This is a genomic window from Ruegeria sp. BF12 (assembly GCF_056538705.1).
On the sequence record NZ_JBQFTP010000006.1, the window covers coordinates 220,397 to 270,268 of the forward strand.

The window sequence follows — 49,872 nt, forward strand, 5'->3', positions numbered from 1 at the left end:
TTGGGACAGACTCAACCAACACTCAGCCGGCAGATCGCTGCACTCGAGCAAGATCTGGGTGTGATGCTGTTTGAACGCATCGGGCGCACGTTAGAGATCACACAGTCCGGAATGGAATTACTGGAGCATACCCGGTTGATGGGTGATGCAGCGAACCAAATCGCACTGACTGCTTCGGGGCAGGCACAATCCATCGACGGGTTGGTCCGCATCACCGCCAGTGATGTGATGTCTGCTTATTTCCTGCCAGACCTGTTGCGCGAAGTCCGGGCGCAGGCCCCGCGCCTGAGAATTGACGTGATCGCATCGAATGACATTCAGGACCTGATGCGCCGAGAGGCAGATATCGCGATCCGTCATGTACGACCGGAACAGCCCGAACTGATCGCCAAACTGGTGCAGGAAGCCTCGGGTCATTTCTATGCCACGACCGAATATCTGAACCACGCAGGGCGCCCGAAATCCAAGCGCGCCCTATCACAGCATGAATTCATCAGCTTCGGCAATACGGATCAAATGATCGCCTATCTGAAGCCACTGGGCATTCACCTGAGCGATGAGAACTTTAGGTTGGGATCCCAGAACGGAATCGTGGCCTGGGAATACGCCAAGCAGGGTTTTGGCATCGCACCCATGTCTGAGGTTGTTGGCGATGCAACGCCCGGCGTCGAACGAGTGATTCCCGGAATGGAACCCATCAAATTTCCAATCTGGCTGACCACCCATCGCGAGTTACATACCAGCCGCCGCATCCGGTTGGTCTTTGATCTGCTGGCTGACTACCTGTCCAAATAAACGCGCCCGAAGGCGCGTTTAATAAAAGATATGCAGTGGATTTTATCCGCGCAGGACGCCGCCGGTTGCCTTGGTGACCTTGGCGATGATCTTCTCGGCCACCGCTTCGATGTCTTTTTCCTTCAGCGTCTGGTCCGTGGGCTGCAAACGCACGGTGATTGCCAAGGATTTCTTGCCCTCACCCAGGCTGCCGCCGATGAACTCGTCAAAGACGCGGACGTCTTCGATCAGCGCCTTGTCGGCACCGGCCGCGGCATTGACCAGCGTCAGCGCCTCGACGCCTTCGTCGACAACAAAGGCAAAGTCACGCTCGACCGCTTGCAGGTCTCGCAGTTCCAACGCGGCGCGAGTCGCGCCCGATTTACGCGGCAGAGGCACCTCGTCCGGCCAGATGGTGAAGGCCATTGCCGGGCCTTTTATGTCCATCGCCTGCAGGATGCGCGGGTGCAGTTCGCCGAACACGCCCAGAACCTTTTTCGGGCCCAGACAGATCTTGCCGTGACGGCCCGGATGCCACCAGGCATCGCCGTCGCGCAGGATCTGAACCTTCGCGGGCGCACCAATGGCGGCCAGAACAGCCTCGGCATCCGCCTTTGCGTCGAACACGTCAACCGGGCGCGAGGCTCCGTGCACATCTTTGGGGCCATTGCGGCCAACCAGAAGACCGGTGATCTGGGTCTTCTGGTCGCCGGGCTCACCATCATGGAATACGGGGCCGACTTCGAACAGAGCGACATCCGCGTAGCCACGCGCCTGATTTCGGGCCGCGGCCTGCAGCAGACCGGGCAACAGATCGGGACGCATATGGCTCATCTCCGACGAGATCGGGTTTTCTAGCTGGGTCGCTTCATCGCCGCCACCGAACAGAGCTGCCGAGGCCTGATCAATGAAGGTGTAGGAAACGCACTCATTGTACCCCAGCGCCGCACAGGTGCGACGTGCCATCGACTGCCGGCGCTGCGTCGGGGTCATCACCGGCTTGGGGATGCCATCGGTCACACGCGGCAGCGGTTTGCCCTGCAGTTTGGTCAGGGATGCAATCCGCGCGACCTCTTCCACCAGATCAGCCTCGCCCATAATGTCGGGACGCCAGCTTGGGACGTGGGCCATCTCTCCTTCCAGACGGAAGCCCAGACGGGTCAAAGTCTGGCGCTGTTCAGCCTCGGGAATGTCCATGCCGACCAGCGACTGCACACGCTCGGCGTCCAGCTTGTAGGCCCGCGCGTGGTTGGGTGCTTTGCCGGCCTCAACGACCTTGGACGCTTCACCGCCGCAGATATCCAGAATCATCTGTGTCGCGTGTTCCAACCCCTCCAGCGTGTATTCAGGGTCCACGCCGCGCTCGAAGCGATAGCGGGCATCCGAGTTAATCTTCAGCGCGCGGCCCGTCAGAGCGATTTGAACGTGATCCCAGAACGCGCTTTCAAGAAACACGTTAACGGTCTCTTCGGTACAGCCAGTTTCCTCACCGCCCATGATACCAGCGATGGATTCGGGACCTTTGTCATCCGAAATCACCATCATACCGGGCTGCAGGGTGTATTCCTTCTCATCCAGCGCGACCAGCGTCTCACCACCCTTGGCGCGATGCACCCGCAGGTTACCCTGAACCTTGTCTGCATCAAACACATGCAGCGGACGGTTCTGGTCGAAGGTCATGTAGTTGGTGATATCGACCAGAGCCGAGATCGGACGCAGACCAATTGCCTTCAACTGATCCTGCAACCATTGCGGGCTGGGGCCGTTTTTGACGCCTGTTATCAGGCGTCCGGTGAAATGAGGCGCGCCGTCCAGCGTATCCTCGTCGATCGTTACCTTGATCGGGCTTTCGAAATCCCCTGGCACCGGCACATAATCACGTTCTTTCAACGTACCGACGCCGCGCGCAGCCAGATCGCGCGCAATACCCGCGACTCCCAATGCATCGGGGCGGTTCGGCGTGATCGCGATCTCGATCATCGGATCGACCTTGGCTGGTGCGTTCTCGGCCAACCATTCAACAAAGCTGTCACCAACTTCGCCCGATGGCAGCTCGATAATGCCGTCATGTTCGTCCGACAGTTCCAGCTCGCGCTCGGAAGCCATCATTCCATAGCTTTCGACGCCCCGGATCTTGCCGACGCTGATGGTCAGGTCCAGACCGGGGATATACATGCCAGGTTTGCAGACGACGACGGTAATGCCCTCACGCGCGTTCGGCGCGCCGCAGATGATCTGCAAATCACCCTCATCGGTCGCAACCGTGCACACGCGCAGCTTATCGGCGTCGGGATGTTTCTCGGCATGCTTCACATAGCCCAGCGCAAAGCCCGCCAGCCGGTCCGCAGGGTTCACGATCTCTTCGACTTCAAGTCCAAGATCGGTCAACGCCTCAGCAATCTCATCAACCGACGCATCGGTGTCGAGGTGGTCTTTCAGCCAGGAAAGAGTGAATTTCATCGGTCGCTATCCGCCAGAATTTTCGGGTCGGATCGCGTGTAGCGGATATTCCCCGCAGGTGGAAGGGCCGCTTAGCCGCCAGACACGAAATGCAGCCAATTGGCCAACTCACGGCTGCGCTGGGGCAACACAAGGGCCTCGGGATGGGTTCCCAGGCGCGCGGCAGAAGAAACATCCGCCTCGGCTTGCTCAAGGTCTTCGGCGAGATTTGCGTGATGGGCGAAAATACCTCTGCCGCGGACATAGATGCCGATATCCGCAAGGCTTAGTTCCGGGTGATATTGCGTGCCCCAGAATCTCAGATCGCCCTTTTCGTACACGGCGGCCTGCACCGGGGAATGGTCATTACCCGCCAACAGCGTTGCGCCTTCGGGCAGCCCCTGGACCTCATCCCGGTGGATGCACGGAACGCCAAACCCAGACCTACGCCCCGCCATCATCGGGTGCTCACCGCCCTCGCGGGTCAGAGCGTTGTTCTGTGCCATACCGACCTCCATGCCAACCGGCGAAGCGCCGACAGAACCGCCCAGCACAAGCATGGCAAGCTGCAGCCCGTTGCACGATCCCCATACCGGTGTGCCTGAGGCCAGCACGACCTCGGCCGCTGCGCGTTGGGGGGCCGCCTCGGGCGCGTCCACAGACCAACTGACGCCTGACCCGGTCAGTACGATGCCATCGACGCCACGCAGTTCCTCGGGGCGCAATGCGGCGGCATAGGGATTTATCAGATGAATTCGGACATCAGCAGCCAAGGCCGCAAAGGTGCGAATGAACCCGCTCGCGCCTGCATGGCCTTTGGCAACCATGTCTGGTGTATTGCCTTCTACGATCAGAATTGTGGTCATGACATCCCCGTTTTCGCTTGGATAAACGGGCGGCATTCACCGCAGCAAACCTGTTCGCGACAGGGCCATGTCGTATTCCGGGCTCAGGGGTAAGTCGGTTCGCGCCCCAACAGCTCATCCAGTTGCCGCCCGACCCAGCCGTGGGGGATAAAATGCCCGCCGGGATGCGTATCCAGCGCGACCTGGCCTTGAGCGCAATCGGTCCACTCCACCCGGCTGAGCGTCAGGATCGGTACCACGCTCCAGTCCCCACGCGGCATGGCTGTGCCACAGCCGAATTTCTGCCGCCACAGCGCCACCGGATAGGTCGTGTCGCCGCCCGGCCCAAACGGGAAGTCCATCACAGTATCGCTGGTTCCGTGCACATGGCGCACCTCTGCCGGGGCCTGAGGGCAATCCTCGGTCTGCCGGATGCTGCCTGCGATGCCCAGCAAAGCCGCCGTATCATTGCCCGACTGGCAGACATAGCGCCACGCCATCGCGCCGCCGTAGGAGTAGCCCGAGACATAGATGCGGTCCGGGTCAATCGGATAGCGCTTGGCGACGTCCTCCAACACCCGGTCGGCAAAGGGCACGTCGCCGGTGTCCGAGGTCCAGAAATCCCAGCTTTTGCCCAACCCGTTCGGGGCCACCAACAACACACCGCGCAGCTTGGTCGCGCCTGCGATCCGTTCATGGTTCACCACCACGGTCCCCTGCCGCGCCCAGCCGTGGAAATGCATCAGCACCGGCAACGGCGTTTCACCGTCCCACCCGTCCGGCTCCAGCACATGGTACGAGCGGTCGCCGACCAGACAGGCGGTATCCCCATGGCAGTCGTCATCCCACGGCCCCATGGCATAGGCAACGGAGGCGGTCATCAGAAAGAGGCTTAGCAGTCGATAAATCATGCGACCGAACCTAACCGCCTTGAGGCCCAAGTCACGTCACAACCCCGTGGGGCGATGCAACACGCCGCGCTATCGCCAGACCGCAGGATTGTGAATCACTCAGCCAACCTATTTGCAGAGATCATCTTGCATGGAACAGATTAATTCATCTGTTGAAGCAGTCAGCTTTTCAATAAAATAGCTATCAGCGTTTCTATGTTCTTCGGTTTTGTTTAACCATTGCTGTGGAGTCAGCGATAGAACATGAGATCCATACTCTACATAAACTGCCCTTACATTAAATGCTTTTACATAAACGTCCTCTGGGGCCAACAACCGAAGCTCTTCACCGTAACGCTTTAAGTCAGAAGTCTGCCTTGATATGTTAGAAGATGTCGGCCCAGCGGAAACTTCGTTCCAAAGCAAACCGCATTGGTGTAAATACTCGGCGTATACCTTTCGCCTTTCATCCCTGCGAATTTCCTTTCTCTCGTCCTCTGACTTTCGAAAATAAATGTATATGGCCCCTGCCAATGCTATAATAGGCCCAAGATCCGTTATCCTATCACCAATCCACGCTAGAAAACTCGGCACCCAATAGAATTCGTGTGCCAAATTTTCTAGCGCAGTAGCGTTTCCCTTCACCGCGACAAGCCACCATGCAGGTTCGGCATATCCAGCGCGGCAAACCCATAGTGGCGTAGCCAACGCAAGTCTGAATCAAAGAACGCACGCAGATCGGGGATGCCATATTTCAGCATCGCCAGACGGTCAATGCCGATGCCAAAGGCAAAACCCTGATAGACCTCGGGGTCGATACCACCGGCGGCGATGACCTTGGGATGGACCATGCCCGAGCCCAGAATCTCCATCCAGTCGTCGCCCTCGCCGATTTTCAGCTGGCCGTTATCCCAGGAACAACGGATATCAACCTCGGCCGATGGTTCGGTGAAGGGGAAGTGCGAGGCGCGGAAGCGCAGTTCGACGTCGTCGACCTCGAAGAAGGCCTTCACGAACTCTTCCAGAACCCATTTCAGGTTCGCCATCGAGATATCTTTGTCTAGGGCCAGCCCCTCGACCTGATGGAACATCGGCGTGTGGGTCTGGTCATAGTCGGCGCGATACACACCACCCGGACAGATGACGCGGATCGGCGCGCCCTGTTTCTCCATCGAACGGATCTGGACCGGCGACGTATGGGTGCGCAGCACATGCGGCGGGCGATTATCGCCCTCGGCGCGGTGCATGTAGAACGTGTCCATCTCGGCCCGTGCAGGGTGGTGGCCGGGGATGTTCAGGGCGTCAAAGTTGTGCCAGTCAGTTTCGATCCGCGGCCCTTCAGCCACCGAGAAGCCCAGTTCGGCAAAGATCGCGGTCAGTTCCTCGGTCGCCTGGCTGACCGGGTGGATCGAACCCTGACGGCGCGCGCGGGTCGGCAGGGTGACGTCCAGCCATTCGGTGCGCAGACGCTCATCCAGTGCGGCGTCGGCCAGCGCGGATTTCTTGGCGGACAGGGCCGAGTTGATCTCATCCTTCAGGGCGTTCAGCGCGGGGCCTGCGATCTGGCGCTCCTCGGGTGTCATCTTGCCCAGCTCGCGCATCTTCAGCGCGACCTCGCCTTTTTTCCCGACGGCCGCAACACGGATCGCTTCGAGCGCGTTTTCGTCGCCTGCATCGGCGATCTGACCCAGATATTTTGCCTTAAGATCGTCCATGACGGTTCCCTGAATGCTGTTGAGGCTCTGCTATCACAGCAGTCCGCGAAAGCAAGAGGGGCGGATCAGATCGCCTGCAGCATTGCCGCTTGCGGGCCGCACCTGACAGGGCGAATGGTCTGACCGTAGGTCTGCGGCTGCTTTTGAAGTTCCGGGAACAGCGCAAACAGCTCTTGCGCGACTTCTCGTTCGAGGCTCGAAAGAGCCTGTGCGCCCGGGAAAAAGCTTTCCGAGATCAGGCCGGACGTCGACACAAGCTGGTGCCGGTCAAAGAACAGGTGGACATAGCGGATGATGTCACAGGGCACCGACGTAATCGTGGTTCCATTGACCAGCGATTTGGCGGCGACAAGCACTTCATCTTCTCCGAACAGCAGCTGTGCCTGCCAACCTGTCATCAACAGACGGTGCTGGGGCGACACGAAGATATCCTTCTCAGCCCCCAGCGCCCCGGCGCGTATGCGAACGGGCGCAAAACGGCCCCGTCCTGCTACGGTTCGCCCGCCAACCCAACAGATAGGACAGGCGCCATCGTCCTGCGTCAGAACCAGATCGCCCGGCTTCAGCGTCTCAACCCTGCGCGGCCCATCCGACGTGTCCACCAACGTCCCGGCCGCGAAACACGGCGCGCCAGTGTCACGAGGTGAGAGCGGTGCATGAACCAGAGTGTCCGGGTTCGGCTGGTTAAACTGCAACGTCGTCGTGGTTTGGTTCGGCCCGACCAGAACCGGCAGGTTTTCCGACACGGCCCCCGCCGCCAGCCCGTTTTGCGCTACGATGTTCTGGGTTCCGCCCCCGATATCGTAGAAATCTATGACTTCGCTCGTTGCCGTGTTGGTCAGCGCATAAGCTTCGTAGTTGTTCGACCCGCCGCCATTGGGGTCCGTCAGCAGGATCGGAAAAAAATCCGCTGAAATGATAAAGATCTGCTCGTTGTTATCCGGATCAAACGATACGTCGACCAACGGGTGGTCCAGCGGGATCTCGATGCCGACCTGACCGTTCGCCTGATAGAAGGAGACCGTGAAGTCCGCCGGATCCTCATCGGATCTCAGCGCGACCTCGAGAAACTCCGATATACCACTTTGCGCGGCGTAGGCATTGGAATAGTGCAGTTCGCTGATACGGGCCATCGGTCATCACGCTCAGGAGTAGTTCGCAGAGAATAACCGAGTACCCCAGTCGGATGACAAGGGCACTTCGAAACATTTGGCTAATGCTCTCCTAATGGCAACACGCCTCTGCGCGGGCTTAGTAGCTGAACTCGGGGTAAATCCGGGTCAGGTCGCCATTCCAGTCGCCGTGGTAGTGGTCCAGCAGCTCATCCGCCGGAACCTTGCCGGATTCGAGACTGTCTTTCAGCGCATTCAGGAAGTGCGTTTCGTCCGGCACCAACCCGCCAGCGCCCGGACGCGCGCGTGCCTTCAGTCCGGCATCGGCGATCGACACGACCTCGCGCGCCAGTTCGTGCATGCTGATGTCGCCGACCTTGGCCTGCAATCCGTCCTTGGCGGCTTCGACCCGCAGTGCCTCGCGCGTCTCGTCATCCCAGCCCTTAACCAGATCCCACGCTGAATCCAGCGCGCCCTGATCATATGTCAGACCAACCCAGAACGCAGGCAAGGCACACAGGCGGCGCCACGGACCACCATCGGCCCCGCGCATTTCCATGAACTTCTTGATCCGTGCCTCGGGGAACGCGGTAGTCAGATGATCGGCCCAATCGGAAAGAGTCGGCGTTTCGCCTGGAAGAGCGGGCAGTTTGCCTTCCAGAAAATCACGGAAGGACTGGCCCAAGGCGTCGATGTATTTACCGTCGCGATAGACAAAATACATCGGCACATCCAAAGCGTATTCGACCCAGCGTTCAAAACCGAACCCGTCCTCGAACACAAAGGGCAGCATGCCTGTGCGCGCATCATCCAGATGCCGCCAGATATAGCTGCGCCAGCTTTTCTGACCGTTGGGCTTGCCCTCGAAAAACGGCGAGTTGGCGAACAGGGCGGTTGCCACCGGTTGCAGAGCCAGCGCGACGCGCAGTTTCTGCACCATGTCGGCCTCAGAACCGAAGTCGATGTTAACCTGCACAGTGCAAGTTCGGCGCATCATCGACCGGCCCATGGTGCCGACCTTTTCCATGTAATCGTTCATCAACCGGTAACGCCCCTTGGGCATCAGCGGCATTTCGTCATGCGTCCAGATCGGCGCGGCCCCGAGGCCAATGAAACCAACACCGATCTTGTCCGCGATATCCTTCACGTCGCGCAGATGCGCGTTCACCTCGTCGCAGGTTTCGTGAATGGTCTCCAGCGGCGCTCCCGACAGTTCCAACTGTCCGCCGGGTTCCAGCGAGACATTGGCCCCGTCTTTTTCCAGACCGATCAGCTTGCCGGCCTCTTCCACCGGGGCCCATCCGTGCAGATCGCGCAGCCCCTGCAGCACCGCAAGAATCGACCGCTCGCCCTCATACGGCAGCGGCTTCAGCGTGTCTTTGCAATAGCCGAACTTCTCGTGCTCGGTTCCGATGCGCCAATCCTGCCTGGGCTTGCAGCCCGATTCCAGATATTCGGCCAATTGCTCATGGCGTTCGATCGGCCCGCCGCCGGACTGAGGGATGGACATGAGACCCGTGCTCCGATCCTGATGTGTCTTTCGTTCGGTCTTTCGTGGTCTTAAACCGCGCCAGTGTCAATGCAGCCGCAGGTGGGCTGGACGCGAAGGGGTGCGTTCCCAGATAACCACCGGATGCGTCGCGCCACCGTTCAGTTCCGACAACATTTGTTCGGTTTTCAGCCCCGGAAGGGCTGAGAACACATCGAACAGAGCCTCAGCCCCCTCGGCATTCACAGGAATGTGAAGCGTCGGCTGCCCCGGCTGATCCAAAACCCAATGCGCCGGAGACGATGTCGGGTCCAACGCAAGGCGTTCGATTTCCCCTGTAGCAACGATTCCGCCGTCGAGCGGACCGAGATAGGTGATCTGGCCTTCGTCGATCGTCACCAGACCCGGTCCTCCTGCGCCAGTTCGGAACCGAGCGCGTTGCACGCCGACCACTGTCAACGCAGCCGAAACGGCGATCAGAACCCAACCCAACCAGCCCAGCAACCCGCCGGGTCCGCTGATCCAGCTGAGGCCGACCAACAGAACGACGCCAGCGATCAGAACTTCGCGCCAGCGCCACAGGGCCAGTTTGGCTTCGGGTCGGATGAAACTCATGCCGTGTCCTCGGGGTTTTTGAACAAAATCAGGGAATAGTGGCCGGCTGGCCGAAACCCAATTGCTATATAGGCACGTGCAGCGGCATCGCTAGCGGCAAACAGAACAGCGCGGGCCGCGCCATTTCTATGAGCTTCTAGTAGATGCAGCGCCACTGCCAGTCGTGCGTATCCGCTGCCGCGCAAGTCCGGCGGGGTATACACACCTCCGATCTGGACGACCTCGGGCAAGCGAGCGTTGAACCCGGTCATGGCAACCGGCTGCCCATCCATCAACAAGGCCCGGTGCGAGTCACGTTCAATATAGGCGGCGATGTCTTTCTTTGCCTGCCCGTGCGCGCGCGCAGCGTCGAAGTCCATCGCTTCGATCAGATAACTCTGCCGCCAGCCTTCGGTGATGTCCCGGTCCAGATCGCCAAGTGGCACAAGGTCAGCCCCGGCCGCGTCGGGCGTCACGATCTGATCCAAATCCAAAGTGAACCCCGGCTCGTCACTGTTCAGCGTTGCGGGCCTGTCTTCCCAACCGGCAAGCCGCATGATCCGGCGGGCCTGCGTGGCCTCGGCCGCCAGACCGAACAGCTTGCGCCCCCGGATCAGGCGAATCGCCGCGTCCAGTTCTTCGTCCGAACATTCAGGGCATTGCGGCAGGACCATGCCTTCATTCGTAATCCCAAAAACGGCGCGCGGGCCATCGCCCAACGTCCACATGTGTACGGCGCGCTGATCTGAGCCACGCAATCCGAAATCTCGCAGGTTAGCCAAAGGGAACATCGACGTCTGGATATGTTCGAACAGGAACCTGTCGATCCGTGGAACATCCTCTTCCTGCGCCAACTTCCAAGTCATGACCTATTCCCCGGTTTGTGTTGGGCCGTGACCCTTCCTGGTGAGAGACCAGGCAGGCTCATGCCAGCGCTTCAAACGAAAACGATATTGCGTAGCGGACAAGCAAAAGGTTGGGCACTGCTCTGGCCGCAGAAATCGTTCGTTGGTCAAAATCATGCGCAACGATCACACCTCTTATAGGTTGCTCCTCTCCCTCATCGATCAGATCACCCATGTATCCAAGGGCTTGCGCAACAACTCGTGCGTCGGTCTTCCCCGCCTTGAGTTCGACCACGACCAGCCCGCCCTTCACGTCCCGGCACAAAATGTCGATGAAGCCAGACGCTACCGCTCGTTCTGCACCGTCGTCGATGATCGTCAAATCGCTGTCCAACAGGCTGATTTCACGCCGAAGGGCCGCCTGCATGTCGCGTTCCAACGCAAATCTTTGCTTTTCGGCAACCATCGAGTCCGTCTGCGCCAGCGCTTCAGAAGGTATCGGTTCGGCCTCGACTTCGCCTGCTTCCCGGCGGAATCTCACATAGCGTTGAACGGCGTTTTTGTAAGACTGCAAGCCATTGCGCAAACTTCCATTGATCGGAATACGCGAAGGGTTCGCGGCCCCTTGCCGTTCATCGGCTGTTGAATAGGTCAAATCGGTTATGATTTCAGTCAGTTTTCCGGAGTTCAGCGCCTCATCCAGTGATCCATAATGATCTTCGACCTTCTGAACTCTATGCATTTGCGCTTGGCAGGTATTCTCGGCATAGCCCGCCGAAACGAGCCAATCGCGGTAGTTATCGAGCATTTTCTCTCCTAGTTCCAATCCCCAAGCGCCTGCTGCCACATGGCCAGCGCCGCAACGGCAGCCGTGTCGGCGCGCAGGATGCGCGGGCCAAGGCTGACTACATGAGCATAGGGCAACGCGGTAAGTCGTGCGCGTTCGCGGTCGGAAAAGCCGCCCTCGGGTCCGATCAGAATGGCCCAGGGCTGACCTTTTTCATTGGCCGCCAGCCGCAAAGCTGATCCGACCTCGGCCTCATTGCAGAACATCAGTTGGCGCCCGTCGGGCCAGTTATCCAGCACGCGGTCCAACCGCTGCAGGTCTGCGACCTCAGGCACATAGGTACCGCCGCATTGCTCGGCCGCCTCAACCGCATGAGCTTGCAGGCGGTCCTGACGGATGCGTTCGGAATTGGTGAATTCGGTCTGCACGGGCATGATCCGCGCCGCACCCATTTCTGCCGCTTTTTCAACGATAAAGTCGGTGCGCGCCTTCTTGATCGGAGCGAACAGGAACCACAGGTCAGGTGGCAGTTGCAACGGTTTGGCCTGTTCCACGCAGGTTAGAATACCGCCGCGTTTGCCGGCCTCGGCAACCTCGGTCAACCATTCCCCGTCCTGCCCGTTGAACAGGGCAACCTGCCCGCCAACCCCCAGACGCATGACGCCGAACAGGTAATGCGCCTGCTCACGCGTCAAATGAACCGATTGCCCCTGACCCAGAGGGTGCTCTACATACAGTCTGATCTTTGCACTCATGAGACCTTACATATGCAAGGCAATGCTCCAACACCAGACGGTCAGGTTGCCGACGCTGTCAGCGGCAACTGGGTCGACATCCATGCCCCTGCGTTCGCCCGCCCCTACCTGCGCCTCAGCCGCGCGGATCGGCCAATTGGCACGTGGTTGCTGTTGATCCCGTGCTGGTGGGGACTGGCGCTGGCAATCCTCAGCGACGGAAACCCAAGATGGGAGGATCTGTGGATCGCAATCGGCTGCGCGATCGGAGCTTTCCTGATGCGCGGCGCAGGTTGTACCTGGAACGATATCACTGACCGGGAATTCGACGGTCAGGTCGAGCGCACCCGATCTCGCCCAATCCCGTCCGGACAAGTCAGCGTACGTCAGGCCGTGATTTGGATGGGGTTGCAATGCCTGCTGGCGTTGGCGATTCTGCTGACCTTCAATCAGGCCGCTATTGCAATGGGTGTGCTGTCACTCTTGCCGGTCACGATCTATCCCTTTGCCAAGCGGTTCACCTGGTGGCCTCAGGTGTTTCTGGGACTAGCATTCAACTGGGGCATCCTGCTGGCTTGGGCTGCCCACACGGGAACCGTGGGTGCGCCTGCAATCATTCTGTATTTGGCGGGTATCGCGTGGACGCTGTTCTACGACACAATCTACGCCCACCAGGATGCCGAAGATGACGAACTTATCGGGATCAAATCCACAGCCCGCCTGTTTGGCACCAACACCGCGCAATGGCTGAAGTATTTTCTTGTGGCAACAGTCGCGCTGATGGGGCTGGCCGTTATCGACGCGGCAACCACGCAGGCTTCGGTCATCGCACTGGTCGTGGCGCTTGGCGGCCCTTGGGCAATGGGTTGGCACATGGCATGGCAGTTGCGCGGTCTGGATATCGAGGACAACGCCAAACTGCTGCAATTGTTCCGCGCCAACCGCGATACCGGCCTCATTCCGCTGATCTTCCTTTGCGTCGCCCTGTTGCTCTGATTGCACCTCGGCTTGGGCCTCTGTAAGAGTTCTGCACACTCACCCGAGGAGTCGATTGACCGCACATGCGTCTGCCTTATTTCTTCGTCGTTGCCCTTGTATTTCTCGTGTCGGCCGGGTTGTCCCTGCTTGCGGCCAGCTTTGCTGTGACAAAGGTCGAAGAAGCATCCGAATTTGCCGTCCGTCGTGCACTGGATCTGAAAGGCCACGACTGGGCCGAGGTACAGTCAGACGGTCTGCGCGTGGTTCTGACCGGCACCGCCACAGATGAGGCCATGCGTTTCAACGCGCTGACGGCGGCAGGCACTGAGGTCGATACGTCTCGCGTTATCGACGAAATGGAGGTTGCCCCGACAACACAGCTGGCAGCCCCGCGCTTTTCGGCTGAAATCCTGCGCAATGACAGTGGAATTTCAGTTATCGGTCTGATTCCGGTCAGCGAAGACCGCGAGGTGTTGACGGATCGGCTGCGCGATTTGGATGGCGGACCAGTATCTGACCTGATGGAAACCGCCGACTATCCCAAGCCCAAAGGGTGGGATGATGCCATATCCTATGCGGTCGAGGCGCTGTCCCGACTGCCACGAGCCAAGATTTCCGCCAGCCCCGGCCTAGTGAAGATCACGGCAATTGCAGACAGCCAGCAGGAAAAGGAACGGTTGGAGCAGGAACTGACCCGCACCGCGCCGCCCAGCCTGCGCATCGGCCTTTCAATCTCGGCACCGCGCCCCGTCATTACTCCGTTCACCCTGCGCTATCTGATCGACGAAAATGGTGGGCAATTCGATGCCTGCTCGGCCCAGGACGAAAAAGCCCGCGATAAGATCATCGCTGCTGCGCAAAATGCGGGTCTGACCGGCCCCTATTCCTGCACCATCGGTCTGGGTGAGCCGTCGCCCCGCTGGCCTGACGCCGCCGCGCTGAGCATTCGGGCGCTGTCAGAGATCGGCCAGGGAACAGTCACCATTTCCGATGCGGACATAACCCTGGTTGCGGCTGAAGGCACCGACACCATGGTGTTCGACAGAACGGTCGGGGAATTGGAAAACGCGCTGCCCGAGGTGTTTGTCCTGCATGCTGTTCTTCCGGAACCTGAGACAGAAAAGCAATCTGGCCCGCCGGAATTCTCAGCCACACGCAGTCCGGAAGGTCTGGTGCAGATGCGCGGCCGGCTTAGCGACGAAACAACGCGCGATATGGTCGACAGCTATGCCCGCGCCGCTTTTGGATTCGAGCATGTGCATACCGCAACCCGCATCGCCCCGGACCTGCCCGCCGATTGGCCTATCCGCGTCCTGAGCGGGCTGGAAGCTTTGTCCCAATTGCATAACGGGGCGTTGACCGTAACTCCGGACGAGGTGGTTCTGACCGGTGTCAGCCACGACCCAAAAACCCGAGCCTATGTTGCGGGCTTCCTGTCGGAAAAACTCGGCGAGGCACAGGACTATACCCTGTCGATCACCTATCAGGAGCCACCCGAGCCAGCAGACAAGCTGCCTGATCCCGAGGTTTGTGAGGAACGCATCGCCGAAGTTCAGGCGCGCACCAAGATTGCCTTTGAACCGGGATCATCCACCGTTGCCGCGGATTCACGCGATACAGTAAACCAGATAGCTGATATCCTGCGCGAATGCGGCCCTATCCGGCTGGAAATTCAGGGCCATACCGACAGTCAGGGCCGTGAAGAGATGAACCAGCAGCTCAGCCAGTCACGGGCGCAGTCCGTCCTGAACGAACTGCGCGGACGGCGTGTGCCAACAGCCAGCTACACCGCCGTCGGCTATGGTGAGACCCAGCCAATTGCCGACAATGGTACCGAAAAAGGCCGCGAGGAAAACCGACGCATCGAATTCCGCCTGATCCGGCCCGAACCCGTCGCAAATTCCCAGACAACTCTGGAAGCGATGGAAGAAGAATCAGAGACGTCACAAGACGCAGAGCCAGACGCCGAAGCATCGGACGCGGACTCAGGGGACCAGTAAGTTGAACAGAATCGAATTCATCATCGCCACCGCCATCATCCTGTTTGCAGCTTTCTGCATGGGGTGGTTTGCCAACTGGCTTGCACATCGCCTGTCACGCGTTCGCCAAAGCGACGTGGCCGATCTGGACCGCATGAGCCAGGAGCTGCACGAGGCCGAGGAAACCCGCGATCAGGCGATCACTTACCTGCAGCAGCGCGAGGCGGAGCTGACCAACCAGCTGACCCAGACCGAAGCGGAACTGGCTGCAGCAATGGATGGCCTGCGCGCAGCACGGCAAGAGGCCGAAGAACTGCGCGGCCGCATTAACAACGCTGATTGATCCTAACCGCCTTAGGCGGCCAAAGGTCAGCTTGGACGGATTAAGTCGTCGGCACAAATCGGCCGATCGAAGGCGAGTGTCTTCAACCTCAACAACAAATTCAATAGTATGAATTGGTGGGTTTTGCCTGCGCGCATCACTGTCCACTACCCTGAAAATTGGAGTGTACTATGAATTTCAAGTCATCATTAACTACTGCTGCAACTCTAAGCATCTTCACCGCTGCCACCGCTTGGGCGTCAAGTGACGTGATCCCGTCCGAGAATGACACCTTCACCAACTGGGGTGAAGAATCCGGCTGGACCATCTTTGTGGATGACACCCGCGGGTCCTGCCTGATCGAGCGTATGGACGAAAACCAGAACGTCGTTCAGATGGGCCTGACCAAAGACCACGAGATGGGTTATCTCGGCGTATTCACCAAGAATGACATTGGCCTGAAGGGTAAGAAGGAAAAGATATTCCTGTCACTTGACGGCAATGTTTACGAAGCAGAAGCCCACAAGAAGACCAAACATCTCGCCGAGGGATATACCGGAGGATACATCCTCGCGAACAACGCTCAGTTTGTGGACGACGTCATGAACAAATACGAAATGACCGTGTTTCCGGAAAAAGAGTTTGCATTCACCGTTAGCCTTGATGGCACCAAAAAGGCCATCGAAGCAGCGCGACAGTGCAATACCGAGCAAAGCGCCTAACCTGATTTGAACAACCCCGGCACCTGTTGACCCGGTGCCGGGCAACGCACTTACCACCGGGTCAGTGCGTCTTCGTCCTCATCCTTGGCATCGACCCATTCCGCGCCGGAAGACGTGATTTCCTTTTTCCAGAACGGGGCGCGGGATTTCAGATAATCCATCAGATACTCGGCCGCCTCGAACGCGTCCTTGCGGTGCCGCGCAGCCGTGGCCACCATCATGATCCGATCACCGGGGGCCAGACGCCCGTGCCGGTGGATCACCAGTACGTCGCCCAATGACCAGCGCTGCTGCGCCTCTTCAGCGATTTTGGTCAGGGCGCGTTCGGTCATACCGGGATAATGTTCGATCTCCATCACATCCAGATCGCCAGACGCCAGATCACGTACGATGCCGGTGAAGGTCACGATGGCACCATTGGCGTCGTCTCCAGCGGCAAAGGCATTGGCCTCCGCACCCAGATCAAACTCTTCCTCCTGAACCGCGATACGCATGGTCTCAGCCGCCGGTCATCGGCGGGAAAAAGGCCACTTCGCGCACGCCCGTAAGCGATGCATCGAAATCCGACAGTTCCTGATCCAGCGCAACACGCAACGCAGACAGGTCAGCGAAAGCCGCAGCGTAACGGTCTTCGCGTGCGCTCAGCTCGGCCACCAGATCGGACACGGTTGCGGCCTCTGTCTCGATCCGCTCTTTCGGCAGGCCGATCCGTTCGCGCACCCATGCAAAATACAGCACATCCATCCCTTAGCTCTCCTTCAGATGGGGCATGGCTTTACGTAGGTAGTCATAGCCGGTGATCAATGTCAGAGCCGCAGCAATCCACAGCAACCACAGCCCTATCCGTCCAGCCCAGAACATCCCCTCGAGGTGCCAGCGCATGTGATTCAGGTCTTCCAACTGTCCGGTCAAAACCAAATCCATCGTAGCGGCATCCATGCCGAACGTCGCCATCACGAAATAGTGCTCGAAAATCCCCTGCGAAAACAGAATGGCAATCGCCACCATCTGCGCGGTCGTTTTCCATTTCGCCAGTTTGGTTACTTTCAGCGTTCCGGCCGTATCGCCCAGATATTCGCGTAGGCCCGAGACGAAAACCTCTCGAAACAGGATTACCGTTGCAGGCAGCACCAGCCAGGGTGTCCAGTGTTCGGTCGAATAACCGACAAGGATCATCAGCGCGATCACGACCATCGCTTTGTCGGCAATCGGGTCCAGCATCGCGCCCATCTTGGTTTCCTGCTTCCATGCACGCGCTAGGTATCCATCGAACCAGTCGGTTATGGCGGCCGACAGGAACAGGATCAACGCAAACCAATCCGCGTAGGGTCTGGTGAAATACAAAAACATTACGGCCAGACCGGGTGCGGCCAGCAAGCGCAGGACAGTCAGGATATTTGGCAGGTTCCACTTCATGCAGCGGACCCTACATTGCTGGTCCGGGACAGAAAAGACAGGGCGGAAAAAAACTGCACCGATCACAGAGGCTTGGTCAAAGCGCCGCAGCCGTGGTCGGCATTTGTTATTGGCCTTGGCCTCGAACCAGATTGTCGTCAGATTGCGAGGCAAATCAGGCCAGGGGCGCGCGACCGGAATGACTACCCAAATACAAACGGACCCACGGTCAAACCTGATCGGCAGCGCCTGGATGATTGGTGCCATGGCTTGTTTTGCGTTGGAAGACGCATTGCTGAAGGCGGCCGCGGTCGCATTGCCCATCTGGCAGATTCTGGTTCTGTTCGGCGCTGGCGGAGCGGTGATCTTTGCCTGTGTCGCTGCGGCGCGAGGGACACGCCTTTTGCAGCCCGACGTGCTGTCGCCGGCGATGAAGATCCGCGCCGTGTTCGAAATTCTCGGACGGTTGTTCTATGTGCTGGCCATCACATTGACCCCCCTTTCCTCAGCCACTGTTATCCTCCAGGCCACCCCGCTTGTGGTCGTCGCCTGCGCCGCACTTCTGTTTGGCGAGATGGTCGGTTGGCGGCGATGGAGCGCAATTTTTGTCGGCCTGGTCGGCGTTGTGATCATCATCCAGCCGACCGGAGACAGTTTTACCGCATTGTCCCTGTTGGCCGTGCTTGGGATGTTGGGATTTGCTGGTCGCGATCTGGCCAGTCGCGCCGCCCCGGCCAGCCTTGGAACCGAAGTGCTTGGTTTTTATGGTTTCGTCTGCGTGGTCATTGCCGGGTTCGCCTACAGCTTTTGGGAACAGGCCCCGATCGCGCCTGTGTCCTTACACACAAGCCTCCACGTGTCCGGAGCCGTAGGCCTTGGCGCAATCGCATATGCGTCTTTGATGAAGGCCATGCGGACTGGAGAGGTCGCGGCCGTCACGCCGTTCCGCTACACCCGACTGCTGTTCGGCGTCGCCCTGGGTGTGATCTTCTTCGGCGAAGATCTGGATCAGACCATGTGGATCGGTAGTGCACTGATCGTGGCCTCGGGGCTGTACATCCTATGGCGTGGTCGCCAGACCTAGCCCTTATCGTGGAAGAAATCGTAAACCTTCTGCGCCAGTCCGGCTGAGATCCCCTCAACCGCTTTTAGATCCGCCAGATTGGCGCGGCTGACGGCTTTGGCGCTGCCGAAATGCGTCAGCAACGCGCGTTTTCGCGCTGCGCCCACGCCGGGGATTTCGTCCAGCGGCGTCACGCCGACCGCCTTGGCCCGTTTCGCACGGTGCGTTCCAATGGCAAACCGGTGCGCCTCATCCCGCAGGCGCTGAATGAAATACAGCACAGGATCGTTGCGTTTCAGCGCGAAGGCGTGCTGGCCGATACGGTGGAATTCTTCCTTGCCGTGGTCACGGTCGACCCCTTTGGCGACACCGACCATGGGGATGTCCTCTACCCCATACTCGACCATGATCTCATGCACGGCACTGACCTGCCCCGCGCCGCCGTCGATCAGCAGAAGGTCGGGCCAGTGGCCCTTGTCGCGGTCGGGGTCTTCCTTTTGCAATCGGGTGAACCGGCGGGTCAGAACCTCTTTCATCATGCCAAAGTCATCTCCGGGGGTCAGGTCATCGCCCCGGATGTTGAACTTGCGATAGGCATTTTTCATGAACCCTTCCGGGCCTGCCACGATCATGCCGCCAACGGCATTTGTTCCCTGGATATGAGAGTTGTCGTAAACTTCGATCCTGTTAGGGGGGCTATCCAGATCAAACGCCTCGGCCACGCCGCGCAACAGTTTGGCCTGCGTTGCGCTTTCAGACATCCGCCGCGCTAAGGATTCCCTTGCATTGCGCAAGGCACCTGCGATCAGTTCCTGTTTCTCACCGCGCTGGGGAACCAGGATTTCGACCTTGCGCCCCGCCTTTTCGCTCAGCGCCTCTTGCATCAGGTCGGCATTGTCGATGGCATCCGACAGGATCAGTTGCCTGGGCGGTTCCTTGTTGTCGTAGAACTGGCCAATGAACGCCTCCATCACCTCGGCCGGTGAAACATCCGCCCCAACCCGAGGATAGAAATCCTTGTTGCCCCAGTTCTGGTTCGCCCGGATGAAAAACACCTGCACACAGGCCTGCCCGCTGTCCATGTAAAGACCGATCACGTCTGCCTCGGCCACACCGCGTGGATTAATGCCCTGAGAGGTCTGCACCTGCGTCAGCGCCCGGATACGGTCGCGCAGACCGGCGGCGCGCTCGAACTCCATAGCCTCGGAGGCGGCCATCATTTGCTCGGCCAATTCTTCCTGCACTTTGGTCGAGCGACCGGAAAGGAACCGCTCGGCATCCTTGACGCTTTCGCGGTAACCCTCCTCCGAGATCAGTCCGACGCAGGGCCCTGAACACCGTTTGATCTGATACAGCAGGCATGGCCGCGTACGACTGTCGAACATGGAATCCGAGCAATTGCGCAGCAGGAACGCTTTTTGAAGCTGATTCAGCGTCCGGTTTACCGCGCCGGCGCTGGCAAAGGGTCCGAAATAAGCCCCCTTTTCCTTCTTCGCCCCGCGATGCTTTTTGATCTGCGGAAAGGCATGATCCTTGGCGACAAGAATGTTGGGAAAGCTTTTGTCGTCCCGCAGCAGAACATTGTATTTGGGCTTGAGCTGTTTGATCAGGTTCTGCTCAAGCAGCAGCGCCTCGGTCTCTGTCCTTGTAGTCAGGAACATCATCGACGACGTCGCGGCGATCATCCGTTCGATCCGCCCGGAATGGCCGGGCCGCGCGTAGTTCGACACCCGCGCCTTCAGGTTTCGCGCCTTGCCCACATACAGCACTCGGCTGTCGCCATCCAACATCCGATACACACCGGGTGAGCTGTCCAGCGTCTTCACATAGCGTTGAATACACGCATAGCCGGTCTGTTGTGTATCGGGTGTGGATTCGCTGTCGGTTTTCATATGTCAGAAATATGATTCTCTGGGCATAGCTGCAATCTTGCGGGCTTCAAATCAAGAGAAAACAAATCCACGGATTCTGTGGATAACCATGAAGATAAGTTTCTCAGCTTGGCGAATTCCCCTTAATTCATTAAGAAAACCTTGATTTGCACAAAAATTGGGCAGATATGTAACTATTTGTTTTTATTTAAAATAATTTCATTCACAAGGCAAGTGTATGAAAAAAAAGACAATTTTGTAACGTGCAGGTAACAGGATCGAGAGCGGTGCAAAACTTGCAGCGATTTTACCTATTCAAGGCCCACGACGTCTGGCGTTTTCCAACCCAGATGCTGACCACCATCCACGCACAAAAGCTGACCAGTGACAGAGTGTGCGTCCAGAAAATACCCCAAAGCGGCGGTGATATCCGACTGGTTTGCCCCCCGTTTCAAAACCGTATTTGCCCGCTGCGCCTTGAAGTGGTCTTCGCTTTGCCGATGGCCTTGCATCGTGGGGCCCGGCCCGATTGCGTTGACCCGTATCGCCGGCGTCAGAGCCTGCGCCGAGGTGCGGGTCAGCGCCCACAAACCCATCTTGGCGATCGTGTATGTCATGAATTCCGGCGTCAGCTTGCGAACGCGCATGTCGACCATGTTCACGATCAGACCGGTGGCAACTGGCTCACCCGCCTCGTCCGTTTCCTCCTTTAGCCCCTGGGCGGCCATGGCCTGCGTCAAAACGAAGGGCGCGCGCAAATTGCTATCGAGGTGCCTGTCCCAGCTTTGCCGCGTGGCCGAGTGGATATTGTCGTATTCAAAGATCGACGCGTTATTCACCAGACAGGTGATCGGCCCGCCCAGCGCGTCTGCCGCGCGGGGCAGCAAGGTTTGGACCTGCGCCTCGTCCAGCAGATCCGCCTGCAGAGCGACCGCTTTGCGCCCAAGCGCCTGTACCTCGGCCACGGTGACCAAAGCGGGCTGCTCTGACGTTGCATAGTGCACGGCAACGTCATACCCCCGCCCGGCCAGATACAGGGCCATTGCCCGACCAAGTCGAATTCCGGCACCAGTCACCAAGGCTCGGGTCATGGATCTCCCCCTATGTCAGATCACGCCAGCAGGGAAACGATGTATACGGCGTACAGCAACGTCAACACAAAGCCCCAGACACGTGTGATATCTTTTTTTAAGAACACGAACGGGATCAGCAACAGCGATGCGCCCAGCATGACCCAAAGATCGAACTGCAGGAATTCCGGGTCCACAGGGATTCGCCCAAACCACGTGGCGATGCCGACAATTGCCAGCAGGTTGAACATGTTCGAGCCGATCACGTTTCCCAAGGCGACATCAGCCTGCCGGCGCAGCGCTGCCATCACGGTCGTCGCCAGTTCCGGCAGAGAAGTACCTACAGCGACCAGTGTCAAGCCAATCACGGTTTCGCTGACACCATAAGTGCGGGCAATGATCGTTGCGTTGTCGACCAGCAGGTGCGCGCCCATCGGCAAACCGATCAGGCCAAGGACCAGATAGATCGACAACTTCCAATACGGCATGTCCGGGTCGGCCTCTTCGAGACCTTCCAATTCTTCCAGTTCGTCCTCTTCCGCGCAGGCCGCGCCGCAGGCTTTGCGATGGGCATGTGCCTCGTGAAACGCATTCCAAAGGACCAATGCCAATCCCGCCAGCAGGATGGCACCGCTGGTCAGGTTAAATACGCCGCAGAATGCCAACCCGATGAACAACACCGTCGCCAACAGCATGAAGACATAGTTCTTTCGGCTGTCACACTCGCTGGTGTGCAGCGTGGCCAGCAATGCCGGCAAACCCAGAACCAGCAGGACATTCGCCGTGTTCGAGCCAACCACGTTACCCAAAGCAATCCCGGGCGCATTTTCCTTGATCGCGCTGATCGCAATCAAAAGCTCGGGGGCTGAGGTGCCGAAAGCCACAATTGTCAGGCTGACAATCAGGGCTGGAACCCCAAGACGCAGGCTCAGGTTCACCGCCCCGCGTACCAGTGCATCACCCGCCAAAAGCAGGATCAGCAATCCAAGGCCGGATAACAGCCATGCCGTCATGTACGGCCTCCTTTTTCGCAGGCACAGGGGCCTTTACCGATCCTGAACCGTCCACAGCGCGGACATCTTGCAGATTGCAGCTTTTTCTGCCCCGGAAAGCGCAGCTTGCCGAACATTGCCAGGACGCCCATGGCAATCAGAAACAGGGTGACAATCTTGATAATCACGTCACAAACCGAAACGCGCGTAGGCCGCCCGCTCCTCAAGCCCGGCCACGGCGTCCTGCGCCAGAGAGGCCCCGAACCGCGTCCAGATCGGTTTGCGCAGCCCATAACGACGGAATTTCACCTTTTCGCCGAACCGTTCCTGCAACTTCGGTTTCAGATGCGCGACGCCTTCAATCAGTCCCAGTTCCTGAGCACGTCTGGCCAGCCAAACCTCGCCCGTGAACAGATCCGCGCTTTGATCCAGCTTGTCGCCGCGGCGGGCTTTGACATGCTCAATGAAGTTCTTATGGATGTCGCCCAAAAGACCCTGCAGCCGCGCGACGTCCTCTTCTTTTTCCGGCGCGAACGGGTCGAGCATTGATTTCGATTTGCCCGCCGTATGGACGCGCCTTTCGATGCCTTGCCGCGCCAGGAAGATATGCGCGCCAAATCCGGCAGAGATGACTCCGATCGACCCCAGAACCGAACTGTCATCAGCCCAGATCTCGTCGGCCGCAGCAGCCAGCCAATAGCCGCCGGATGCCGCAACATCCTCGACAAAGGCAATGACGGGAACCTCAAGCTCTTCCGACAGCCGCCGGATGCGTGCCCCGATCAGAGAGCTTTGGACCGGCGAACCGCCGGGCGAGTTGATCTCAAGCGCCACGGCCGCAGGCTTACCTTTACGAAACGCCTTTTCCAGAACAGGGGCCAGTGCGGTGTCGTTCAACGACCCGCGCCCCGCCATTCCGATGGCGCCCGACAAACGGACCACGGCCACGAGGGGCTGTTTTTTGACAAACGGCAGGCTGAGTTTCATGGGTGCCGATGTAGAGTGCGGCTGGCCCCTAAACAAGGGACCGTTCAAGCCTTAGACGCGACGTGAACCAAATTCCCACACATGGCGGGCAAAAATGCAACGCCCCGGGCTAATCAATACACTAGCTGCGAATGCGCCAGCCTGTTTTGAAGATCCACCCGATCACCGCCAGACAAATCCCGGTGAAGGCCAGAATCGCCAACAGGCTAAAACCGATAGGGACATCTGCCAGCCCATAGAAGGACCAGCGGAACCCGGAAATCAGGTAAACGACCGGATTGAACAAAGTGATCGTCTGCCAGAGCGGCGGCAGCATCGAGATTGAATAGAAAGTTCCACCCAGAAAGATCAGCGGTGTCACCACCAGCTGAGGAACCAGCGACATCTGTTCAAAATTGCTAGCCCAGATGCCGATGATAAAGCCCAGCAGCGAGAAACTGAGGCATGACAGGATCAGGAAGGCTGCCATGGCAAAGGGGTGTTCGATGCGTATGTCCACAAAAAACGTGGCCGTAACCAGGATCACCAGCCCGACAAACAACGACTTTGTGGCGGCGGCACCAACATAGCCGATCACGATCTCGATAAAGTTCACCGGAGCGGACAATAACTCGTAGATCGTGCCCAGAAACTTGGGAAAATATATGCCGAATGAGGCGTTGGATATTGCCAGCATCACAACCGACAGCATGATCAGCCCCGGCACGATGAATGCCCCGTATGATACGCCTTCGACCTCTTGAATGCGGCTGCCGATAGCGGTGCCGAAGACCACGAAGTACAGCGAGGTCGACAGAACAGGCGACAAGAAGCTCTGCGCCAGAGTGCGGAAGAACCGGGCCATCTCAAACCGGTAGATGGCGGCAATGGCGGACCAGTTCATGCGGGTTCTCCGGACACAAGGTTCACGAAAATCTCTTCCAGGCTCGACTGGCGGGTTTGCACGTCGCGCAACACCAGCCCCGCCTGCGCCACATCGTTCAGCAACGTAGTGATACCGGTGCGATCCGCGTGCGTGTCATAGGTATAAACCAGCGCGTCACCATTGCCGTTCAGAGTCAGGTTATGCGCGGCCAGACAATCGGGAATGGTCGAGATCGGTTCGGTCAGCATGACCTCGATCTGCTTCTTTCCCATCTGGGCCATCAGGGTGTCCTTGTCCTGAACCAAAAGCAGCTCACCCTTATCGATCACACCGACCCGGTCGGCGATGGCCTCGGCCTCTTCGATGTAATGCGTGGTCAGGATGATGGTGACCCCGGCCTGTTTCAGTTCGGCCACGATCTCCCACATGTCCTTGCGCAATTCGACATCAACACCGGCGGTCGGCTCATCCAAGAACAGTACACGCGGCTCATGCGCCAGAGCCTTGGCAATCAGCACGCGGCGTTTCATGCCGCCGGACAACTCCTTGATCGCATTCTTACGCTTGTCCCACAGCGACAGCTTGCGCAGGATCTCTTCGATCCGCGCATTGTCGCTGCCATGCCCGAACAGGCCACGCGAGAACCGAACCGTGTTCCAGACCTTCTCGAACGGCTCAAGCGCGATTTCCTGAGGCACAAGTCCGATCATCTTGCGCGCCGCGCGGAACTCGTTCTGGATGTCATAACCGCCCACCGTAACCGTGCCCGAAGTAGGCGTCGTAATACCGCAAATCGTTGAAATCAAAGTCGTCTTGCCTGCCCCGTTCGGCCCAAGCAACGCCAGAATTTCACCCTGCTCGATATCCAAGGACACGCCTTTGAGCGCCTCGAATCCGTCGGCGTAGGACTTTCGCAAATCCCTGATGGACACAATGGTTGTCATGCACTTTCCCTGTTCTGGCGGGCACATTACCCCGGCACACCAACACATAACAGGTCAATTTCGCACATTGTTCTGCGCTTTTTTGTGGGAAAACGCCGCTTCAGTCTCGGCCGTTTTGCTGCATCTCGGCAATGCGTTTTTGAACCAGTTCAACGTGCAACCGGGCATCGTATTGCCCTTGCCGATAAGCCGCGGGCAATCGCAATGTGGCCAGGCGTTCATCCAAAGCGCTCAGGTGTGACTGCATCTCGCGCAGTTCATTGGTGTCGGGGTTGCTGGCCAGTTCCTGCTCGATTTCCCGAATCTCGGGGTAGTGCTGCCAGACCCGCCACCGCATCGCGTAGGCATAGGCCAAGGGCACAAGCCGTATCAGAGGGACGACTATGAAGAAGAACGGCAGCAACAACAAAAGAACACGATTGATCTGCGCTGCGATCCAATAAGGCAGCCAGTTGTGCCATGTTGAAGGACCATCTAGGATCAGTTGCCGGGCTGTATTGCTGATGGTCATGCCCGCCCCCTCGATGTTGGGAAACGCCCCGGGATCAGAAAGGATGCCGCGCGCGCCGTGCAGTTCAAGCGCCGCCGTCGTCAGGCGGTTGATCTGCGCGGGATGTAAATCCGGGCGCACCACCAGGCGGGCTTCGATGGCGATCAGCTCGACCGGTCGGGGCGGCAGAACCGGATCCAGCGACATGCCTCCAGCCGGAACCGTTACGACCGTTGCATATTCCAGACGACGTGAGATCGCCTGTACATGGTCCAGAGCCAGCACGCGCAACCCCGGTTCGTCGTAAGCAGCCTTCAGGTAAGGGGCTTCGATCGGGGCGACATAGACAGCGATATCCAACTCTCCGGCCAGCAAAGCCGCCGCCGCGTCGGCATAGGGAATCGAGAAATGCGTGTTGTCCGCCTCAGTCAAACCCACGGCCCTTTCGAAATCCCGAAACGCCGCAGCCGTGCCGGATCCCGGTGCGCCGCTGTTGATCCGCAACCCGGACCAAAGCGCCGGGTTTGGCGGGATGGCAGCGGCTTCGTTCACCAAAAAGATGATGGGTTCAAAAAACACAGCACCGACGGCCTCGGCCTTCGCGGGGTCCACCCGGATGCCGCCCTGCAGAAACGCAGCATCGACATCGCCCGCGTTCAACAGTTCTGCATTCTCGACCGAACCGGCGGTTTCGAGAATGTCCAGCCGAATGTCGTCCCGCGCCAGAATCTCGGCATAGTCCTGCGCCACGGTTTCATAAGCACCACCGGCCGGTCCCGCCGCCAACAGAAAACTGCCCGGAGGGTGCAGTCGCGCCAAAACACCTGCCAAAACAGCCAGCGCAACGGCGCTGCCAAAAAGGATCCACAACCGCATCCGGGCCTCACTCTCCATCCGGCGTCGAACGCTAATGACCGTGCGTCATTCTGGCAAGGCGGCATAATCCGACCTTGCCATTCGCCCACAACCCCGAAACCCTGCGCCGGCAGGAGGACCGCGATGCTCAACGGAATTCGGGTAATTGAAATCGAGGGATTGGGGCCCGGCCCTTTCGCAGCCATGTTGCTGGCCGATCTGGGTGCGGATGTCATCACGATCCACCGCAGAGGCCAGCCCGCCGTGCCGGGCATGCCGGAACAATCCGTCCTGGATCGTGGCAAACGCTCGATTGCCCTGAACTTGAAGGAATCAGCGGATCTGGAGATCGCCAAACGCCTGATCGCCTCGGCCGATGCCCTGATCGAAGGGTTCCGCCCCGGTGTGATGGAGAAGCTGGGGCTGGGCCCGGATATCTTCAAGGATAGTAACCCAAGGCTGGTCTACGGCCGCATGACAGGATGGGGACAAGACAGCCCGCTGTCCGAAACCGCAGGGCATGATCTGAACTACATCTCGCTGTCCGGCGCGCTCTGGTATGCGTCCGGTCCCGACCAGCCCCCCCAGACCCCGGCGACATTGGTCGGCGATATCGGCGGCGGGGCGATGTATCTGGTTGCGGGAATTCTTGCCGGTCTTTTGAACGCACAGCGAACGGGTCAAGGCACGGTCGTCGACGCCGCCATATATGATGGCTCGGCCCATATGATGAACCTGTTGATGAGCATGCGCCAAACCGGAAACCTGTCAGAGACGCGTGGGCAAAGCCTGCTGGACGGCCCCCATTGGAGCCGGACCTACAAATGCGCCGACGGAAGGTTCGTGACCGTTCAGTGCCTGGAACCCAAATTCTACGCCGAATTTCTGCAGAAACTGGGGCTGTCGGACGATCCCTATTTCCAAAAACAGTACGTCCCGGCGCTCTGGCCCGAGCTTACGCACCGCCTGACTGAAGTTTTCGCCACCAAACCCCGCGACCACTGGGCCGCCTTGTTCGAAGGGTCGGATGCTTGCGTCGCGCCAGTTCTAAGCCCGCAAGAGGCGCAGGCGCATCAAATGAACGCCGCGCGCCAAACATGGGTCGACCACGACGGGACATTTCAGGCAGCCGCTGCGCCCCGCTTTTCCACCGCAATGTGGCAGCCGAAACCCAGCCCCCAACGCGGCGAGCACACAGAGGACATTCTGGACGAACTCAACGCAAAGCTACCGCCCGCTTCTTCACCTGGCTGAAAGTATCTCGGGGATGAATTGGCCACATGCCAAGAAGGGGGCTGGCCCCCTCCCCTTTAGCGTCCGCGCACAGTGTCGATCATCAGTTGCACGTTCTCCGGATCTGCATCCGGGGTAATCCCATGACCCAGATTGAAAATATGCGGCCCTTTCGAGAATGCCTCAACGATCCGGCGTGTCTCGTCCACCAGAGCCTGCCCACCCGTGACCATGTGTGACGAGGCCAGATTACCCTGAACACAGCCATCCACCTGAACATGATCGGCGGCCCATTCGGGTGATACCGAATTGTCCAGCGCGACGCAGTCCACGCCGGTGGCCTTGGCAAAACCGATATAGCCATCGCCCGCCTCACGCGGGAAGCCGATCACCGGGATGCCGGGATGACGCTGCTTGATGGCTTGCGTGATCACACGGCAAGGCTCGACCGCGTATTTCTGAAACGCCTCGCCCTTCAGCGACCCGGCCCAGCTGTCGAAGATTTTGACAACTTCGGCGCCAGCTTCAATCTGGGCGGAAAGGTACTCGATCGTTGCCAGTGTGATCCGGTCCAGCAGAGCCTCGAACAAGGCCGTGTTCTCTTCGCGCAAGGCATGGGCCGGACCCTGATCCGGTGTTCCGCGCCCGGCAATCATGTAGGTCGCCACAGTCCAAGGCGCGCCCGCGAAGCCGATCAGCGTCGTCTCAGATGGCAACTCGCGCGACAGGATCCGCACGGTTTCGTAAACGGGCGACAGGGTTTCGTGGATATCCGCAACCGGCTTCAGCGCGTCAAATTCGGACTGCTGCGTGATCGTCGACAGACGCGGCCCCTCCCCCGTGACAAACCACAGGTCAGCGCCCAGCGCCTGCGGCACCAGAAGGATATCGGCAAACAGAATCGCCGCGTCAAAGCCATATCGGCGGATCGGCTGCAACGTGACTTCGGCGGCCAGCTCGGGGTTGTAGCACAACGACAGGAAGTCGCCGGCCTGCGCCCGTGTCGCGCGATATTCTGGCAGATACCGCCCGGCTTGGCGCATCATCCAGATCGGCGGCACATCCTGTACTTCACCCGCCAGCGCCCGCAGCAGTTTCTTTGTCTCGGCCATCTTTGTCCCCAATCGTCTGGTTTGCGGCAAACGGGTCTGCCTTCGGCGGCAATTTGTCAAGGTCTGCCCCCATTGTCAGGGCAATGTGACGCGACTAAAGCTGTGCACATGACACTGACCCTGCCAACCCCCGCATCACCGCTCAAGATCGGCACTCGTGGTTCACCGCTGGCGCTGGCGCAAGCTTATGAAACCCGTGAACGGCTGGGCAAAGCCTTTGATCTGCCCGAAGAGGCGTTCAACATCGTGGTGATCAAGACCACCGGCGACAACCGCGCCATGATCGACGCGGATCGCCCGTTGAAGGAAATCGGCAACAAGGGCCTGTTCACCAAGGAAATCGAAGAGGCGATGCTGAGCGGCGAGATCGATATCGCCGTACACTCAACCAAGGACATGCCCGTGGAACAGCCCGCCGGGTTGGTTCTGGACACGTTCCTTCCGCGCGAAGATGTGCGCGACGCCTTCATTTCGCCAAACTTGAGATCGATCCACGATCTGTCGCAAGGCGCGGTGGTCGGCACCTCGTCATTGCGTCGCCGGGCACAATTGCTGAACCGGCGTCCCGATCTGAAGGTCGTTGAGTTCCGCGGCAACGTGCAGACGCGCCTCAAAAAGCTGGCCGATGGTGTAGCGGACTGCACGTTCCTGGCCATGGCGGGCATCCGGCGCCTGAACATGGACGATGTCCCCGCGACCGCGATCGCCCCTGAGGATATGTTGCCCGCAATCGCACAGGGCACGATCGGCATTGAACGGCGAAGCGACGATACCCGCGCCGCCGAAATGCTTGAAGCGATCCATGACAACGAAACCGGATATCGGCTGGCGGCCGAACGGGCGCTGCTGGCAGCTTTGGACGGATCCTGTGAAACCCCCATCGCGGGTTTGGCAGAAATACGGGACGGCCAATTGCGTCTGCGTGGGGAAGTACTGCGCCCCGACGGATCCGAGGCAATTTCCGAAGAGGCCAAAGGTGCCATCGCAGACGGCGCTCAGATGGGTCGCGCCATGGCAGAAACCTTGCTGAAACAGGCAGGCCCGGGGTTCTTCGATTGGAGAAACTAAAAAATTTATGAAATGTGAACTACTTCACTGTGGGTGAGCCAATAATCATGCATGACTAAGGCACACCGATTGAGAAGTCGGGTCGATCTCGAAAATGTCGAAAGTTTTTTAGTTCGTTCTTTTTTTGTAAGTGGTATTCGAGGGGGCGAGACCTGACCCTGAAATCCGATCAGTTAGGGCCGCTGTCAGCAATGACAGCGGCCCGCTTAATTTTACCCCCTGACACTCTTCAGGCGCTGATCGCCTGAACTGCTTTTTCGACGGCCAGTCGCGTCTGGTCCAGATCAGCTTCGGTCACGGCCAGCGACGGATAAAGCTTGCCCGGTGCTTTGAACACTCCGTTGGCCCGTAGGATGTTGTTGTAGAGCGCATTGCGCTGAGGATCGTCGTGTTTTGCGCTGCGATAATCACGACAATCTCTGTCGGTGAAATAGACGTCGAATAAGGTTTCGTCGCCGCAGATCTGATGTGGAATGCCTGCCTTGGTCAGCGCGTCCACCTGCATCTGCTGTAACTGCGATCCGATCCCGCGCAGGCGATCATAGACACCATCGCGCCGCAGGATCTCCATGGTCTTTAATCCGGCGACCGAGGCGACAGGATTGCCAGACAAAGTCCCCAGCTGCATCAGCCAGCCTTCCTCGCCTACTTGCGCCTTGTCGAAATGCTTCATGATCTCGGCACTTGCGCCGGTCGCCGCCAGAGGGAAGCCGCCGCCCGTAATTTTGCCCAAAGTGCAGATATCAGGCGTCACGCCATACTTCTCTTGCGCACCACCATATGCGAGGCGGAATCCAGTAACGATTTCATCGAAAATGAGCAGGACATTGTGTTTGTCGCAAAGTTCCCTCAACCCCTGAAGGTATCCGGGCGCCGGAGGGATGATACGCTGCAACGGCTCGACCATGATCGCGGCAATGTCGTCGTGTTCATCCAGCAGATTGGCGACAGCTTCCAGATCATTGAACGGTGCGATCAGCATCTGCTCGGCCACGCCTTCGGGGATGCCAGCGCTGTCCGGAACCGCCTGAGGGAAGTTGACATTACGGCTTGGGGCAAGACTCATCTGTGCCTCGGCGCTCATACCGTGATAACCGCCTTCGAATTTCAGGATCTTGTTGCGCCCTGTATAGGCCCGCGCCAAACGGATCGCGTACATGTCCGCCTCACCGCCCGAGGCCACGAAGCGGACCTGCTCGCAACACGGTACAGCATCGATGATGGCCTCAGCCAGTTCGATGCCCCTGGCGTTGTTGGCAAAGAACGTCATGCCCTTGGGCAGTTGTTCCAAAACGGCTTCCATGACTTCGGGATGGCCATGGCCCAGCAACATCGGGCCAGAGCCGATCAGGTAGTCGATGTACTCATAGCCATCCTCATCCCAGACATGGCTGCCTTCACCACGGGAAATGATGATGCCCGGGTCGAAATTGCCAAACCCTCCGGCGGGCAGAACCTCGTTTGCGCGGGTAATCCATTCGGATTGGGTGTTGATTTTCAGCATGTCAAACGATCTCCAATATTGGCAGGCCAAGCACTCCGGGGTCTGGCACAACACCTAACCCCGGACCTTCGGGCGGGGCAATCCGGCCGTTGTCACGGTTTGGTGCATCCGGGCAGACGCGTGGGGATACATAAGAGGACAGGTCACAGGTGTTCATCAACGACCCGTGCGGGGTCGAGGCCGCAAAGTGCAACGATGCGGCTGTGACGATGTCCGAACCCCAGGTGCATTCGGCACAAATCTCAGCGCCCAGATGCACGGTCAGATCCCGCGCGCGGCGCATGGCTGACAAGCCGCCGAACTTCGACAGTTTCAGGGCGACGGCATCCATGCAGCCCAGTTCATGCGCCCTTAGCAGCGAGGCCAGATCATGCGCGTTTTCATCGATCTTCATCGGCAGGCCGGTTGCCTGCCGCACGGCGGCACAGTCCTCAAGCGTTTTGCAGGGCTGTTCCAGCATCACATCCAGATGCGCCACCGCCCTGCCCGTTCTCGTTGCCTGCAACCGCGAGGCACCGCAATTCCAGTCGCCATAAACCAGCGGCCCCGGTCCCACAGCCTCGCGTACCTTGGTCAGCCGTTCCGCATCGGCCTGCCAGTTGCCTTCAACCCCCAGCTTGACCTGAAACTGACGAATGCCGGTCTGATAGGCCGTCTTTGCGATCCGCGCCATGTCGTCCGGTGCGATACAAGTGATCGAGTGATAGAGCGGCATGTCCTTCCGCGTCCGCCCGCCCAGCAGCGCATAAACCGGCTGACCCGAGGCCTGCCCGAACAGGTCCCAAAGGGCGATATCCACCATGGACTTGGCATAGCGGTGCCCAAGCAAAAACCCGTCCAACTTGCGCATCGGTGCATCGACACCAAAGGGCGCCATGCCAAGGATTTCCGGCCCCATTTCGGCAATAGCTGCCGGAACGCCACCGGCGTAGGCGGGCAGGTAATGCGGGATCGGGCAGACCTCGCCCCAGCCCCTCAGACCAGTATCGGTTTCGAGGCACAGAATGTGGCTTTTGACCGTCGCGCAGGTCTTACCTTCGGCCATGTGATAGGTCTCGTGACTGGTCAGGTCGACCGACCAGAGCGTAATTTTGTTGATCCTCATTGGTAGACCCCAACCGGATCGCCCAGCGCATCCTCGTCAGGATGCACGCCAAGCCCCGGCGTTTCCGGCAGATGCAAGTGGCCGTCGACATTGCGCGGACCTCGCCCGCCCGCGATATCGACAGTGATCATGTCCTGACACGCCCAGACCGCGTGACAATTGTCGTCTGGGATCGTCGCCGCCAGATGCAGCGCCTCGGTATCGGCCAGAACCGATCCGCCTGTGGCCATCACGAACATGTCGATACCATGCGCCAGCGCGATATCCCGCATTCGGGCTGCTTTGGTCAGCCCGCCAACGCGGTTCAGCTTGATCCCGAAGACTTCGGCCAACCCGTCGCGGGCAATACGCGCAGCGTCCTGCAGTGTCACAAGGCTCTCGTCGACAGATACAGGCGAGGCATGTCGGCCGGAAATGGCGGCGATGTCATCCAGCGACTCGCCGGGTTGCTCGAATGTGACGTTCAGGTCTTCACAGGCGCTCATAACGCGCAGGGCCTGTTGCCGGGTCCAGCCACGGTTGACGTCATAGAGGACAATCTCACCCGGTCGCCGGATGCTTTCGACGTCACGTACGCGGGCGATATCTCGTTCCACATCGCCGCCGATCTTCACCGAATGGGCGACATAGCCGCGGCTGCGATACCGCTCCATCACTTCGCGCGTTTCCTCGACGCTTTTGGCCCCGACCGACGAGGCGATCGGGCGCGGAGTCCGCGACCCGCCGCCCATCAGATCGGCAATCGGCATTCCCGCCGCTTGCCCTGCAATATCCCAGCAGGCCATGTCGATGGGGCTTTTGGCGTAGAGGTGGCCGGGCAGAGCGATATCCATCGCACGTTCGACATCCAGCACCCGACGCGGATCAAGGCCCAGAATGAACGGAGCCATCGTCTGAATCCCGGCGCGAATACCCGGGCCATGCGCGGGCACATAGGTATGCCCCCACGGAGTACCTTCGCCCCAGCCGGTCAGGCCGCTATCCGTTTCGACCTTGACCAGCGTTGCGTCGAGCACTTCGAACTTCAACCGGCCACCAGACAACCAATACGGATGCTCGAGCGGCAGATCGACATGATAGACTGAGATTCGGGTAATTTTCATTTCAGTTCCACTTCAACAAAGGACATCGGTTCGTCCCCGGCATTGATCACGTTGTGCTCGACACCCTCGTCACGGCGATAGGCGGTTCCCGCTGGAACTGTTACGTCTTTGACAGAGCCGTCGGGCAATTCCAGCTGCATATGACAATCGGTGATTGCCGTGATGACGTAATCCATCACGTGACGGTGCCATCCCGTTTCAGCATCGGGCGCAAAGTCAAATCGCGTCACCCGAACGCGGGCGTCATCGATCATCTGGGTTGCAACGGCTTGCGGTCTCACAGGCTGAACTCCTCAATCGGCGCACCGAGGCTTTCGAAATCGGGCACTACGCCCATTCCTGGAGCATCCGGGGCATAGAGCTTGCCATTCCGCGACATTGGTCCGCCGATTCCGGTAGATCGGGTGTTGTAGTTCATCAAGTCGGTGGTGTTTTGCAGGTATTCGGGCGGCGTCGAGGCCGCAAAATGGGCGACAGCCGAGGTTGTGATTTCCCCACCCCATGTGTCTTCGCTGACCACCGGAATGCGGTTTTCGACGAGATAATCCCGCACCCGCCGCGCCTTGCTGAGCCCGCCAAGATTCGAAATCTTGAGACAGCAGATTTCGGCCCCTCGATCCGCAACGATGCGCTGCGCCATATGCATTCCGGTCAGGCATTCATCCAGCTTCATCGGTTGCTCGGCGACGCGGCGCACCTGCTGGCATTCCTCATAGGTCCGGCAGGGCTGTTCCAGGATGTAATCCAGATCCCGCGTTGCCCGCGCCACCCGGATCGCGTTGTCGACGCGCCAGCCCTGATTGGCATCGGCCATCGCCTTCTCACCCGGATTTAGCAGCGGGACGGTTGTACGAATGCGGTCAATGTCGGTGGCCCAGTCACCCCCGACTTTCACCTGAAACTGCCGATACCCCTGCGCGCGGTATCGGTCCATTTCGGCCACCGTCTCATCCACCGCTTTCTGCGGCGCGACCCGGTACATCGGCGCGCCATCCGTCAGCTTGCCACCCAGCAGCATCCAGACCGGCTGATCACAGGCCTTGCCCAGAATGTCCCAGCACGCCGCATCGAACGGAGCTTTGGCATATCCGTGACCCTGCACCAGTTGGTCCATCAGTTGTTCGATCCGCCCCGCCTGCCGTGGGTCTTCGCCCAGCAACTTAGGCGCGACCAATCTGGCCAGCGCCGCGACCCCTTGTGAATGGGCAACCATGTAGTTTTCGCCACAAGGCGTGAATTCACCGCAACCCTGTAGACCGGCATCCGTGTCGATGACGACAACAGATGCAATCGCCGTTTCAATCGCGTTACCCGCACCCCAGACATAGGCCCCGCCTACATATGGAAGCCCAGTCTGATAGACACGGATACGAGTGATTTTCATGCGGCGTCCATTTTTGGCAAATCGCCCATTCCCTCACCACGCCAGAGAACGAAGGTCAGGATCGGCTGATCGGTTGTGGTCATCGCATGGCTTTGCCAACTTTCGTGATGGCGTGTCTGGTTCGGGCCGACATAGGCTTCGTTCCCTTCCACCCGAAACGTCGCTCCGCCGCCTACGATTAGGTAAAGCTCCTCTGCCTGATGGCTGTGCCAATCATAATGCAGGCCCGCCCCCCAATAGGCGACATAGCCGCGCAATTGGGTAGAGTGGAAATGCCCGGTCGGGCCGAACAACTCGTAGTAACCATAACGATTGAGAAAATCGGCTCCGACCTCTTCCTCGGTATAGGTATGCTTCCATTGAGCCAGATGCGCAGTTGCCCTGATCGCATCGGTCAAGGACTGCGTCTCACCCTCGGTCGGGAATTCCGTTTGCTGAACCAGCTCCATCGCCGGAATCTGGTTTGGGCCCAGATCCGCCGCCACAAGGTCGTCAGGCCAATCGCCAAAGGCGGAAAGCTCTGGGTGCGATTGGTGCAGCCGCCGGGCAGCCTCAAGAACGTCGTCCAGTGTCATGGGGTCACCACGATGTTGCCGGTGTGTTGTTTGGCAATGAACGCGGCCTGAGCCTCACGCAGTTCCTCCAGGGGAAAGGTGGCGGCAAGCGCAGGCCTAATCTCTCCGGCCTCGATGTATTTCACAAGGTTCCGCATGACTTGCGGATCAATCACGGTCGAGCCGGTGAAGGTCAGGTCGCGTAGATAGAACGTTCGCAGGTCGAACTCGACAATCGGTCCGGCGATCGCACCCGAACATGTATACCGGCCACCACGTTCCAGAATGTCGATCAGGTTCGGCCAGTAAGGCCCACCCACAACATCAGCAACGACCGTGATCTTCTCGTCGCCTAGCGCTGCCCGCAGGTTTTCCGGCGCACGCGGTAGGATCACATCAGGGCCAAGTTCGGCCACATCCGCATGCTTTGCCTCAGACGCCATCGCGATCACGCGAGCGCCCCGGCGTTTGGCCAGTTGCACCAATGCGCCACCGACCCCTCCCGACGATCCGGGCACCAGAACAGTGTCGGCGTCGGTTACGTTGGCGCGGGTCAACATGCCCTCGGCCGTCGAATAGGAGCACGAGAACGTGGCAAGTTCGGCGTCCGACAGGTCGGACTGGATCGGAACGGCATTAACCGCCAGAGTCGTAGCATATTCGGCGAACCCGCCGTCTCTCTCCGAGCCGAAATAACCCGTCTTATCCTTGTTGCCCGGGTCCGCCGGGTTACGCAGCCACCCATCGGTGATAACACGCTCGCCGATCATCCTTGGATCGACACCTTCGCCTACGGCCACGATGTGACCGCAGATATCGGCTCCCTGAATGCGAGGGAAAGTGATTGGGTTGCCGCCCCAAGTGGGGTCCTCTTCGCCAACCTCTTCGAACGCTGCGCCGGTGGTCGCGTCGGTGACGGTCTTGGAATACCAGCCCGATCGCGTATTCACGTCCGTGTTGTTCAGGCCGCAAGCCGCAACCTTGATCAGCACTTCTCCGGCGGCGGGTTCGGGGCGCGGCCAGTCCTCGTGCAATACCATCTGTTCCAGTCCGCCATGGCCCATCGTGACCATGGCTTTCATTTTGTCGGGCAAGCTCATTATGCAGTCTCCAGAATGGCGTCAGTACGTGGCAGCAGGCTCTCGGGATCATAGGCTGGTTCGCCCAGAACGCGGGCTGCGCGCGGTTTGCCGTGAATTACAACTTGCAACTCGGTCCCGGCAGTGGCCGCCTCGGGTTTGATGTAGGCAAAGGCGAGGATCTTGCCGACTGTAGGGCCATAAGCCACCGAGGCGGTCGAGCCCACGACCTTCCCGTTTAACATGACAGCTTCGCCACCATGCCCGTCAATCTCACCATCCGGCTCGATCTCGAGGTAAGCACACACCCATGGCAGATCAGTGTTCAGGGTCTTGTCCTTGCCCAGAAACTCCTTGTCGGTACGGGCAAAACGCAGCACGTCGGCTTCGGCCAAGGTAACCTCGTTGGTCAACTCGCCCGCGCCTTTGAAACCCTTCTCCATGCGCATCACGTTCATGGCAAAGCTGCCGTAGTCGGTGATGCCGTGCGGCTCACCCGCTGCCCAAAGCGCGTTGTAGACATCGAGGCAGGCGGCGTTGGGCATGTGCAGTTCCCAGCCCAACTCACCGGCATAGGACATGCGGAAGGCCCAGACGTTGTGGCCCGCGATGGTGATTTCCTGCGCGGACAGCCAGCGGAACCCGGCATTGGTCAGATCGGCATCGGTGCAACGCGCCAGTACATCCCGCGAGCGGGGGCCGTTCAGCGTAAGGGCTGACCAATCCGCCGACAGGGCCGTGATCTGAACATCCTCATCCGCGCGCTGATGCGCCAGATGATCCAGCAGGCGCTGTTCGAAGAAGGCCGCGCAGACCAGATAGAACCGATCCTCAGCCATGCGGACAATCGTTGTCTCCAACTCGATCCGGCCACGGCGGTTCAGCATGTGGGTCAGGGTGATCGAGCCGACCTTCTGCGGCATCCGGTTGGCGGTCAAACGATCCAGCAGGGTATAGGCGTCCGGTCCCGAAACCTCGACCTTAGTGAAGGCGGTAACGTCCATGATGCCGACGCTCTCACGCACTGCTTTGACCTCAGCCGCGACCATGTCGTCAGCAGGGGTACGGCGGAAGGAATAGTGATCGCGCTGCTCTACTCCGTCCCGCGCAAACCATCGCGGACGTTCGAAGCCATAAACCTCTTCATGCACCGCACCCTTGGATTTGAGCAGCTCGTACAGTGGGGACGGTTTGATCGGACGCCCTTCCAAACGGTTGAAATGCGGGAACGGGATCTCGTGGCGCAGGCAGTAGTCTTCCTCGGCCTTGATCACCTGCCAGTCCTTGGTGGCATAGCTGCCGAAACGGCGGGGATCGAACTCGCGCATCGAGATATCCGCTGCGCCATGCACCATCCAACGTGCCAGCTCGCGGGTCAGACCCGGCCCCCAACCGATGCCGATCTGCGTCCCGCAGCAGCACCAATAGTTGCGAACGCCCGGCGCGGGACCGATCAGAGGGTTGCCATCTGGTGGATGCGAAATCGCCCCATGTACGTCGCGCTGAATGCCGAGTTCCGCAAAGATCGGCATCCGGTTCAGGCTTTCCTCAAGCCACGGCATCACCCGGTCGTAATCCGCATCGAACAGCCAGTTCTCGTATTCCCAGGGGCAGTGATCATGCCAGACCGAGTTCGGGTTCTCCTTCTCGTAAATCCCGATCAGCCCGCGCTGCTGCTCCATCCGTATGTAGCCCGAGACCTTGCGGTCATCGCGGATAACCGGCAGTTCCTTGTCCAGATTCTGAAACTCGGGCACCGGCTCGGTCACAAAATAATGGTGCGTCATCGAGGTCATCGGCAATTGCAGCCCGGACCATTCGCCCATCTGACGCGCATAGGTGCCGCCAGCGTTCACCACATGCTCGCAGGTGATGGTGCCCATCTCGGTTTCGACCACCCACTCGCCGTTGTCGGCCTGCGTGATGTTGGTGGCGCGGCAATTGCGGAAGATGTTGACACCTTTTTGACGCGCGCCTGCAGCCATCGCCATGGTCACGTTGGTCGGATCGACATGCCCGTCATCCGGAGTGTGCAACGCACCCAGAACACCTTCGAGATTGTAGTACGGGTGCAGCTCGGCCACCTTCTCAGGGCCGACGAGTTCGATATTAAAGCCCAGCGACCGGCCCACCGACAAGGTGTGACGCAGCCAGTCCATCTCATCCTCGGTATAGGCCAGACGGAACGAACCACAGCCATGCCATGTGACGGGCTGGCCGGTTTCAGCCTCCAACTGACCAGAGTACAGACCGATGTTGTAGTCCACACATTTGCCCAATCCAAAACTGGACGTCGAATGCGTGATCTGGCCCGCCGCGTGCCAGGTGCTGCCGCTGGTCAGCTCAGCCTTTTCCAGCAGGACGGTATCGTCGCCCCACCCTTCATGCGCCAGATGATAGGCCAGACCGACCCCCATGACACCTCCGCCCACGATGACCACGCGGGCATGTGACGGCAGATTCTTCTCGGACATGATTTTTCCTCTTCCCGAGTCGCGTTTCTGCTCGACAGGCTAATTCCACAAATGTACCATCGTCAATCATGAATGACACAAATGTATCATCTGCTGTCCTCGACCGCCTGAGTCAGGAGTGGGATGCCCTCACACCCGAGGCGCAAAAAGCGGCGCGTTACGTTCTGGAAAACCCAACGGATGTTGGGGTTTCGACGGTGCGCGAGATCGCCGAAGCGGCCAAGGTCAAACCCAACACTTTCGTGCGCATGGCGCGGCAGGTGGGGTTCGATGGATACGAGGATTTCCGCGCCCCGTTCCGCGATGCGATTCGGAAAGGGGGCGTGTCGTTTCCTGACCGCGCCCGTTGGTTGCAGGATATTGGCAAGTCGGGGGAACTGGGTGGCCTCTATGCCGATATGATCGGCGCCGCGATCCGAAATATCGAGGAAACCTTTGCCGGGATCGATGCCGATACCCTGAAGGCGGCCGCCGAAGACATCTGGAACTGCCGCCAGATTTTCACGCTGGGAGTTGGCGTCAACAACGCAAACGCGCGCAATTTCACCTATCTCGCCTCAACGGGGATGAAGCAGTTCCACGCGATCCCCCGGCCCGGCTCGACCCCGGTGGATGATCTGGCATGGGCTGACGAACAGGACGTACTGATCGCGATCACCTGCCACCCATATCGCACCGAAGTGATCGAGGCCGTGAAACTGGCCCGCGAACAGGGGCTGACGGTGATCGGTCTTTCCGACAGCCCGGCCAGCCCGATCATCCTGAACGCGCATCACGGCTTTGTCGTCGCCGCCGACACGCCGCAATTCTTTCCGTCATCCGTCTCGACTATCGCGTTGCTGGAAACGCTGCTGTCTTTCGTGATCGCAGTATCCAGCGATGAGATCGTCGAGCGGGTGGAACGGTTTCACCAACGCAGACACCAACTTGGCCTCTACGCGGAGGAGCCCGAATGAACGCACCCCTGACCCACTCATTGGATGCCCGATACTATACCGACCCTGCGATTTTCGAGCAGGAGATGCAGGGCCTTCTGGCCCGAACGTGGCAGTTTGCAGGCCATGTCGCACAGGTCCGGGAAACGGGGGATTACTTCGCTTTTGAAATCGCCGGGCAGAATCTTTTTTGCATTCGCGGCCGCGACGGCGAAATCCGCACCTTCTACAACGTCTGCCAGCACCGCGCGCATGAAATGGTGACCGGCGCGGGCAACACGCGCGTCGTCGTCTGCCCTTACCATGCCTGGACCTACGAGCTGTCCGGTCAATTGCGCGCCGGTCCCAACATCAAATCCGTCCCCGGTTTCGACCGCAACGCGATCTGTCTGACCTCAGTCCGTACCGAGGTCTTCAACGGTTTCATCTTCGTCAACCTCGACGATGACGCCGCCCCGATGGATGAATGGTACCCCGGCGTGCGCGAGGAAATCCGTGCCTTCGTCCCGCATATCGATGATCTGGAACCGCTCGAATGGGTCGAGATTCCTGAGAATTGCAACTGGAAGGTCAGTGTTGAGAACTACTCGGAGTGCTATCACTGCCCGACCAACCACCCGACCTTTGCCGAAGGCGTGGTCAAACCCGAGACCTATGACATTCAACCCGACGCAGGCGGCGGTTACGTCCTGCGCCACACGACCGAGTGCCAAAGCCTCGACAAGATGACCTATCCGATCGATCTGTCGGTTCCGCATGCGGGCGACTATCAGTCGTGGTTTCTGTGGCCGATGTTCTCGTTCCAGTGCTACCCTGGCAATGTGCTGAACACCTATCACTGGCGCGCGGGTGACGCCGACCACTGCACCGTCTGGCGCGGCTGGTACACTGAGGGCGGCTCGGAAAGCGCGGTGATCCGGCAACTGGCGGTACAGGACCGTGAAACAACGGTCGAGGAAGACATCCGTCTGGTCGAAAGTGTCCACCGCGGCCTGAAATCCCGCGGCTATCGCCCCGGGCCGCTGGTTCTGGACCCCGGCTGCGGCGTGATGTCGGAACACTCGATTGCTCGTTTGCAGCAATGGATGCGCGAGGCCGTGGATTAATGACCGAGGTGGCACACCCATGCTGATGCCCGAGGATTGGCGCCCGGAACACAAGCTATTCCCGCATCAGGTTGGCTTTACCAGCCCGCCTTTTGATTTCGATGCGGCGCCGTCAGACTTTCTGCGAATGTGCCCCGGAACGGTCGGTGTACATGGCTGGATGCTGCACGTCCCGAACTACGTGCACGGGCTGGATCAGAGGAAACAGAACTTTGGCATGCTTGAGGATTTCGTTCATTGCATGTCCCGCAACGGCGTCGACGTCTGCGGTCAGGTCGGATCGAACTGGGTCCACGCCTGCGGGCTTGGCGTCGAAGGGGTACGTCAGCACTGCGCGGATCTGTCGGACAAATACGGCACACAGTTTCACATGGCCGGATACGCAATGGTCGAAGCTTTGCGCGAGATGAATGTCGAAAAGGTTGCCCTGAACGCCGCCTATCACTGGCCCGAATGGTGGCAAGGTACGGTCGGGTTTCTGAACGAGGCCGGGTTTGACGTGCTCTACGCCGGAAATTTCCATGAACAGGGATGGTTCGACAGTCAGGAAGAGGTCAATTCCTACCGCTGGGTGTTTGACGGTGATCTCGCGATGAAAAGCTTCGAATACGTGGCCGAACAGGCCCCGCAGGCCGATGCGATCCTGATCAACGGCATGTGCAATTTCCGCACCGGGCCAAATGGCCTGCCGCAGCGCCCCCTGCATCTGGCGGATACGCTTGAGACCGCGCTTGGCAAACCTGTGATCGGCCACGACATCGCGCTGTATTGGCGCATCTTTAAATCCCTGAACCTCGCGCCTGACACACCGCACGGAGAACTTCTCCGGCGGCTATAGACCTCACTTCAAAGGATCATCGACATGAACAAAATCCTCGCGCTCTGGGCGGTGCCCCGCTCTACGTCCACCGCTTTTGAATGGATGATGCGACAGCGCGGAGATCTGGATTGTCTGCACGAACCCTTTGGCGAGGCCTGGTATCAGGGTGAAGATCCGCTGTGGCACAGGTTTAAACCGGGCGATGTGACGACGCCGGGCCTGACACTGGACACAGTCTGGGCCGACATTCAGGCCCGCGCGCAGAAAGGGCCGGTCTTCATCAAGGACTTCCCGCATTACATCAATCACATGTGGGACGCCGAGTTTCTGTCGCATTTCAACCACGCCTTCCTGATCCGCGATCCGGCAAAGACTGTCACCTCGATGTACAAGCAATGGCCCGACTTTGCCGAAGGTGAGGTCGGCTTTCCGGAACAGCGCGCCCTATTCGATCTGTTGACCGCACTGAATGGCACGCCCCCGCCGGTAATCGACAGCGATGACCTGCTGGAAAACCCTCATGTCATAACTGAACGGTTCTGCGACGCTGTCGGCATCCCGTTTCTGAAAGAGGCGCTGAGTTGGGAGGCCGGCGGCGATCCATCCGCCCACTCCTGGTGGGATGGCGGGTCGTTCCACGCCAACCTGGCCAATTCGACGGGGTTGGCTCCGCAGCCCCGCAAACATATCTCGATCACGGACGCGCCGGATCGGGTCAAACAGGTGTACCGCCGGATGAAACCCCACTACGACCACCTGTACAAAAATCGGCTGACGGGCTGATACACCGGAGAGAAAACATGGCAGACATTTTTGACGAAGACCTGTTCCTGAAAGGTCTTGAGCAGCGCAAGAACACGCTGGGCGCGGAATATGTGGAAAAGAACCTGGCGGCGGCAGATGACTTCACCCGCCCATTCCAAGAGGCGATGACCGCCTGGTGTTGGGGGTTTGGCTGGGGCGATGACGTGATCGACGCCAAAACGCGATCGATGATGAACCTGTCCATGATCGGGGCTCTGGGGAAAATGCATGAATGGGAAATTCACTGCAAAGGCGCGATCAACAACGGTGTTACACCCGAAGAAATCCGGGCCATCATCCACGTCGTCGGAATTTATTGCGGCGTTCCCCAAGCATTGGAGTGTTTCCGAGTCGCCCGCAAGGTTCTGGGACATACCTGAACCCGCAGAGCAACCAGTTCGGTTCAAACTTCTTTAAACAGAAATGCGGCCTCTACAGGGCCGCTTTCATCTTTTGTGTCGCTCCGGATTCACTCGAGCGACACCCAAAGCACCTTCGCATCTTCTTCGCTGGTCGAGATACAGCCGTGCCCCATGCCGCTGTCATAATAGAGAGAGTCACCCGCCTTCATCGGCAAGGGCCGGTAATGCTCTGACACGAAAATCAGTTCGCCGCTGATCACATACATGAACTCTTCGCCTGTATGTCGGATCCATGTCTCGAATTCGGACAGGTCGCGGGCTTTGATCGTCGCGATATAGGGCAGCATCCGTTTGCTGGTCAGTTCCGAACACAGCAATTCGTGCATATAGGTCGGCGTGTTTTTGATCTCACCCTCACCTTTGGGGGTAAAATCGCGTCGGCCTGAAATCCCGGATTGACCGGACTGCAGGAACAACTGCGGCGTACTCATATCCAGTGCCTGTGTCAGACGACGGACGATATCGAAGCTGGGCCGCGTCTGGTTGTTCTCGATCTTCGAAAGGGTGGACCGCCCGATTCCTGCAGCGCGCCCAGCTTCCTCCAAAGTCCAGCCTTTTGCACGGCGCGCATCGCGGATGGAACGGCCCAGAGCAGCGCCTTCGTCTTGTTCTTCCAGTCCGGAAACATCGCCTCGGGTTTCGTCTCCCATATAAATCTCCCTGTTTTATCAGAGGTTACAGATTTCCCCAGGCACAAACAACTTCACAAATGTGAGAAATATGTTGCTTCAACTGTACGATTTCCACTATAGGAAACAAAATTTCGTACTGAGGATTCGGTGCTGGAGGAGGAAATCATGTTCAAAACGTCGCTTACCGAAGCTGATCCGGTTATCGCAGCGTCAATTGCGCGCGAAGGCAAACGCCAGGCCGAACAGATCGAATTGATTGCGTCCGAAAACATCGTGTCGCAGGCTGTGATCGACGCGCAGGGCTCTGTCCTGACCAACAAATACGCCGAAGGTTATCCCGGTCGCCGCTACTATGGTGGCTGCGAATACGTGGATGAGGTCGAGTCCGAAGCCATTGATCGTTTGAAAAAACTGTTTGGTTGCGAATACGCAAACGTTCAGCCGCATTCCGGCGCGCAGGCCAACGGAGCGGTCAAGCTGGCGCTGCTCAGCCCCGGTGATACGATCCTGGGCATGTCGCTGGATGCAGGCGGCCACCTGACCCACGGTGCCAAACCCGCTCAATCCGGCAAATGGTTCCGCCCGGTCCAGTACGGGCTGACCGACGCCGGGCTGATCGACTACGATCAGGTTGAAGCGCTGGCAAAGGCCGAAAAGCCGCAATTGATCATCGCCGGCGCGTCGGCCTATTCACAAAAAATCGACTTTGCCCGTTTCCGCGCTATCGCAGACGAAGTTGGCGCATGGCTGCTGGCCGACATGGCCCATATCGCCGGTCTGGTCGCAACTGGCCTGCACCCCTCGCCTGTCGGCCACGCGCATGTGGTCACGTCTACCACGCACAAGACACTGCGCGGTCCGCGTGGTGGGATCATCCTGACCAATGACGAGGCGCTGGCGAAAAAGATCAACTCCGCTGTGTTCCCCGGTCTTCAGGGTGGCCCGCTGATGCACGTGATCGCCGGCAAGGCCGTTGCATTTGGTGAGGCGCTGAAGCCGGAATTCAAAGACTACATGCAGCGAGTCGTGGACAGCGCATCCGCTCTGGCGAACGTAATGATGGCTCGCGGTTGTGACATCGTCTCTGGTGGCACTGAAAACCACCTGATGCTGGTCGACCTGCGCCCGCTGGGCGTGACCGGCAAAGACGCCGAGGCCGCGCTGGAGCGTGCCGGGTTCACCTGCAACAAGAACAGCGTACCGGGCGATCCGGAAAAGCCAACCGTGACGAGCGGTGTCAGGCTGGGAACGGCTGCGGGCTGTAGCCGCGGGTTCGGACCGGAAGAGTTTAAGCAGATCGGTCACCTGATCGGCGATGTGCTGGACGCTCTGGCCCAGTCGCCTGAAGGCGACCCGACTGTCGAAGCTGAAACTCGTGAAAAAGTCCGCGCGCTCTGCGCCAGCCATCCGATCTACTGAAAGAACACCCATGAGCATCTATGACCTCATCGTCATCGGCGGCGGCCCCGGCGGATACGTCGCTGCAATCCGCGCGGCCCAACTGGGCATGAAAGTGGCCTGCGTCGAAGGACGCGGCGCGCTTGGCGGAACCTGTCTGAATGTGGGGTGCATACCCTCCAAAGCGTTGCTGACCTCCTCGGCCAAATATGCCGAGCTTGCACACCTCTCCTCCCATGGCATTGCCGTCGAGGGGGCCAGCATCGACGTGAGCTCGATGATGGGGCGCAAGGACAAGATCGTTGGCGATCTGACCAAGGGAATTGCCTTCTTGTTCAAGAAGAACGGTGTCGATCTGATCGAAGGCTGGGCCAGCATCCCTGCGAATGGGCAGGTCAAGGTCGGTGACGAAGTCTACGAGGCAAAGAACATCCTGATCGCGACCGGTTCCGAACCCACGCCGCTGAACGGAATCGAAATTGACGAACAGGACATCCTCAGCTCGACCGGCGCAATCGCGCTGGACATGGTACCTGAGCATCTGGTCGTCGTTGGTGCTGGGGTTATTGGGCTTGAGCTTGGGCAGGTGTGGTCTCGGCTGGGTGCCAAGGTCACGGTCGTTGAATATCTCGACCGTGTTCTGCCCGGAATCGATGGCGAGATCGCCAAACTCGCACAGCGTGCCCTATCCAAGCGTGGGCTGAAGTTCCAACTGGGCCGAGCATTGAAATCGGTAACCAATACCGACGCAGGCTTGACGCTCACACTGGATCGGGTCGGCAAAGACAAGGAAGAGGTGATCGAGGCCGACAAGGTCCTGATCGCCGTCGGCCGCCGGCCCGTGACGCGCGGGCTGGGGCTGGAAGATCTGGGGATAACCCTGGACCCGCGCGGATTTATCCAGGTGGACGACACGTTCTGCACATCCGTTCCCGGCGTCTATGCGATTGGCGATTGCGTGCCCGGCCCGATGCTGGCGCACAAAGCCGAAGAAGACGGCGTCGCCTGTGTCGAAATGCTGGCAGGTGGCGCGGGGCACGTCGATTACAACACCGTACCGGGCGTTGTTTATACCGACCCTGAGGTCGCCTCGGTCGGCCAAACGGAAGAGACTCTGAAAGAGGCCGGAACCGAGTATACTGTTGGCAAATTTGCATTTATGGCCAACTCGCGCGCGCGTTCGACCGGTGAAACCGACGGCGCAGTCAAAGTGCTGGCGGGAACAGATGGCCAGATTTTGGGGGCACATATTTGTGGTGCCCATGGCGGTGATCTGATTGCGGAACTGGTTCTGGCCATGACCAAAGGCGCAACTGTCGCCGAGGTCGCCGCAACTTGTCATGCGCACCCGGCGATGGGCGAGGCGGTCAAAGAAGCCTGCCTCGATGCCATGGGCCGCGCAATCCACGCCTAAGTGAGGACAGTCAGATGACGATCCAGCTTCGACCACGTCACCCGGAAAAGGCCAAAAAGGCCGACAGTGTCATCCCACGCAAACCGAAATGGATCAGAAAGAAAAAGGTCGAAGGGTCCGAGTATTACGAAACCCGCCGCCTGATGCGCGACCACAATCTGGCGACGGTCTGCGAAGAGGCTGCATGTCCGAACATCGGTGAATGCTGGTCCAAGCGCCACGCAACCATGATGATCATGGGCGAGGTCTGCACACGGGGCTGTTCCTTCTGCAACGTGGCGACGGGCCGTCCGGACGAGTTGGACGTTTTCGAACCGGGCCGTGTCGCTGCAGCGGTGAAAAAGCTGGGCCTGCGCCATGTGGTCATCACTTCGGTCGACCGCGATGATCTGGCCGATGGCGGGGCGGAACATATCGCCCAGACGATCCGCGCTGTGCGACATCAGAACCCCGGCACCACGGTCGAGGTTCTGACCCCCGATTTCCTGGGCAAAGGTAATGCTGCGGATGTGGTTTTCGATGCCGCTCCGGACGTGTTCAATCACAATCTGGAAACCGTGCCGCATCTCTACCCAACGGTTCGGCCCGGCGCGCGGTATTACACGTCCCTGCGGCTGCTGGACGACGCAAAACGCGCCAACCCCGAGATTTTCACTAAGTCCGGCCTGATGGTTGGTTTGGGCGAAAGCCTGAGCGACGTCCGTCAGGTGATGGACGACCTGCGTGCGGCACAGGTCGATTTCCTGACTGTCGGCCAATACCTGCAGCCAACCCCGAAACATCACCCGATCGATCGTTTCTGGACACCGGAGGAGTTCGCCCAACTGGAGCAAATCGCACGTTCCAAGGGCTTTTTGCACGTGTCGGCCACGCCGCTGACCCGTTCCTCGTTCCACGCGGACGAAGACTTTGCCGCCCTCAAGCAGGCCCGCCAGCGGGCTCTCGCGACCGGGGCATAACCTAACGCAAATGGGAGGGATACCATGGAAGCGTTAAATTCAATCGTAGGGGCCATAAATGGCGTCGTATGGGGGCCGCTGATGCTGGTTCTCATTCTTGGCGTCGGCTTCTTCCTGCAGGTCGGCCTGAAATTCATGCCGATCCTGCGCATTGGCACAGGTTTCAGCCTGTTGTTCAAAGGCCGCGAAGGTCAGGGCGAAGGGCAGATCAGCCCGTTCAACGCGCTGATGACTTCGCTGTCGGCGACCATCGGTACGGGTAACATCGCCGGTGTGGCCACTGCTGTCTTCCTGGGCGGTCCGGGCGCCTTGTTCTGGATGTGGATGACCGCCCTGGTGGGCATGGCCACCAAATATGCCGAAGCCGTCTGCGCGGTGAAATACCGTGAAAAGGACGAGTTGGGCAACTTCGTCGGCGGCCCGATGTATTACATCAAGAACGGCCTCGGCGCGAAATGGGCATGGCTGGGCGTTGCATTTGCCCTGTTTGGCGCAATCGCGGCCTTCGGCATCGGCAACGGCGTACAGGCCAACGGTGTTGCTCAGGTTCTGGAATCGAACTTCGGCGTGAACACCTCGATCACCGGCGTTATTCTGATGGTTCTGACTGCAGCCGTTATTCTGGGTGGCATCACCCGCATCGGTGCGGTTGCCGGTAAACTGGTTCCGGCCATGGCGATCGCATACATTGTCGCTGGTCTTCTGGTTCTGATCATCAACATCGGCGAGATTGGCAATGCCCTGTCGCTGGTCTTCACCTATGCCTTCACCCCGTCCGCCGCCGAAGGTGGTTTCGCGGGCGCAGCCGTCTGGGCCGCAATCCGCTTTGGTGTGGCGCGTGGCGTCTTCTCGAACGAAGCCGGTCTGGGTTCAGCTCCGATCGCACATGCGGCAGCCGAGACCAAAGGTCCGGTCAACCAGGGCCTTATCGCGATGCTGGGTACGTTCATCGACACCATCATCGTCTGCTCGATCACCGGTCTGGCGATCATCTCTTCGGGCGCGTGGACATCAGGTGAATCGGGCGCGGCACTGACCTCGCTGGCCTTTGCAAACTCACTGCCGGGCGGCGGTCACCTGATCGCAATCGCGCTGTCGATCTTTGCCTTCACCACCATCCTGGGCTGGTCGTTCTACGGCGAGAAATGTGTGGAGTTCCTGCTGGGCGTCAAATCCCTGCTCCCCTACCGCGTGCTGTGGATCGTTGCGATCTACTTCGGCGCAACCGCGGATCTGGGCTTCATCTGGCTACTGGCGGATACGCTGAACGCCATGATGGCCATCCCGAACCTGATCGCTCTGGCCCTGCTGAGCCCGATCGTCTTCAAACTGACGAAAGAGTTCTTCGCCTCGGGCGGCAAGTCCGAAGAGCCGGGCGGCTCACCTGCCGAATAATCCGGCCTTTAGAAAAAACGGGGGGCCAACCCGGTCCCCCGCCTTTGAAACAGAATTCCATATCTCGAGGAGAGACGTGATGGCCACGAAAATCCTGCTGCCAATTGACCACACCGACGAACGCTCGTGGAAACTGGCCCTGCCGACCGCATTGGAACAGGCAAAATTCTACGGTGCTGAACTGCATGCGGTCGCCGTCATCCCCGAGATCATCCAGCTGCCGAACCTGCCCGCCAACTATGGCGCAGGCGCGAAAGACCACGTGCGCAATGCGGTTCAGGCCATTCTGGATCACGGCAATGCCTCTGACGTTGCAATTCACGTCGAAGAAGGCAGCGTTTATCGCGAAATCCTGAAGCTGGCCTATAAGGACGGCTTTGATCTGATCGTCATGGCGTCGACCAAAGGCGATTTCCCGAACTACGAGATTGGCCCGAACCTCGCCCGTGTCGTGCGTAACGCGCATTGCACCGTCATGGTTGTTCGTGACCAGTCCCGCTGATTGAAAGGTTGAGAAAATGACCGCATTGAAACGCACGCCCCTTTACGACTTACACGTTGAGTTGGGAGGTAAGTTGGTTGATTTTGCTGGGTGGGAGATGCCTGTTCAGTAT

The 49,872-nt window shown here is 59.1% G+C and carries 48 protein-coding genes (1 of these 48 running past the window's edge); 18 read left to right on the forward strand and 30 right to left on the reverse strand.

Going from position 1 to position 49,872, the window contains the following annotated elements; translation table 11 throughout:
- Positions 1 to 795, forward strand: the 3' portion of a protein-coding gene (locus tag ACR0J0_RS12205; RefSeq protein WP_480664310.1) for a LysR family transcriptional regulator. Its footprint begins 90 nt before the window's first position; only the last 795 of its 885 coding nucleotides appear in the window; its start codon lies off the left edge, out of view; the stop codon is at positions 793 to 795.
- A 42-nt stretch (positions 796 to 837) separates the two neighbouring features.
- Here ACR0J0_RS12205 and pheT read toward each other — a convergent pair whose 3' ends face one another.
- The 10 genes from pheT to ACR0J0_RS12255 form a co-directional block, all read right to left on the reverse strand.
- Positions 838 to 3,234: a phenylalanine--tRNA ligase subunit beta gene (gene pheT, locus ACR0J0_RS12210; RefSeq protein WP_480664312.1), complete on the reverse strand. Its 2,397-nt coding sequence runs from the start codon at positions 3,232 to 3,234 to the stop codon at positions 838 to 840.
- Between the two features lie 71 nt (positions 3,235 to 3,305).
- On the reverse strand, positions 3,306 to 4,079 hold the full coding sequence (locus ACR0J0_RS12215; RefSeq protein ID WP_480664314.1) for a type 1 glutamine amidotransferase: 774 nt from the start codon (positions 4,077 to 4,079) through the stop codon (positions 3,306 to 3,308).
- 83 nt (positions 4,080 to 4,162) lie between these two features.
- Positions 4,163 to 4,969, reverse strand: a complete 807-nt coding sequence (locus tag ACR0J0_RS12220; protein ID WP_480664315.1) for a CE1 family esterase — start codon at positions 4,967 to 4,969, stop codon at positions 4,163 to 4,165.
- A gap of 620 nt (positions 4,970 to 5,589) precedes the next feature.
- Positions 5,590 to 6,663 carry a phenylalanine--tRNA ligase subunit alpha gene (pheS, locus tag ACR0J0_RS12225; RefSeq protein WP_480664316.1) on the reverse strand — a complete coding sequence of 358 codons (1,074 nt, stop codon included), beginning with the start codon at positions 6,661 to 6,663 and terminating at the stop codon, positions 5,590 to 5,592.
- A gap of 65 nt (positions 6,664 to 6,728) precedes the next feature.
- Positions 6,729 to 7,796 carry a Hint domain-containing protein gene (locus ACR0J0_RS12230; RefSeq protein ID WP_480664318.1) on the reverse strand — a complete coding sequence of 356 codons (1,068 nt, stop codon included), beginning with the start codon at positions 7,794 to 7,796 and terminating at the stop codon, positions 6,729 to 6,731.
- Between the two features lie 118 nt (positions 7,797 to 7,914).
- Positions 7,915 to 9,285, reverse strand: a complete 1,371-nt coding sequence (locus tag ACR0J0_RS12235) for a glutamate--cysteine ligase (protein WP_480664320.1) — start codon at positions 9,283 to 9,285, stop codon at positions 7,915 to 7,917.
- Between the two features lie 66 nt (positions 9,286 to 9,351).
- Positions 9,352 to 9,879, reverse strand: a complete 528-nt coding sequence (locus ACR0J0_RS12240; RefSeq protein WP_480664322.1) for a hypothetical protein — start codon at positions 9,877 to 9,879, stop codon at positions 9,352 to 9,354.
- Entirely contained in the window at positions 9,876 to 10,724 is an 849-nt protein-coding gene (locus ACR0J0_RS12245; protein ID WP_480664324.1) for a GNAT family N-acetyltransferase, read from the reverse strand. The genes ACR0J0_RS12240 and ACR0J0_RS12245 overlap by 4 nt, the downstream gene beginning before the upstream one ends.
- Positions 10,725 to 10,782: 58 nt before the next feature.
- A complete protein-coding gene (locus ACR0J0_RS12250) occupies positions 10,783 to 11,511 on the reverse strand; it encodes an endonuclease NucS domain-containing protein (protein WP_480664326.1) in 729 nt (242 codons plus the stop codon).
- An 8-nt stretch (positions 11,512 to 11,519) separates the two neighbouring features.
- Positions 11,520 to 12,245, reverse strand: coding sequence for a 16S rRNA (uracil(1498)-N(3))-methyltransferase (locus ACR0J0_RS12255; RefSeq protein ID WP_480664328.1), 726 nt, complete (start codon positions 12,243 to 12,245; stop codon positions 11,520 to 11,522).
- A 12-nt stretch (positions 12,246 to 12,257) separates the two neighbouring features.
- Here ACR0J0_RS12255 and ubiA point away from each other — a divergent pair, with 12 nt between their 5' ends.
- The 4 genes from ubiA to ACR0J0_RS12275 all read left to right on the forward strand — a co-directional run bounded on the left by ubiA (position 12,258) and on the right by ACR0J0_RS12275 (position 16,225).
- On the forward strand, positions 12,258 to 13,220 hold the full coding sequence (gene ubiA / locus ACR0J0_RS12260) for a 4-hydroxybenzoate octaprenyltransferase (RefSeq protein ID WP_480664329.1): 963 nt from the start codon (positions 12,258 to 12,260) through the stop codon (positions 13,218 to 13,220).
- A gap of 65 nt (positions 13,221 to 13,285) precedes the next feature.
- The gene (locus ACR0J0_RS12265) at positions 13,286 to 15,202 is read left to right on the forward strand and encodes an OmpA family protein (RefSeq protein ID WP_480664331.1); all 1,917 of its coding nucleotides are present in this window, start codon (positions 13,286 to 13,288) and stop codon (positions 15,200 to 15,202) included.
- Between the two features lies 1 nt (position 15,203).
- Entirely contained in the window at positions 15,204 to 15,524 is a 321-nt protein-coding gene (locus ACR0J0_RS12270; protein ID WP_170446384.1) for a hypothetical protein, read from the forward strand.
- A gap of 170 nt (positions 15,525 to 15,694) precedes the next feature.
- Positions 15,695 to 16,225 carry a hypothetical protein gene (locus ACR0J0_RS12275; protein ID WP_480664333.1) on the forward strand — a complete coding sequence of 177 codons (531 nt, stop codon included), beginning with the start codon at positions 15,695 to 15,697 and terminating at the stop codon, positions 16,223 to 16,225.
- A gap of 50 nt (positions 16,226 to 16,275) precedes the next feature.
- Here ACR0J0_RS12275 and ACR0J0_RS12280 read toward each other — a convergent pair whose 3' ends face one another.
- From ACR0J0_RS12280 to pgsA, 3 genes are read right to left on the reverse strand one after another with little or no spacing between them, the layout of a single operon-like run.
- A complete protein-coding gene (locus ACR0J0_RS12280; protein WP_480664335.1) occupies positions 16,276 to 16,719 on the reverse strand; it encodes a molybdenum cofactor biosynthesis protein MoaE in 444 nt (147 codons plus the stop codon).
- 4 nt (positions 16,720 to 16,723) lie between these two features.
- Positions 16,724 to 16,969: a molybdopterin converting factor subunit 1 gene (gene moaD / locus ACR0J0_RS12285; protein WP_109312976.1), complete on the reverse strand. Its 246-nt coding sequence runs from the start codon at positions 16,967 to 16,969 to the stop codon at positions 16,724 to 16,726.
- Positions 16,970 to 16,972: 3 nt separating this feature from the next.
- A complete protein-coding gene (gene pgsA / locus ACR0J0_RS12290; protein WP_239339191.1) occupies positions 16,973 to 17,641 on the reverse strand; it encodes a CDP-diacylglycerol--glycerol-3-phosphate 3-phosphatidyltransferase in 669 nt (222 codons plus the stop codon).
- Between the two features lie 178 nt (positions 17,642 to 17,819).
- On the opposite strand from pgsA, the gene ACR0J0_RS12295 reads away from it, so the two are divergent.
- A complete protein-coding gene (locus ACR0J0_RS12295) occupies positions 17,820 to 18,704 on the forward strand; it encodes a DMT family transporter (RefSeq protein WP_480664337.1) in 885 nt (294 codons plus the stop codon).
- On the opposite strand, the gene uvrC is transcribed toward ACR0J0_RS12295, so the two are convergent.
- The 7 genes from uvrC to ACR0J0_RS12330 all read right to left on the reverse strand — a co-directional run bounded on the left by uvrC (position 18,701) and on the right by ACR0J0_RS12330 (position 26,778).
- The gene (uvrC, locus tag ACR0J0_RS12300; RefSeq protein WP_480664339.1) at positions 18,701 to 20,575 is read right to left on the reverse strand and encodes an excinuclease ABC subunit UvrC; all 1,875 of its coding nucleotides are present in this window, start codon (positions 20,573 to 20,575) and stop codon (positions 18,701 to 18,703) included. The two genes, ACR0J0_RS12295 and uvrC, sit on opposite strands and share 4 nt — an antisense overlap.
- A gap of 290 nt (positions 20,576 to 20,865) precedes the next feature.
- A complete protein-coding gene (locus ACR0J0_RS12305; protein ID WP_480664341.1) occupies positions 20,866 to 21,645 on the reverse strand; it encodes an SDR family oxidoreductase in 780 nt (259 codons plus the stop codon).
- A 20-nt stretch (positions 21,646 to 21,665) separates the two neighbouring features.
- Entirely contained in the window at positions 21,666 to 22,637 is a 972-nt protein-coding gene (locus ACR0J0_RS12310) for a calcium/sodium antiporter (protein ID WP_480664343.1), read from the reverse strand.
- A 168-nt stretch (positions 22,638 to 22,805) separates the two neighbouring features.
- Positions 22,806 to 23,603 (reverse strand): S49 family peptidase, encoded by a 798-nt coding sequence (locus ACR0J0_RS12315; RefSeq protein ID WP_480664345.1) that lies wholly within the window; start codon positions 23,601 to 23,603, stop codon positions 22,806 to 22,808.
- Between the two features lie 121 nt (positions 23,604 to 23,724).
- A complete protein-coding gene (locus tag ACR0J0_RS12320) occupies positions 23,725 to 24,486 on the reverse strand; it encodes an ABC transporter permease (RefSeq protein WP_480664347.1) in 762 nt (253 codons plus the stop codon).
- Positions 24,483 to 25,412: an ABC transporter ATP-binding protein gene (locus tag ACR0J0_RS12325; RefSeq protein ID WP_480664349.1), complete on the reverse strand. Its 930-nt coding sequence runs from the start codon at positions 25,410 to 25,412 to the stop codon at positions 24,483 to 24,485. Before ACR0J0_RS12325 ends, ACR0J0_RS12320 begins: the two co-directional genes overlap by 4 nt.
- Positions 25,413 to 25,512: 100 nt before the next feature.
- A complete protein-coding gene (locus tag ACR0J0_RS12330) occupies positions 25,513 to 26,778 on the reverse strand; it encodes a TAXI family TRAP transporter solute-binding subunit (RefSeq protein ID WP_480664351.1) in 1,266 nt (421 codons plus the stop codon).
- 123 nt (positions 26,779 to 26,901) lie between these two features.
- Here ACR0J0_RS12330 and ACR0J0_RS12335 point away from each other — a divergent pair, with 123 nt between their 5' ends.
- Positions 26,902 to 28,011, forward strand: a complete 1,110-nt coding sequence (locus tag ACR0J0_RS12335) for a CaiB/BaiF CoA transferase family protein (RefSeq protein WP_480664353.1) — start codon at positions 26,902 to 26,904, stop codon at positions 28,009 to 28,011.
- A gap of 56 nt (positions 28,012 to 28,067) precedes the next feature.
- Here the strand turns inward: ACR0J0_RS12335 and hemE are convergent, their stop codons facing one another.
- On the reverse strand, positions 28,068 to 29,102 hold the full coding sequence (gene hemE, locus ACR0J0_RS12340; RefSeq protein ID WP_480664355.1) for a uroporphyrinogen decarboxylase: 1,035 nt from the start codon (positions 29,100 to 29,102) through the stop codon (positions 28,068 to 28,070).
- Between the two features lie 108 nt (positions 29,103 to 29,210).
- Between hemE and hemC the strand changes: the two genes are divergently transcribed.
- Entirely contained in the window at positions 29,211 to 30,170 is a 960-nt protein-coding gene (hemC, locus tag ACR0J0_RS12345; RefSeq protein ID WP_480664357.1) for a hydroxymethylbilane synthase, read from the forward strand.
- 229 nt (positions 30,171 to 30,399) lie between these two features.
- On the opposite strand, the gene ACR0J0_RS12350 is transcribed toward hemC, so the two are convergent.
- From ACR0J0_RS12350 to ACR0J0_RS12385, 8 genes are read right to left on the reverse strand one after another with little or no spacing between them, the layout of a single operon-like run.
- Positions 30,400 to 31,674 carry an aspartate aminotransferase family protein gene (locus ACR0J0_RS12350; protein ID WP_480664359.1) on the reverse strand — a complete coding sequence of 425 codons (1,275 nt, stop codon included), beginning with the start codon at positions 31,672 to 31,674 and terminating at the stop codon, positions 30,400 to 30,402.
- 1 nt (position 31,675) lies between these two features.
- Positions 31,676 to 32,779, reverse strand: a complete 1,104-nt coding sequence (locus tag ACR0J0_RS12355; protein ID WP_480664360.1) for a mandelate racemase/muconate lactonizing enzyme family protein — start codon at positions 32,777 to 32,779, stop codon at positions 31,676 to 31,678.
- Positions 32,776 to 33,882: a mandelate racemase/muconate lactonizing enzyme family protein gene (locus ACR0J0_RS12360; protein ID WP_480664362.1), complete on the reverse strand. Its 1,107-nt coding sequence runs from the start codon at positions 33,880 to 33,882 to the stop codon at positions 32,776 to 32,778. The genes ACR0J0_RS12355 and ACR0J0_RS12360 overlap by 4 nt, the downstream gene beginning before the upstream one ends.
- Positions 33,879 to 34,136, reverse strand: coding sequence for a cupin domain-containing protein (locus ACR0J0_RS12365; RefSeq protein ID WP_480664397.1), 258 nt, complete (start codon positions 34,134 to 34,136; stop codon positions 33,879 to 33,881). The genes ACR0J0_RS12360 and ACR0J0_RS12365 overlap by 4 nt, the downstream gene beginning before the upstream one ends.
- A 23-nt stretch (positions 34,137 to 34,159) precedes the next feature.
- A complete protein-coding gene (locus ACR0J0_RS12370; protein WP_480664364.1) occupies positions 34,160 to 35,266 on the reverse strand; it encodes a mandelate racemase/muconate lactonizing enzyme family protein in 1,107 nt (368 codons plus the stop codon).
- Positions 35,263 to 35,841, reverse strand: a complete 579-nt coding sequence (locus ACR0J0_RS12375; RefSeq protein ID WP_480664366.1) for a dimethylsulfonioproprionate lyase family protein — start codon at positions 35,839 to 35,841, stop codon at positions 35,263 to 35,265. The genes ACR0J0_RS12370 and ACR0J0_RS12375 overlap by 4 nt, the downstream gene beginning before the upstream one ends.
- Positions 35,838 to 36,920, reverse strand: coding sequence for an alcohol dehydrogenase family protein (locus tag ACR0J0_RS12380; RefSeq protein ID WP_480664368.1), 1,083 nt, complete (start codon positions 36,918 to 36,920; stop codon positions 35,838 to 35,840). Before ACR0J0_RS12380 ends, ACR0J0_RS12375 begins: the two co-directional genes overlap by 4 nt.
- Positions 36,920 to 39,373: an FAD-dependent oxidoreductase gene (locus ACR0J0_RS12385; protein ID WP_480664370.1), complete on the reverse strand. Its 2,454-nt coding sequence runs from the start codon at positions 39,371 to 39,373 to the stop codon at positions 36,920 to 36,922. Before ACR0J0_RS12385 ends, ACR0J0_RS12380 begins: the two co-directional genes overlap by 1 nt.
- A 68-nt stretch (positions 39,374 to 39,441) precedes the next feature.
- Here ACR0J0_RS12385 and ACR0J0_RS12390 point away from each other — a divergent pair, with 68 nt between their 5' ends.
- Genes ACR0J0_RS12390 through ACR0J0_RS12410 form a run of 5 tightly spaced genes read left to right on the forward strand, consistent with a single transcriptional unit; the run spans position 39,442 to position 43,418 of the window.
- Complete coding sequence (locus ACR0J0_RS12390; RefSeq protein WP_480664372.1) at positions 39,442 to 40,329, forward strand: MurR/RpiR family transcriptional regulator; 888 nt, start codon at positions 39,442 to 39,444, stop codon at positions 40,327 to 40,329.
- On the forward strand, positions 40,326 to 41,414 hold the full coding sequence (locus ACR0J0_RS12395) for an aromatic ring-hydroxylating oxygenase subunit alpha (RefSeq protein WP_480664374.1): 1,089 nt from the start codon (positions 40,326 to 40,328) through the stop codon (positions 41,412 to 41,414). The genes ACR0J0_RS12390 and ACR0J0_RS12395 overlap by 4 nt, the downstream gene beginning before the upstream one ends.
- A 19-nt stretch (positions 41,415 to 41,433) precedes the next feature.
- A complete protein-coding gene (locus ACR0J0_RS12400) occupies positions 41,434 to 42,252 on the forward strand; it encodes a hypothetical protein (protein WP_480664376.1) in 819 nt (272 codons plus the stop codon).
- Between the two features lie 24 nt (positions 42,253 to 42,276).
- Positions 42,277 to 43,017 (forward strand): sulfotransferase-like domain-containing protein, encoded by a 741-nt coding sequence (locus ACR0J0_RS12405; RefSeq protein WP_480664378.1) that lies wholly within the window; start codon positions 42,277 to 42,279, stop codon positions 43,015 to 43,017.
- A 17-nt stretch (positions 43,018 to 43,034) separates the two neighbouring features.
- Complete coding sequence (locus ACR0J0_RS12410) at positions 43,035 to 43,418, forward strand: carboxymuconolactone decarboxylase family protein (RefSeq protein ID WP_480664380.1); 384 nt, start codon at positions 43,035 to 43,037, stop codon at positions 43,416 to 43,418.
- Between the two features lie 89 nt (positions 43,419 to 43,507).
- Here ACR0J0_RS12410 and ACR0J0_RS12415 read toward each other — a convergent pair whose 3' ends face one another.
- On the reverse strand, positions 43,508 to 44,110 hold the full coding sequence (locus tag ACR0J0_RS12415) for a helix-turn-helix domain-containing protein (RefSeq protein WP_480664382.1): 603 nt from the start codon (positions 44,108 to 44,110) through the stop codon (positions 43,508 to 43,510).
- A 147-nt stretch (positions 44,111 to 44,257) separates the two neighbouring features.
- On the opposite strand from ACR0J0_RS12415, the gene glyA reads away from it, so the two are divergent.
- The 5 genes from glyA (at position 44,258) to ACR0J0_RS12440 (ending at position 49,760) form a co-directional block, all read left to right on the forward strand.
- Positions 44,258 to 45,511, forward strand: a complete 1,254-nt coding sequence (gene glyA / locus ACR0J0_RS12420; protein ID WP_480664384.1) for a serine hydroxymethyltransferase — start codon at positions 44,258 to 44,260, stop codon at positions 45,509 to 45,511.
- A gap of 10 nt (positions 45,512 to 45,521) precedes the next feature.
- Entirely contained in the window at positions 45,522 to 46,904 is a 1,383-nt protein-coding gene (gene lpdA / locus ACR0J0_RS12425; RefSeq protein WP_480664386.1) for a dihydrolipoyl dehydrogenase, read from the forward strand.
- A gap of 14 nt (positions 46,905 to 46,918) precedes the next feature.
- Positions 46,919 to 47,863 (forward strand): lipoyl synthase, encoded by a 945-nt coding sequence (lipA, locus tag ACR0J0_RS12430; RefSeq protein ID WP_480664388.1) that lies wholly within the window; start codon positions 46,919 to 46,921, stop codon positions 47,861 to 47,863.
- Positions 47,864 to 47,887: 24 nt separating this feature from the next.
- Complete coding sequence (locus ACR0J0_RS12435; RefSeq protein ID WP_480664390.1) at positions 47,888 to 49,258, forward strand: alanine/glycine:cation symporter family protein; 1,371 nt, start codon at positions 47,888 to 47,890, stop codon at positions 49,256 to 49,258.
- A gap of 79 nt (positions 49,259 to 49,337) precedes the next feature.
- Positions 49,338 to 49,760 (forward strand): universal stress protein, encoded by a 423-nt coding sequence (locus ACR0J0_RS12440; RefSeq protein ID WP_480664391.1) that lies wholly within the window; start codon positions 49,338 to 49,340, stop codon positions 49,758 to 49,760.
- The last annotated feature ends 112 nt before the right edge of the window (positions 49,761 to 49,872 follow it).

What these genes read in the sequence shown, in the direction of transcription:
- pheT (WP_480664312.1), bottom strand. Translation starts at nt 3,234, where the DNA reads ATGAAATTCACTCTTTCCTGGCTGAAAGACCACCTCGACACCGATGCG.
- ACR0J0_RS12215 (WP_480664314.1), bottom strand. Translation starts at nt 4,079, where the DNA reads ATGACCACAATTCTGATCGTAGAAGGCAATACACCAGACATGGTTGCC.
- ACR0J0_RS12220 (WP_480664315.1), bottom strand. Translation starts at nt 4,969, where the DNA reads ATGATTTATCGACTGCTAAGCCTCTTTCTGATGACCGCCTCCGTTGCC.
- pheS (WP_480664316.1), bottom strand. Translation starts at nt 6,663, where the DNA reads ATGGACGATCTTAAGGCAAAATATCTGGGTCAGATCGCCGATGCAGGC.
- ACR0J0_RS12230 (WP_480664318.1), bottom strand. Translation starts at nt 7,796, where the DNA reads ATGGCCCGTATCAGCGAACTGCACTATTCCAATGCCTACGCCGCGCAA.
- ACR0J0_RS12235 (WP_480664320.1), bottom strand. Translation starts at nt 9,285, where the DNA reads ATGTCCATCCCTCAGTCCGGCGGCGGGCCGATCGAACGCCATGAGCAA.
- ACR0J0_RS12240 (WP_480664322.1), bottom strand. Translation starts at nt 9,879, where the DNA reads ATGAGTTTCATCCGACCCGAAGCCAAACTGGCCCTGTGGCGCTGGCGC.
- ACR0J0_RS12245 (WP_480664324.1), bottom strand. Translation starts at nt 10,724, where the DNA reads ATGACTTGGAAGTTGGCGCAGGAAGAGGATGTTCCACGGATCGACAGG.
- ACR0J0_RS12250 (WP_480664326.1), bottom strand. Translation starts at nt 11,511, where the DNA reads ATGCTCGATAACTACCGCGATTGGCTCGTTTCGGCGGGCTATGCCGAG.
- ACR0J0_RS12255 (WP_480664328.1), bottom strand. Translation starts at nt 12,245, where the DNA reads ATGAGTGCAAAGATCAGACTGTATGTAGAGCACCCTCTGGGTCAGGGG.
- ubiA (WP_480664329.1), top strand. Translation starts at nt 12,258, where the DNA reads ATGCAAGGCAATGCTCCAACACCAGACGGTCAGGTTGCCGACGCTGTC.
- ACR0J0_RS12265 (WP_480664331.1), top strand. Translation starts at nt 13,286, where the DNA reads ATGCGTCTGCCTTATTTCTTCGTCGTTGCCCTTGTATTTCTCGTGTCG.
- ACR0J0_RS12275 (WP_480664333.1), top strand. Translation starts at nt 15,695, where the DNA reads ATGAATTTCAAGTCATCATTAACTACTGCTGCAACTCTAAGCATCTTC.
- ACR0J0_RS12280 (WP_480664335.1), bottom strand. Translation starts at nt 16,719, where the DNA reads ATGCGTATCGCGGTTCAGGAGGAAGAGTTTGATCTGGGTGCGGAGGCC.
- moaD (WP_109312976.1), bottom strand. Translation starts at nt 16,969, where the DNA reads ATGGATGTGCTGTATTTTGCATGGGTGCGCGAACGGATCGGCCTGCCG.
- pgsA (WP_239339191.1), bottom strand. Translation starts at nt 17,641, where the DNA reads ATGAAGTGGAACCTGCCAAATATCCTGACTGTCCTGCGCTTGCTGGCC.
- ACR0J0_RS12295 (WP_480664337.1), top strand. Translation starts at nt 17,820, where the DNA reads ATGACTACCCAAATACAAACGGACCCACGGTCAAACCTGATCGGCAGC.
- uvrC (WP_480664339.1), bottom strand. Translation starts at nt 20,575, where the DNA reads ATGAAAACCGACAGCGAATCCACACCCGATACACAACAGACCGGCTAT.
- ACR0J0_RS12305 (WP_480664341.1), bottom strand. Translation starts at nt 21,645, where the DNA reads ATGACCCGAGCCTTGGTGACTGGTGCCGGAATTCGACTTGGTCGGGCA.
- ACR0J0_RS12310 (WP_480664343.1), bottom strand. Translation starts at nt 22,637, where the DNA reads ATGACGGCATGGCTGTTATCCGGCCTTGGATTGCTGATCCTGCTTTTG.
- ACR0J0_RS12315 (WP_480664345.1), bottom strand. Translation starts at nt 23,603, where the DNA reads ATGAAACTCAGCCTGCCGTTTGTCAAAAAACAGCCCCTCGTGGCCGTG.
- ACR0J0_RS12320 (WP_480664347.1), bottom strand. Translation starts at nt 24,486, where the DNA reads ATGAACTGGTCCGCCATTGCCGCCATCTACCGGTTTGAGATGGCCCGG.
- ACR0J0_RS12325 (WP_480664349.1), bottom strand. Translation starts at nt 25,412, where the DNA reads ATGACAACCATTGTGTCCATCAGGGATTTGCGAAAGTCCTACGCCGAC.
- ACR0J0_RS12330 (WP_480664351.1), bottom strand. Translation starts at nt 26,778, where the DNA reads ATGCGGTTGTGGATCCTTTTTGGCAGCGCCGTTGCGCTGGCTGTTTTG.
- ACR0J0_RS12335 (WP_480664353.1), top strand. Translation starts at nt 26,902, where the DNA reads ATGCTCAACGGAATTCGGGTAATTGAAATCGAGGGATTGGGGCCCGGC.
- hemE (WP_480664355.1), bottom strand. Translation starts at nt 29,102, where the DNA reads ATGGCCGAGACAAAGAAACTGCTGCGGGCGCTGGCGGGTGAAGTACAG.
- hemC (WP_480664357.1), top strand. Translation starts at nt 29,211, where the DNA reads ATGACACTGACCCTGCCAACCCCCGCATCACCGCTCAAGATCGGCACT.
- ACR0J0_RS12350 (WP_480664359.1), bottom strand. Translation starts at nt 31,674, where the DNA reads ATGCTGAAAATCAACACCCAATCCGAATGGATTACCCGCGCAAACGAG.
- ACR0J0_RS12355 (WP_480664360.1), bottom strand. Translation starts at nt 32,779, where the DNA reads ATGAGGATCAACAAAATTACGCTCTGGTCGGTCGACCTGACCAGTCAC.
- ACR0J0_RS12360 (WP_480664362.1), bottom strand. Translation starts at nt 33,882, where the DNA reads ATGAAAATTACCCGAATCTCAGTCTATCATGTCGATCTGCCGCTCGAG.
- ACR0J0_RS12365 (WP_480664397.1), bottom strand. Translation starts at nt 34,136, where the DNA reads ATGATCGATGACGCCCGCGTTCGGGTGACGCGATTTGACTTTGCGCCC.
- ACR0J0_RS12370 (WP_480664364.1), bottom strand. Translation starts at nt 35,266, where the DNA reads ATGAAAATCACTCGTATCCGTGTCTATCAGACTGGGCTTCCATATGTA.
- ACR0J0_RS12375 (WP_480664366.1), bottom strand. Translation starts at nt 35,841, where the DNA reads ATGACACTGGACGACGTTCTTGAGGCTGCCCGGCGGCTGCACCAATCG.
- ACR0J0_RS12380 (WP_480664368.1), bottom strand. Translation starts at nt 36,920, where the DNA reads ATGAGCTTGCCCGACAAAATGAAAGCCATGGTCACGATGGGCCATGGC.
- ACR0J0_RS12385 (WP_480664370.1), bottom strand. Translation starts at nt 39,373, where the DNA reads ATGTCCGAGAAGAATCTGCCGTCACATGCCCGCGTGGTCATCGTGGGC.
- ACR0J0_RS12390 (WP_480664372.1), top strand. Translation starts at nt 39,442, where the DNA reads ATGAATGACACAAATGTATCATCTGCTGTCCTCGACCGCCTGAGTCAG.
- ACR0J0_RS12395 (WP_480664374.1), top strand. Translation starts at nt 40,326, where the DNA reads ATGAACGCACCCCTGACCCACTCATTGGATGCCCGATACTATACCGAC.
- ACR0J0_RS12400 (WP_480664376.1), top strand. Translation starts at nt 41,434, where the DNA reads ATGCTGATGCCCGAGGATTGGCGCCCGGAACACAAGCTATTCCCGCAT.
- ACR0J0_RS12405 (WP_480664378.1), top strand. Translation starts at nt 42,277, where the DNA reads ATGAACAAAATCCTCGCGCTCTGGGCGGTGCCCCGCTCTACGTCCACC.
- ACR0J0_RS12410 (WP_480664380.1), top strand. Translation starts at nt 43,035, where the DNA reads ATGGCAGACATTTTTGACGAAGACCTGTTCCTGAAAGGTCTTGAGCAG.
- ACR0J0_RS12415 (WP_480664382.1), bottom strand. Translation starts at nt 44,110, where the DNA reads ATGGGAGACGAAACCCGAGGCGATGTTTCCGGACTGGAAGAACAAGAC.
- glyA (WP_480664384.1), top strand. Translation starts at nt 44,258, where the DNA reads ATGTTCAAAACGTCGCTTACCGAAGCTGATCCGGTTATCGCAGCGTCA.
- lpdA (WP_480664386.1), top strand. Translation starts at nt 45,522, where the DNA reads ATGAGCATCTATGACCTCATCGTCATCGGCGGCGGCCCCGGCGGATAC.
- lipA (WP_480664388.1), top strand. Translation starts at nt 46,919, where the DNA reads ATGACGATCCAGCTTCGACCACGTCACCCGGAAAAGGCCAAAAAGGCC.
- ACR0J0_RS12435 (WP_480664390.1), top strand. Translation starts at nt 47,888, where the DNA reads ATGGAAGCGTTAAATTCAATCGTAGGGGCCATAAATGGCGTCGTATGG.
- ACR0J0_RS12440 (WP_480664391.1), top strand. Translation starts at nt 49,338, where the DNA reads ATGGCCACGAAAATCCTGCTGCCAATTGACCACACCGACGAACGCTCG.